57 protein-coding genes (1 of these 57 cut by a window edge) are annotated in these 55,555 nt (G+C 64.6%); 27 read left to right on the top strand and 30 right to left on the bottom strand.

All coding sequences use genetic code 11. The annotated features are described in order from the left end of the window. Both BMY06_RS34520 and BMY06_RS34515 read right to left on the bottom strand, forming a co-directional pair. A protein-coding gene (locus BMY06_RS34520) for a methyltransferase family protein (RefSeq protein WP_074987431.1) crosses the window boundary here: on the bottom strand, nt 1-382 show its 5' portion. 188 nt of this gene lie to the left of the window's left edge; 382 of the gene's 570 nt are visible here — the first part of the coding sequence; its start codon is at nt 380-382; its stop codon lies off the left edge, out of view. A gap of 52 nt (nt 383-434) precedes the next feature. Continuing rightward, entirely contained in the window at nt 435-1,343 is a 909-nt protein-coding gene (locus tag BMY06_RS34515; RefSeq protein ID WP_065058334.1) for an alpha/beta fold hydrolase, read from the bottom strand. Nucleotides 1,344-2,210: 867 nt separating this feature from the next. Here BMY06_RS34515 and BMY06_RS34510 point away from each other — a divergent pair. Together BMY06_RS34510 and BMY06_RS34505 are read left to right on the top strand one after the other, a co-directional pair. Continuing rightward, on the top strand, nt 2,211-2,786 hold the full coding sequence (locus BMY06_RS34510) for a carboxymuconolactone decarboxylase family protein (RefSeq protein ID WP_065058335.1): 576 nt from the start codon (nt 2,211-2,213) through the stop codon (nt 2,784-2,786). A gap of 40 nt (nt 2,787-2,826) precedes the next feature. Next, nucleotides 2,827-3,498: a peroxiredoxin-like family protein gene (locus BMY06_RS34505; RefSeq protein WP_065058336.1), complete on the top strand. Its 672-nt coding sequence runs from the start codon at nt 2,827-2,829 to the stop codon at nt 3,496-3,498. A gap of 77 nt (nt 3,499-3,575) precedes the next feature. Here BMY06_RS34505 and BMY06_RS34500 read toward each other — a convergent pair whose 3' ends face one another. From BMY06_RS34500 to cls, 3 genes are all read right to left on the bottom strand, one after another. Then, a complete protein-coding gene (locus BMY06_RS34500; RefSeq protein WP_074987407.1) occupies nt 3,576-4,469 on the bottom strand; it encodes a LysR family transcriptional regulator in 894 nt (297 codons plus the stop codon). A 164-nt stretch (nt 4,470-4,633) separates the two neighbouring features. Continuing rightward, nucleotides 4,634-5,698 carry a fumarylacetoacetate hydrolase family protein gene (locus BMY06_RS34495; RefSeq protein ID WP_080180538.1) on the bottom strand — a complete coding sequence of 355 codons (1,065 nt, stop codon included), beginning with the start codon at nt 5,696-5,698 and terminating at the stop codon, nt 4,634-4,636. A 236-nt stretch (nt 5,699-5,934) separates the two neighbouring features. Next, nucleotides 5,935-7,206, bottom strand: a complete 1,272-nt coding sequence (gene cls / locus BMY06_RS34490) for a cardiolipin synthase (RefSeq protein WP_074987406.1) — start codon at nt 7,204-7,206, stop codon at nt 5,935-5,937. Between the two features lie 317 nt (nt 7,207-7,523). Between cls and BMY06_RS34485 the strand changes: the two genes are divergently transcribed. Next, the gene (locus BMY06_RS34485) at nt 7,524-7,964 is read left to right on the top strand and encodes a low affinity iron permease family protein (RefSeq protein ID WP_074987405.1); all 441 of its coding nucleotides are present in this window, start codon (nt 7,524-7,526) and stop codon (nt 7,962-7,964) included. A gap of 37 nt (nt 7,965-8,001) precedes the next feature. Here BMY06_RS34485 and BMY06_RS34480 read toward each other — a convergent pair whose 3' ends face one another. The 3 genes from BMY06_RS34480 to BMY06_RS34470 form a co-directional block, all read right to left on the bottom strand. Next, entirely contained in the window at nt 8,002-9,591 is a 1,590-nt protein-coding gene (locus BMY06_RS34480) for a sensor domain-containing diguanylate cyclase (protein WP_080180539.1), read from the bottom strand. A 184-nt stretch (nt 9,592-9,775) separates the two neighbouring features. Then, nucleotides 9,776-10,243, bottom strand: coding sequence for a universal stress protein (locus tag BMY06_RS34475; RefSeq protein ID WP_065058339.1), 468 nt, complete (start codon nt 10,241-10,243; stop codon nt 9,776-9,778). A gap of 44 nt (nt 10,244-10,287) precedes the next feature. Beyond that, nucleotides 10,288-11,127, bottom strand: coding sequence for a universal stress protein (locus BMY06_RS34470; RefSeq protein ID WP_074987404.1), 840 nt, complete (start codon nt 11,125-11,127; stop codon nt 10,288-10,290). A 336-nt stretch (nt 11,128-11,463) separates the two neighbouring features. Here BMY06_RS34470 and BMY06_RS34465 point away from each other — a divergent pair, with 336 nt between their 5' ends. From BMY06_RS34465 to BMY06_RS34450, 4 genes are all read left to right on the top strand, one after another. After that, nucleotides 11,464-11,898, top strand: a complete 435-nt coding sequence (locus tag BMY06_RS34465) for an Hsp20/alpha crystallin family protein (RefSeq protein ID WP_065058341.1) — start codon at nt 11,464-11,466, stop codon at nt 11,896-11,898. Nucleotides 11,899-12,175: 277 nt separating this feature from the next. Beyond that, on the top strand, nt 12,176-12,454 hold the full coding sequence (locus BMY06_RS34460; protein WP_065058384.1) for a DUF1488 family protein: 279 nt from the start codon (nt 12,176-12,178) through the stop codon (nt 12,452-12,454). A gap of 59 nt (nt 12,455-12,513) precedes the next feature. Continuing rightward, a complete protein-coding gene (locus tag BMY06_RS34455) occupies nt 12,514-12,759 on the top strand; it encodes a hypothetical protein (RefSeq protein ID WP_065058342.1) in 246 nt (81 codons plus the stop codon). 68 nt (nt 12,760-12,827) lie between these two features. Further along, nucleotides 12,828-13,157 (top strand): hypothetical protein, encoded by a 330-nt coding sequence (locus BMY06_RS34450; protein ID WP_074987428.1) that lies wholly within the window; start codon nt 12,828-12,830, stop codon nt 13,155-13,157. Between the two features lie 84 nt (nt 13,158-13,241). On the opposite strand, the gene BMY06_RS34445 is transcribed toward BMY06_RS34450, so the two are convergent. The 6 genes from BMY06_RS34445 to BMY06_RS34420 all read right to left on the bottom strand — a co-directional run bounded on the left by BMY06_RS34445 (nt 13,242) and on the right by BMY06_RS34420 (nt 19,659). Further along, the gene (locus BMY06_RS34445) at nt 13,242-13,643 is read right to left on the bottom strand and encodes a c-type cytochrome (protein WP_065058343.1); all 402 of its coding nucleotides are present in this window, start codon (nt 13,641-13,643) and stop codon (nt 13,242-13,244) included. Between the two features lie 198 nt (nt 13,644-13,841). Next, nucleotides 13,842-14,594: a helix-turn-helix domain-containing protein gene (locus BMY06_RS34440; protein WP_065058344.1), complete on the bottom strand. Its 753-nt coding sequence runs from the start codon at nt 14,592-14,594 to the stop codon at nt 13,842-13,844. A 49-nt stretch (nt 14,595-14,643) separates the two neighbouring features. Continuing rightward, complete coding sequence (locus BMY06_RS34435; protein WP_065058345.1) at nt 14,644-15,051, bottom strand: response regulator; 408 nt, start codon at nt 15,049-15,051, stop codon at nt 14,644-14,646. 161 nt (nt 15,052-15,212) lie between these two features. Beyond that, nucleotides 15,213-15,860 (bottom strand): response regulator, encoded by a 648-nt coding sequence (locus tag BMY06_RS34430; protein WP_065058346.1) that lies wholly within the window; start codon nt 15,858-15,860, stop codon nt 15,213-15,215. Further along, nucleotides 15,857-17,974 (bottom strand): PAS domain-containing sensor histidine kinase, encoded by a 2,118-nt coding sequence (locus BMY06_RS34425; protein ID WP_080180541.1) that lies wholly within the window; start codon nt 17,972-17,974, stop codon nt 15,857-15,859. Before BMY06_RS34425 ends, BMY06_RS34430 begins: the two co-directional genes overlap by 4 nt. A gap of 272 nt (nt 17,975-18,246) precedes the next feature. Next, nucleotides 18,247-19,659, bottom strand: coding sequence for an MBL fold metallo-hydrolase RNA specificity domain-containing protein (locus tag BMY06_RS34420; protein WP_074987403.1), 1,413 nt, complete (start codon nt 19,657-19,659; stop codon nt 18,247-18,249). 160 nt (nt 19,660-19,819) lie between these two features. On the opposite strand from BMY06_RS34420, the gene BMY06_RS34415 reads away from it, so the two are divergent. After that, entirely contained in the window at nt 19,820-20,338 is a 519-nt protein-coding gene (locus BMY06_RS34415) for a hypothetical protein (RefSeq protein WP_231957451.1), read from the top strand. Between the two features lie 120 nt (nt 20,339-20,458). Here the strand turns inward: BMY06_RS34415 and BMY06_RS34410 are convergent, their stop codons facing one another. The 7 genes from BMY06_RS34410 to BMY06_RS34380 all read right to left on the bottom strand — a co-directional run bounded on the left by BMY06_RS34410 (nt 20,459) and on the right by BMY06_RS34380 (nt 26,670). After that, entirely contained in the window at nt 20,459-21,496 is a 1,038-nt protein-coding gene (locus tag BMY06_RS34410) for an Acg family FMN-binding oxidoreductase (RefSeq protein WP_065058349.1), read from the bottom strand. A gap of 60 nt (nt 21,497-21,556) precedes the next feature. Beyond that, nucleotides 21,557-22,369, bottom strand: coding sequence for a universal stress protein (locus tag BMY06_RS34405; RefSeq protein ID WP_074987402.1), 813 nt, complete (start codon nt 22,367-22,369; stop codon nt 21,557-21,559). 36 nt (nt 22,370-22,405) lie between these two features. Further along, nucleotides 22,406-23,236 carry a universal stress protein gene (locus BMY06_RS34400; protein WP_065058351.1) on the bottom strand — a complete coding sequence of 277 codons (831 nt, stop codon included), beginning with the start codon at nt 23,234-23,236 and terminating at the stop codon, nt 22,406-22,408. A gap of 260 nt (nt 23,237-23,496) precedes the next feature. Continuing rightward, nucleotides 23,497-23,718: a hypothetical protein gene (locus tag BMY06_RS34395; protein ID WP_065058352.1), complete on the bottom strand. Its 222-nt coding sequence runs from the start codon at nt 23,716-23,718 to the stop codon at nt 23,497-23,499. Between the two features lie 187 nt (nt 23,719-23,905). After that, nucleotides 23,906-24,748: a universal stress protein gene (locus BMY06_RS34390; protein ID WP_074987401.1), complete on the bottom strand. Its 843-nt coding sequence runs from the start codon at nt 24,746-24,748 to the stop codon at nt 23,906-23,908. A gap of 118 nt (nt 24,749-24,866) precedes the next feature. Continuing rightward, nucleotides 24,867-26,108, bottom strand: coding sequence for an MgtC/SapB family protein (locus BMY06_RS34385; protein ID WP_065058354.1), 1,242 nt, complete (start codon nt 26,106-26,108; stop codon nt 24,867-24,869). A gap of 70 nt (nt 26,109-26,178) precedes the next feature. After that, entirely contained in the window at nt 26,179-26,670 is a 492-nt protein-coding gene (locus BMY06_RS34380) for a hypothetical protein (protein WP_065058355.1), read from the bottom strand. A gap of 204 nt (nt 26,671-26,874) precedes the next feature. Here BMY06_RS34380 and BMY06_RS34375 point away from each other — a divergent pair, with 204 nt between their 5' ends. Then, nucleotides 26,875-27,324: a universal stress protein gene (locus BMY06_RS34375; protein WP_065058356.1), complete on the top strand. Its 450-nt coding sequence runs from the start codon at nt 26,875-26,877 to the stop codon at nt 27,322-27,324. 152 nt (nt 27,325-27,476) lie between these two features. On the opposite strand, the gene BMY06_RS34370 is transcribed toward BMY06_RS34375, so the two are convergent. Beyond that, nucleotides 27,477-28,124: a nitroreductase family protein gene (locus BMY06_RS34370; protein ID WP_074987427.1), complete on the bottom strand. Its 648-nt coding sequence runs from the start codon at nt 28,122-28,124 to the stop codon at nt 27,477-27,479. Between the two features lie 352 nt (nt 28,125-28,476). Between BMY06_RS34370 and BMY06_RS34365 the strand changes: the two genes are divergently transcribed. The 4 genes from BMY06_RS34365 (at nt 28,477) to BMY06_RS34350 (ending at nt 32,551) form a co-directional block, all read left to right on the top strand. Next, nucleotides 28,477-29,079 carry an NAD(P)H-dependent oxidoreductase gene (locus BMY06_RS34365; RefSeq protein ID WP_074987400.1) on the top strand — a complete coding sequence of 201 codons (603 nt, stop codon included), beginning with the start codon at nt 28,477-28,479 and terminating at the stop codon, nt 29,077-29,079. After that, nucleotides 29,076-29,960 (top strand): LOG family protein, encoded by an 885-nt coding sequence (locus tag BMY06_RS34360; RefSeq protein ID WP_074987399.1) that lies wholly within the window; start codon nt 29,076-29,078, stop codon nt 29,958-29,960. The genes BMY06_RS34365 and BMY06_RS34360 overlap by 4 nt, the downstream gene beginning before the upstream one ends. A 110-nt stretch (nt 29,961-30,070) precedes the next feature. After that, complete coding sequence (locus BMY06_RS34355) at nt 30,071-30,721, top strand: BON domain-containing protein (protein ID WP_074987398.1); 651 nt, start codon at nt 30,071-30,073, stop codon at nt 30,719-30,721. A gap of 276 nt (nt 30,722-30,997) precedes the next feature. After that, nucleotides 30,998-32,551 (top strand): methyl-accepting chemotaxis protein, encoded by a 1,554-nt coding sequence (locus BMY06_RS34350; protein WP_074987397.1) that lies wholly within the window; start codon nt 30,998-31,000, stop codon nt 32,549-32,551. A gap of 37 nt (nt 32,552-32,588) precedes the next feature. Here BMY06_RS34350 and BMY06_RS34345 read toward each other — a convergent pair whose 3' ends face one another. Next, on the bottom strand, nt 32,589-33,503 hold the full coding sequence (locus tag BMY06_RS34345; RefSeq protein WP_074987396.1) for a LysR family transcriptional regulator: 915 nt from the start codon (nt 33,501-33,503) through the stop codon (nt 32,589-32,591). A gap of 246 nt (nt 33,504-33,749) precedes the next feature. On the opposite strand from BMY06_RS34345, the gene BMY06_RS34340 reads away from it, so the two are divergent. Further along, nucleotides 33,750-34,769, top strand: coding sequence for a LysR family transcriptional regulator (locus BMY06_RS34340; protein WP_074987395.1), 1,020 nt, complete (start codon nt 33,750-33,752; stop codon nt 34,767-34,769). 120 nt (nt 34,770-34,889) lie between these two features. On the opposite strand, the gene BMY06_RS34335 is transcribed toward BMY06_RS34340, so the two are convergent. Next, entirely contained in the window at nt 34,890-36,470 is a 1,581-nt protein-coding gene (locus tag BMY06_RS34335; protein WP_065058363.1) for an isocitrate lyase, read from the bottom strand. A 343-nt stretch (nt 36,471-36,813) separates the two neighbouring features. Here BMY06_RS34335 and BMY06_RS34330 point away from each other — a divergent pair, with 343 nt between their 5' ends. From BMY06_RS34330 to BMY06_RS34280, 11 genes are all read left to right on the top strand, one after another. Further along, nucleotides 36,814-37,773, top strand: a complete 960-nt coding sequence (locus BMY06_RS34330; RefSeq protein WP_065058364.1) for a universal stress protein — start codon at nt 36,814-36,816, stop codon at nt 37,771-37,773. Nucleotides 37,774-38,131: 358 nt separating this feature from the next. Further along, nucleotides 38,132-39,982, top strand: coding sequence for an allophanate hydrolase (atzF, locus tag BMY06_RS34325; protein ID WP_074987426.1), 1,851 nt, complete (start codon nt 38,132-38,134; stop codon nt 39,980-39,982). Nucleotides 39,983-40,068: 86 nt separating this feature from the next. Then, nucleotides 40,069-41,166: a BMP family ABC transporter substrate-binding protein gene (locus BMY06_RS34320; RefSeq protein WP_074987394.1), complete on the top strand. Its 1,098-nt coding sequence runs from the start codon at nt 40,069-40,071 to the stop codon at nt 41,164-41,166. 67 nt (nt 41,167-41,233) lie between these two features. Continuing rightward, nucleotides 41,234-42,364: an ABC transporter permease gene (locus BMY06_RS34315; RefSeq protein WP_065058366.1), complete on the top strand. Its 1,131-nt coding sequence runs from the start codon at nt 41,234-41,236 to the stop codon at nt 42,362-42,364. After that, a complete protein-coding gene (locus BMY06_RS34310; protein ID WP_065058367.1) occupies nt 42,357-43,283 on the top strand; it encodes an ABC transporter permease in 927 nt (308 codons plus the stop codon). Before BMY06_RS34315 ends, BMY06_RS34310 begins: the two co-directional genes overlap by 8 nt. A gap of 67 nt (nt 43,284-43,350) precedes the next feature. Further along, nucleotides 43,351-44,043, top strand: a complete 693-nt coding sequence (gene biuH, locus BMY06_RS34305) for a biuret amidohydrolase (RefSeq protein ID WP_074987393.1) — start codon at nt 43,351-43,353, stop codon at nt 44,041-44,043. 2 nt (nt 44,044-44,045) lie between these two features. Then, nucleotides 44,046-45,692 (top strand): ABC transporter ATP-binding protein, encoded by a 1,647-nt coding sequence (locus BMY06_RS34300; RefSeq protein ID WP_080180542.1) that lies wholly within the window; start codon nt 44,046-44,048, stop codon nt 45,690-45,692. Nucleotides 45,693-45,695: 3 nt separating this feature from the next. Next, on the top strand, nt 45,696-46,694 hold the full coding sequence (locus BMY06_RS34295; RefSeq protein WP_074987392.1) for a formamidase: 999 nt from the start codon (nt 45,696-45,698) through the stop codon (nt 46,692-46,694). 6 nt (nt 46,695-46,700) lie between these two features. Continuing rightward, nucleotides 46,701-47,366 (top strand): cysteine hydrolase family protein, encoded by a 666-nt coding sequence (locus BMY06_RS34290; RefSeq protein ID WP_074987391.1) that lies wholly within the window; start codon nt 46,701-46,703, stop codon nt 47,364-47,366. 35 nt (nt 47,367-47,401) lie between these two features. Continuing rightward, on the top strand, nt 47,402-47,824 hold the full coding sequence (hpxZ, locus tag BMY06_RS34285) for an oxalurate catabolism protein HpxZ (RefSeq protein ID WP_231957452.1): 423 nt from the start codon (nt 47,402-47,404) through the stop codon (nt 47,822-47,824). A gap of 117 nt (nt 47,825-47,941) precedes the next feature. After that, complete coding sequence (locus BMY06_RS34280) at nt 47,942-48,631, top strand: GntR family transcriptional regulator (RefSeq protein WP_065058371.1); 690 nt, start codon at nt 47,942-47,944, stop codon at nt 48,629-48,631. 6 nt (nt 48,632-48,637) lie between these two features. Here BMY06_RS34280 and BMY06_RS34275 read toward each other — a convergent pair whose 3' ends face one another. The 4 genes from BMY06_RS34275 to BMY06_RS34260 are packed head-to-tail and all read right to left on the bottom strand — an operon-like array spanning nt 48,638 to nt 51,523. After that, on the bottom strand, nt 48,638-49,357 hold the full coding sequence (locus BMY06_RS34275) for an amino acid ABC transporter ATP-binding protein (protein WP_065058372.1): 720 nt from the start codon (nt 49,355-49,357) through the stop codon (nt 48,638-48,640). Continuing rightward, nucleotides 49,344-49,994 (bottom strand): amino acid ABC transporter permease, encoded by a 651-nt coding sequence (locus BMY06_RS34270; RefSeq protein WP_074987390.1) that lies wholly within the window; start codon nt 49,992-49,994, stop codon nt 49,344-49,346. Before BMY06_RS34270 ends, BMY06_RS34275 begins: the two co-directional genes overlap by 14 nt. Continuing rightward, nucleotides 49,991-50,668 carry an amino acid ABC transporter permease gene (locus BMY06_RS34265; RefSeq protein ID WP_074987389.1) on the bottom strand — a complete coding sequence of 226 codons (678 nt, stop codon included), beginning with the start codon at nt 50,666-50,668 and terminating at the stop codon, nt 49,991-49,993. Before BMY06_RS34265 ends, BMY06_RS34270 begins: the two co-directional genes overlap by 4 nt. 48 nt (nt 50,669-50,716) lie before the next feature. After that, nucleotides 50,717-51,523 (bottom strand): transporter substrate-binding domain-containing protein, encoded by an 807-nt coding sequence (locus tag BMY06_RS34260; protein WP_074987388.1) that lies wholly within the window; start codon nt 51,521-51,523, stop codon nt 50,717-50,719. 703 nt (nt 51,524-52,226) lie between these two features. On the opposite strand from BMY06_RS34260, the gene BMY06_RS34255 reads away from it, so the two are divergent. Further along, on the top strand, nt 52,227-52,736 hold the full coding sequence (locus BMY06_RS34255) for a DUF305 domain-containing protein (protein WP_074987387.1): 510 nt from the start codon (nt 52,227-52,229) through the stop codon (nt 52,734-52,736). Continuing rightward, nucleotides 52,733-54,211: a YncE family protein gene (locus BMY06_RS34250; protein WP_065058377.1), complete on the top strand. Its 1,479-nt coding sequence runs from the start codon at nt 52,733-52,735 to the stop codon at nt 54,209-54,211. Before BMY06_RS34255 ends, BMY06_RS34250 begins: the two co-directional genes overlap by 4 nt. Before the next feature lie 177 nt (nt 54,212-54,388). On the opposite strand, the gene BMY06_RS34245 is transcribed toward BMY06_RS34250, so the two are convergent. Beyond that, nucleotides 54,389-55,093, bottom strand: a complete 705-nt coding sequence (locus BMY06_RS34245; RefSeq protein ID WP_065058378.1) for a pirin family protein — start codon at nt 55,091-55,093, stop codon at nt 54,389-54,391. A gap of 78 nt (nt 55,094-55,171) precedes the next feature. Then, the coding region (locus tag BMY06_RS34240) for an SDR family oxidoreductase (protein WP_143064455.1) at nt 55,172-55,555 on the bottom strand (384 nt) is incomplete at its 5' end.

The raw sequence follows: 55,555 nt of genomic DNA, 5'->3' as shown, positions 1-55,555 counted from the left end.
ATCCGGTATAGATAGGATGCCGAACGAGTGCATAAGGACCGGTGCGGATCAACTCATGGCCTTCCTTGAGCGTCACCGAGACGCTCCAGTTCGTTCCCAGATGCACGCGTGCCCACACCGAAAACAGCAGGCCGGCAACGAGGACCGCGAAGCCGCCGAACTGCATTGCACCCAGGCGCGTCGGATCTGGCGAGAGTGCGTTCAATGTCGGGTCGGGCAGGATGAGGAGCGCGCCACCTGCGATCAATGGCAGCGACTGCCAGGTGCGCGCGCTGCGCGCTTCGCGGCGAGCGGTGGTCTTGACGGCCTGCGCTGTCGCGATCCAGTAAGCCAGCCACGCGAGCCACGGCACGACAATGGCGATGCTTTGAGCGATATTCATGAAGAGATCTCGACGATGGAGAGGGAATGCGTGCGCGCGCGATTCGCGCATCTCACGACAGCGCGGGCACCTGGAACGGCAGACGCTGCGGCGTGCTCGAATTCGGTATCACGGCAAGCGACGCGTAGGTCTCGCGCTCGCCGCAGAAGAAGTCGCACAGCACGTTGCGCATCTGCTCCTGTTGCGTGCGCCCTTCGAGATCGAGGAAGTGTCCGGCACCATGAATCGTCGCGAACTCCGCGTGCCGCACGTAATCGCCCAGACGGCGCACGTCGGCGGCGGTGGTGTATTCGTCGAGATCGCCGTTGACGAATTTCACGTCGCAATCGATGCGGCGGAATTCGTCCAGATATCGCTCCGGCTTCATGGCAAGAATCTGGTCGACGTGAAACGCGACCTGATCCTGTTCGTCGCGCGGCAGACGCGTCAGGTAGCGATAGTTGTAGAGCTTCATGATGCGCGGCAGATGACGGCCAACGGTATCGTTGAGCAGTTGTGCCGCCTGGAGGTTCTGACCGGCCGCGATGTGGTCGCGCGCGCGCGTCACGTAATCGGTCATGGCCGCGTTGAGGAAGGGCGAGAACGACGCAATGGCGGCACGCCGTACGCTCGCGCAGCCGCGCGCGAGCGCGAATAGCGACGCCACGCCGCCCCATGACACCGACAGCAGATACGACGGGCGAAAACGATCGGCGATATGCATGAGAATGTCGATCTCGTCGTCCTTCGTGAGCGTGTAGTCGCACGCGTTGTGCTGGCGCGACTGGCCCGCGTACGGCAGATCGAAGCACAGCGCATTGACGCGTTCGCCCAGGTAACGGATGGTCTGGCCAAACGATGCCGTGGTCGCCAGCGCACCGTTGACGAGCAGGACGGTTTCGAACGATGGATCGAAGCAATGATGCTCGACGTAGACTTTCAGGCCACCCGGCAGTGGCAATAGCTGCTTCTCGACTGACATGAGACTTCTCCCCCGCATGTAGCGCTGAAAGACGAACGCACTCGCAGCCATCATGGTCGGTCCACGACTGACTGCACTCGATTTCGCCAGGGCCGCGCCGCGCATCGACGCGCGACGTTGCCGCCTATGTTGACCCGTGGCTTGAGGTGTCTCCTCCAGGCCATGTGTCGGGCGCGGCGGTGAGACTGCCGCTTGCGCCTTGTATCGGCGCTCGCACGATTTGCTGCACTGCTTCTAATGCAACAGGTGTGCCATTCGACTGACGAATTCGCGAATCGGATCGCGAGGGCGGGCGAGGATCGTTGTGCAGCGGACTTCTTCAGGAGATGGTCGAGGCCGGTTTGTGCGGGCCCGGAAAATTCGATGTGCGCGCAGCGAACTGAGCGATGCGCGCGGCATCGTGCGTAACGTAATGGCTCATGTTGCTTGTTACGGAACACCGCGTAACGTTGCCGGCCTGTGTAATGCAATTCGAATTCAAAGCGAATTTTTTAAAGCAGCCGAAACAGGACGAACACGGCGATTCGTGTGTGAGCCGCGATCCATGGACCTGGATGACCTGCCAGTTTGGATAGGTTGCGTGTGTTTTGTGGCGTGTTAATGCCGCGCCGCTAGCGGCGTGTATGTCCGCGTTGAATCGTTGCTTCGATGAGCGGTCGTTTTTTATTCGTAGATGCGGGGCGTGCTGGTTGTGAACGCGCTTGAAAACTCGCTCAAGTCACGGCATCGGTCACGTTGCGAAACCTCGTAACAGACAAGTCGCGCGCCATTCCGCAAAGGAATAAGTCCTATCACCACCGCCTGCCTTCTTGGGGCGCGGCGTCTGCCCGATCATGTGTTCACCGTCAACCCACAGAGGAATCCACGATGAACACCTTCAACGCCTACACCGTCGAGACCGCACCGGCCGACTCGAAGCCCCTGCTCGAAGGCACGAAAGCCGCCTTCGGCTTCGTCCCGAATCTCCAGTCTTTCATGGCGGAATCGCCCGAATTGCTGGCCGGCTATTCGGCGCTCTGGGATCTGTTTTCGAAAAGCACGCTGACGCCGCATGAACAGCAGGTTGTCTATCTGACCTCGAACTTCGAAAACGACTGCCACTACTGCATGGCCGGTCACAGCACGCTCGCAAAGATGATCAAGATGGACCCGGCCGTGATCGACGCGCTGCGTGCCGGCACCGAGCTTCCGGACGCAAAGCTCGAAGCGCTGCATCGCTTCACGACCGTCGTGGTGCGTGAGCGCGGCTTCGCCACCGATGCCGACATCGACGCATTCCTCGCCGCCGGCTACACGCGCCGCAATGTGTTCGAAGTGATTCTCGGCGTGGCGACGAAGGTGATGAGCAACTACACGAATCACATCGTGCATACGCCTTACGACGCCTTCATGAAGGGCAACGAGTGGGTCAAGCCGCAGACGAGCGTCGCGGCCAGCGCCTGAGCGCAGGTTCTCACTCGATCACCCGATACAGGAGAAGGACATGTCACTGCAAGACAAACTCGACGCGTTCAAGGCGGACTTCAAGGGCGGCAAGCCGCCGTACTATGCACCGCCGGAGATTCACCCGATCATGGAGCGCGCCACCGCCGAACTGATCGCAAGCGGTCAGGCGACGCGCGCAATCAAGGCAGGCGAGCGTGCGCCCAGTTTCACGCTCAAGGATCAGGACGGCAACGACGTGTCGTCGGTCGAACTACTGCGTCGCGGCCCGCTCGTCATCACGTTCTATCGTGGCGTGTGGTGCCCGTACTGCAACATCGAGCTACAGGCGATCAATGACGTGCTTCCGCAGATCGAGGGATACGGCGCGAGCGTCGCGGCCATCTCGCCGCAGACCGCGGTGAACAGCCGCAAATCCGTGCGCGATAACAAGCTCGGCTTTCCGGTGTTGAGCGATACGAACGGCGAGGTCGGTGCTGCATTTGGCCTACGCTTCGCGCTGCCCGATTATCTGGTCGATCTCTACAAGGCCCTGAAAAACGATCTGCCCGCGTTCAACGCCGACCCTTCGTGGACGCTGCCGATGCCCGCGCGCTACGTAATCGGTCAGGACGGCATCGTGCTGTATTCGGAAGTGAATCCCGATTACACGCATCGTCCCGATCCGGTCGATATGTTGCCGGTTCTGGCGCGCGCGAACGCGGAGGTGTGAGCGGGCGCGCCCGTCATCGGCATCGCGCGATCGCACGCGGCGCCTCGATCGGCCAGGCTGGAATCCGATGGCCAGTTTTAGGTCTGTCCGGCAAACAGGCTTTCGACGAAGGCGACGAAGGCGCGCGCCTTCGTCGTTGCCATGCGCCCGGAAGGAAACACCGCCCATACGTCGATGCCCGGCAGCGTCCAGTCGGTGAGCGCGGCCTGCACGGAGCCGTCCGCGAGTTCCGGCGCGAACATCCATTCCGAGGCCACGGCCAGTCCCAGATCGGCGAGGACGGCGGCGCGCACGCCTTCGGCCGCGCTGACCCGCACGCGGCCCGACACCGTGACGGCCACTTCGGTGCCGTCCGCGTGTCCGAACGCCCACGCGTCTCCACCGCTGCGCATGGCGTGAACGATTGCCCGATGCTGACTGAGTTCCGCGGGCGTTTGCGGCACGCCATGCCGTGCGAAGTACGCCTTCGTGCCGACCACCAGACGCTTTCCGCTTGCGACGCGCCGCGCCGTCATCGCGGAGTCGTCGAGCCGGCCCATGCGCAACGCGACGTCGACGCCTTCCTCGAGCAGATCGATCGGACGGTCGTCCATCACGATCTCCACATCGAGTCTCGGGTGCTGTTCGAGGAACGCGCCAAGCGCGGGGATGACGTGCAGCCTCGCGAAGGTCACGGCCGCGCCCACGCGCAGCCTCCCGACCAGTCCCTCCGACGACTCGCGCACCGAATGTTCCGCGCGATCGGCTTCTTCGATCGCCAGACACGCGTGTTCGTAGAAGCGCTGGCCAGCATCGGTGGGGGTGAGGCCGCGGGTCGAGCGCAGCAGGAGGCGCGCGTTCAGATGCTCTTCGAGCTGCGCGATCGACTTCGATACGGCGGGTTGTCCGATATGCAGCCGACGCGCCGCCGCCGAGAACGAACCCGCCTCTACGACGGCGACGAAGGTTTCCATTGCGGCCAGGCGATCCATGCGGGCGGGGTCTCGGGAGTGGTAAAGGAGGGCGTCGCAGGGTTGCCGGATGCGCGCGATATCGCGTTCCGCACCGACGTCCGCGCAACTATACAGCAGCCATATTGAGCGAGCGCCGCGCGCCACGTTCGGCGAAGTGGCGCGTAGTCTCGACGACGATGGCGTTACACCGGCTTGATTTCGTTACGGATGACACCCACGCCGACAATGTCGGTTTCCATGATGTCCCCCGGCTTCAGGAATTCCGGCGGCTGACGGGCGAAACCGACGCCCGAGGGCGTGCCTGTCGCGATGATGTCACCGGCCTCCAGCGTCATACCGCGCGACAGTTCGGCGATGATGCGCGGGATCTTGAAGTACATCTGCTGGTAGCTGGCATTCTGCTTTTCGACACCGTTCACGCGGCAAATGACGCGTACATCGTCGAGCTTCACGCCGGCCGCCGTGACGATCCAGGGACCCATCGGGCCGTGGCCGTCGAGGCTCTTGCCTTTGAACCACTGGCCGCCGTGGCGTTTCTGCTGGATGTCGCGCTCGGTCGTGTCGTTGAACGCCGAATAGCCGAACACGTAATTCATCGCGTCCGCCTCGGAGATATTGATTCCGGTGCGGCCGATGATGACGGCCAGTTCCGCTTCCCAGTCGGTGCTGGTGGAGTTCGCCGCATCGTAGGGAATCGGATCGAACGGCCCGTTCATGGTGTGCGTACCTTTGGTGAAGAAAACAGGGTGCGCGGGCAACGTACTGGTTTTGTTGTCGGTGCGCACGGCCTGTCCCTCCTCGAAGTGGTCGAGATAGTTCCAGCCGACACAGTAGATGTTGCGATCCGGGCGCGGGATCGGCGAAAGCAGTCGCACTGTTTCCAGCGACAGCAGTGTGGATCGCGGATGCTCGCTCAGCGTTCTGACCTGTTGCAGTGCCGGATCGCCGACCTTGATCAGCGAAAGCATCGAGCTTGGGTCGAACGCCAGCTTGAGGTGACGTGCGTGCGCTTCGGCCTTGAGATCGAGCAGGCGGCCGTCGTCGAGCACCACGCCGATGGACGGCTGCGCACCGACGCTATACGTGACGAGGCGCACGCCAGGCTGGCCCGTCAGAGGCGGAATCGATTCGATCTTCGTGCCCGCTTGCTGTTCCTGCGCGGCGAAAATGCGGCCGGAAAATACGCCCGTTGCCGTGGCGGTGATAGTGGCGCCAGCCTTCAGCCAATTACGACGACTCTTGTCCAATTTTTTATCTCCGATCCGGCAGCGCTTGTTTCGGGATTTTTGTGCGTGCGCTACCGCGCCATATTATGGCGGACTTGATTACCTCGGCGCAGATCGGCCATGAGTTTGAATGCGTTAATCAAATTGACAGTGTTTTGAAAGAACGAAAGAAGACGCGATGTCCCGCGAAACGGATCTGCACCGCTCGGTGCGATTCGCGCGCCCGGCCGCAACGTTGGCGCTACGCCGATCCCCAATCAGAGCTGCGAGTCGAGCAATTGAACCGCGCGTTCAAGCAGCTTTTCCCGCAATGGACGGTTGCGCCATGCTTCGAGCGTGATGCGTTTCGCGTGGCTGATGTCGCGATCGAAGATCGCCGTCTGTTGCCGCGCGAAGTCGCGATTGTAGACATTGAGATTGGCTTCGTCGTTGAGCCTGAAAGAGCGGCTGTCGAAATTGGTCGAACCGACCGACACCATATATTCATCCACGACCATGAGCTTGCAATGGAACATGGTGGGTTGATATTCGTACATCTCTACGCCGGCCTCCAGCAGCGGTCCCCAGCACGCGCGCGACGCTTCGCGCACGGTATGCGTGTCGATGTGTTTGCCTGGCGTAATGATGCGCACGGCCACGCCGCGCTTCGCCGCTTCAACGATTGCGTTGATCGTCAATTTGTCCGGCACGAAGTACGCGCTCGAAAGCTGTATCGAATGCGTCGCGGCCGTGATGGCCATCAGGTACATCAACTGCATGTCGTCGCTGCCGCCCGATGGCGAACTGCTGAACATGTGGGCGAGCCCGTCGCCCGATGCGTCGATCTGCGGAAAATAGGTGGGGCCGTGCAATACATTGCCCGTCGCCTTGACCCAGTTGTCCATGAATACGGCTTGCATCTGGCCGACCGCTGGTCCGTCGACACGAAAATGGGTGTCGCGCCAATGCTTGTCGTCCTGCGCGTCGCCGGTCCATTCTTCGGCGATACCCACGCCCCCTGTAAAACCGATGCGGCCATCGATCACGAGCAGTTTGCGGTGCGTGCGATCGTTCATTCTGCCGAGCCCGGTCCAGTGCGGCTTGTGATACTGAATCACCTGTGCGCCCGCTTCGCGCAACATGCGCAGATAACGCGGGTCCATCTTCGACGATCCGATCCAGTCGAGCAGCACATGGACCGCGATTCCGGCACGCGCTCTTTCGGACAGCGCCTGCGCAAGCTGCTCACCGATTGCACCGGACCAATAGATAAACGTTTCGAAGGTAATGGTGTGCTTTGCGGCGCGAATGCAGCCGAGCATGGCGGGAAAAATCCGGTCGCCGTTGACCAGCACTTCAAAGCGGTTGCCGCCGACAACCGGCGGCCCGAGCAACAGCCCCATCGAGCGTGTGAATTGGGCATCGTCGCTGGCGTAAAGCCGCTCGATCTTGTGCTCGATCTTCTTCTCGCCGCTAGTGAGATTGGCGATCAGCAATACGACGATGAGCGTGAGTACAACGGCAAGGGCAACCAGGGCAGTCGTCGGCATGCGTGGTCCTCGCGTAGCAAACAGTCATTCGGACCGCCAAGTGTACGGTGTTTTTCAAACCGGAGTTGCACGCGGATGGGAAGCGAAGACGTTGTCCGCCAAGCGGTCTCAACGGGCGTGCTTCATACGGGGAAGGCTGTCCACAAGATACGCACAGTACGTGTAGACGCTATGGCCCAGGCAGACTGGCCACTTCTCGCGCCGTGGAAACAGCGGGTGCAGTCTGTGCGGGCACGGCGGATGCTCGCTTCGGATTTGCAGCAGACCCGTGCGCCATGAGGCGAACGCTCGCGGGCACAACGGACTGGGAGGCGAGCATGAACAGCAACTGGTTTTCCAGATTCTCCAGCAAATTGTCGAGTTTCGCCGGCCGTCCGGCGACGTTCGTTTTGGCCACCGCACTGGTGATCGTATGGGCGATCACCGGACCGGTTTTCGACTATAGCGACACGTGGCAACTGGTGATCAACACCTCCACGACCATCGTGACGTTTCTGATGGTCTTCCTTATCCAGAACACGCAGAATCGCGATACCGCTGCCATGCAGATCAAGCTGGACGAGCTGATACGCGCGCTCGCGGGCGCGCACAACGCGTTACTGGATCTGGAGGAACTCGACGAAAAGGAACTGGCGCGCTTCCGGCGCCACTATGAAAATCTTGCCGAGCGCGCGCGCGGCGAACTGCGTCTGGATCAATCCAGTGCTGCTCCGCCATTTGTCGGAGTGACCGGCGTCGACGTGTCCAGCGATGACTAGCGAACGAGGCGTTGTCGAAACGTGCGGCTTCCCAGTTTCAGGCCGCACATTCTGTATCGAGTTGCGGCACGATCGACACGCAGTTCCGCCCCAGTCGCTTCGCCTCGTATAGCGCCATATCGGCTGTTTTCAGCAGGGTGCTTGCGTCCGTCACTCGATCGACCGCCGTCGTCGACACGCCAATGCTCACCGTGAGCATGTGCAATGGCGCTTGCCGATGCTCGATCTGGAGATTGAATACCGCGCTCCGTATCTTTTCCGCCATCAAGGCGGCGCCACGCGTATCCGTGTCGGGCAAGACGACGATAAATTCCTCGCCGCCATACCGCGCGGCGTGATCGCCGGGTCTGTCGAGACACGCGGCAATTCGCGTGGCCACGGATTTCAAGGCGACGTCGCCGGCTTGATGACCATATTGATCGTTATACGATTTGAACCGGTCGATATCGATAAACAACAGGGACAGTGGCTTTTCGTTTCGCCTTGCGCATTTCCATTCCCGGGCCAGCACGTCGTCGAACGTGGCGCGATTCTCCAGCCCGGTGAGCGGGTCGTGATGCGCCATGCGCTCCAGCGAGGCCTCGGCGCGCTGCCTGCGGCGAAGCTCGCGCACGAATAGCCAGGTCCCGGCTGCCTTGATGGCCGTGAACGCCAGAATAAGCGCGCCGAACCACGTCGCTCGCGCCCACCATTCGGCATAGACGGTGCTCATCGCGGGCGCAACGGCAACAATCAAAGGTAAATCGGGCAGGCGTTTATAGACGTAAAGCCGACGAACGCCATCGAGGTTCGGCGTGCCCACAAAGTGGCCCTCCGTCCCCGTCATCAAGCGCCGGAATATCGGGCTCTGCGCGAAATTCCGGCCGATATTTTCCGAACTGTCCGGCAAGCGGGAAATCAAGGTGCCATCCGTTTCGAACACGATGACCGAGCCGCGCTCGCCAATCGACAAGCCATTGGTCAGTTCCCGGAAGTACTCCATGCTGAGACTGCCCATGACCGTCCCCAGAAATTTTCCGTCGGGGCGATAGATCGAGCGGCCTAGCGGAATGGCGAACTGGGCGGGGTTCGCCGACGAATGGACAGGGCGGCCGATATAGAGGCCGTCCGGCGTCATCAGGTGGCCGGCGGCGTTCAGATCCGGCGCGGCGCGCTCGCGCCCGGCGGATCGGGGATCCGAGGTGGCGATCAGCGTGCCGTTCCCGGCGCTGATCGTCATCGGTCCCATATAGTGGGCCGTCGCGGCCCGGTCGAACAGGACCCGGTCGCGCAGGTTGGCCGGCAACGCCATCACCTGGCTGTCGGCCGCGCCGTCGGAGACCGCGCGCAACGAAAGGTCGTACAGATCGATGCTGCGCTCGATGTCGCGCTCGAGGACCAGCGTGAGATTGCGTGAATTCCGTAGCGCGTGGTTGAAGGCGTCGGTGCGGGACGTCATTAACATGGCGGTGCCGATGCTGAGCGTCGCCAGCCACAACACGATGCTGCAACCGAGGATGCCGGCCGGCGAGACCATGTTGCGGGCGATGACCTTCAGGATCTGCCGGAAGGCCTGTGCGGATTGAGTTTTCTGTCCGCGGAGATTGCTTGCGGCGGCATCGTGCGGCGTGCCTTTCCGTTTCACCATGAAATTGTTCGCCCGTATCTTCTTATTCTTTGAATGATAGCGGGGTTTATGCACGCTGAATGCCGCGCGCAAGCAACAGTGCGCAGTGGCAGTCACGTTTAGTGCGCGCAAGCGCGATCCGGTCAATAGTTGATCTAAGTCAATGTTGACGGAGGCGGGCGGTGCGCCACACGCTCGCCAGGGCTCAGGCGCGCTCCTTCGCGGTCGCGCGCGCCGGGATCAGCAACACCGGACGGCAGGCGCTGCGCAGCACGCGTTCGGCGACGCTGCCGAGTGCCAGCCGCTGCATGCCGCGGCGTCCGTGCGTGCCCATGACGATCAGATCGGCGTGCCAGTCGGCGGCCGCGCGTTCGATGCATTGCGCGATGTCATCGGCGCCCAGCTGGACTTCCGCCGTGCGCGGGGCGCCTCTCACGCCCGCGCCGGTCATGCGGTTCTGGGCATCGGCACCGAGGATCCGGCTCTCTTCGACGTACGCATCGCGAATGATCGACGGATCGAAGCCCGGCACGTCGTAGGCCAGCATCGGCATGTCGATGACGTACAGCGGCTGTAGTTCCGCGGCGCTGTCACGCGCGAGTTCGATCGCGGCATCGAGCGCTTTCGACGCGGTCTGGCTGCCGTCGAGTGCAACGAGAATGCGGGAAAACATGATCTGTCTCCGGGGCGCGTGCGGTCGCGTGCGTTCGCTGCCGCTCAATGGGACATGAGCACAGGCAGCGTCATCGTGAGCAGAACCGAGCGCGTCGCGCCGCCAAGCACGGTTTCCTGCAAGCGGTAGTGACCATACGCGCCCATCACCAGCAGGTCGAAGCCGTTATCGGCCGCGTAGCTGAGCAGGGCGTCGCCCGTGGATTCCGAGGCGCTGCGGTCGAAACGCGTGATGTCGACGGTGTTCGCGCCATGGCGCGCGAGCATCGCGGCCAGATCCGAGCACGAGGCCGCCGAAGGCGCGGGCGTAAAGCTGCTGGAAACGGCGGCAATCGTGACATGTGCGGCGCGCGCGATGAACGGAATCGCATCGTGAACCGCGCGCGCTGCCTCGCGGCTGCCGTTCCAGCCAATCAGCACGCGTTCGCCTACCGATTCGAAGTGGCCGGTGTAGGGCATGACGAGCACGGGCCCGCCGGCGCCGAGCACGACCGATTCGACAAAGTGATTCGCCACATAGGCTTCCGGTTCGTCGAGATCGGTTTGGCCGACGATCGTCAGATCGGCGCTGCGGCTGCGCTGCATGACGGCGGCGACGGGTTCGCCCTCGGCGGCCACCCATGCGCCATTCACCTGCGCGCGCGCCAGCTCCGCATGGAACAGCCGCTCGATCGCGACGCGCTGTTCCGCTCGCAGTCTGCGATGCGAGTCGTAGTAGTCCGCCGTGCCGGCCATGACGTGAAACTCGCGCGGGCTCGGTTCGAAAACCGCGAACAGACCGTCCAGGTGCGCGCCGTACGTGCGCGCGAGTTTCAACGCAAGCGCGAGGCGTGCGCTGGCGCGCGCACTGGTATCCAGATGAAGCAGCAAGGTCTTCAAACTCATGGCGGGGCTCCGGCGAGTGGGAACGGGCGATCGTCGCCCGGCTTGATGCAGGCCACGAATGAATTCGAGTCTACGAATGAGGACGGGCGCACGCTTGACTTAAGTCAAGCGTCCTATTCCGCCAAATCGGGCACTTCCGTGCAGCGTCGAGACGCGCTTCAGACACACGAGCATTGAGTTGGATCAATCGGGAAACGTCGCGGGTTCGTAGATTGAAGCTGATGCGCGCCCGGCGGCGATGTGCGGGCGCGCAAGGAGTGGGCATCTGCCCGCGCTGCCGCGCGGTGCGCGCAAGCGGACGGTGCGGCGAGTGACAGCTCAAAAGGAGGAATCGCGATGAGCAATCTGACACGTTACGACCCGTTTTCGGTCGAGCCGGTTTCCGATCTGTTTCAGGGGCTGTTCCGCCCTATGCGCGGCCTGCTCGCGTCGGAGGAGCACGATCTGGCGGCCATGAAAATCGACGTGACCGAGAGCGATCAGGCCTACACGGTCAAGGCGGAATTGCCGGGCGTGGACAAGAAAGACATCGACGTGAAGATCGACGGCAATGTGGTCTCGATCAGCGCGAAGGTCGAGCGCAAGGCCGAGCAGAAGGAAGGCGAGCGGGTCATCCGCCGCGAGCGTTATAGCGGCGCGTTTGCGCGCTCGTTCTCGCTGGGCGGCGATATCGACGAGAGCGCGTCGACGGCCCAGTATCAGGACGGCGTGCTGTCGCTGACGCTGCTGAAAAAGGCGCCGGCGGAGCAAAAGCGGATGCGCATCGAGTAAATCAGGCGGGCTTTGTGGGGAGGCGGCGCATCGATCCGTGCTGGCCCGCACGGGATGCGCCGGTCAGGCGCAGGGCACGCCCTGCGCTTTTTTTCTCGCCGACGCCTGATGCGGCCACGGTGGGTCGTGCGGCAGACTGTTGAGCGCCTGGTCTTCGCGGCTGGGTGCAGCTTTCACTGAATTGATATGTGTCAACGGTTCCGCACTTCAAGACCCTATGCTGAATTCAGGCCGCCCCGTGAGCTGCGGGTGGCAGGCGAGGCAAGGAGATCTGGTCATGGACATTACGTTTCCGCCGTCGGTGCCGCAATACGACGCGCAATGCTACACCCTGGTGTTTCCGGTCTGTGTGGACGGCAAGCGGATCGAGTGCGGCATCACCGCCGAGGCGCTTGAGGATCATTTCGGCGCGCGATCGGTTCGCGAGACGGATCTCGTCGAAGCCTTCGACGAGCATCGCCACGCCATCGAGGACACGGCGGTCACGCTGATTCGGGCGACGCGCGGGGCGCCCGTGCTGCTGCACAGCGGCGTGTTTCGCGTTTATGGCAGCTGACACGCGCCGACGCGCGTGCCATTTCATTCTCAGCGACGTGCTAAACAGAGATCCGCATCATGACACTCAAGGGTACGGTCGACAGCGATACATGGATCGTGGAGGCGGTCACGTCGCCTGCGCCACAAGGCGGCTTCTCCTGCCATATCGCGATCAGGCAGCGCGCGCCGGAACAGGCGGTCTGCCACGCCTTCGATCATCATCGAACATTCGTCACCGAGACGGCCGCGATGCTCGACGGCCTGCGTGAAGGCATGCTCTGGATCGATCTCATGAATCGCCATGCATTCCACGTGCAGCGATGATCGGCGAGATGCGCGTGCACGCAGTCATGGGGCGTATGAAGAGAAGGGGCGCGGCAATGGGATTAGGCATGCAGATTGTTTATCTCGGATTCGTCGGGTCCGCCGCGATCGAGGCTGAGGCCGGTGTGCAGCTCCTGCGTCTGGAGCGGTACAGCGGTGTGCTGCAGGCATGCCACCTGGCGATCGAGTCGATGCATATAACGGGCCCTGTTCAGACCTACGATGTTCGGCTCGATCTTCTCATGGCCGCCACAGGTCTCAAGCCCATCGTTCACTGCTCGGGCGACGATCCGCTCGTCGCCATCCGCCAGGCTTTCGATGCCGCCGAGCGTGAACTGCAACTCGCCGGTACGTCGCGCTACGCCGTTCACAGCGGTCCGGCGCGGCGCGGTCATTGAGGTGAGCATCGGGCGCGTCGCGGCGCGCTGATCTTTGCTTGCGTGTCTGACACGCACGAATGCGCACACGAAGCCGCCGCGCAGTTACTGACTCAGCACCCACTGGACGAGCGTGCGCGCGTCCTCGGCCGAAAGCGGACCGCCGCGATCGGCGGGCAGCGGCATGGACATGTCGCCCCAGTGCACCTTGCCGCCATGCCGGAGTTTTTCCTCCAGCATCGTGCTGGCGTTGGGCTGGTCGCGATAGCGTTGCGCGATCTGGTGGAACGAGGGCGCGAGAAACGGGGCGTCGGAGGTGTGACAAAACATGCAATGCTGCTGATCGACGAGTTCGACGGGCTCCTGCGTTTGCGCGGCTGCGCCGGCGGCGTGCAGCGAAACGGCGACTAACACGGCCGCCTGTACGAGCAGGGCGCCTGACCGCGCGCGGCGCGATTCGCGCAGCGGTCGAATGGCAACGGCGGCGGGAAACGGTGCGCAGGCCATGAATGATCTCCTCGAGTGTCGGGCAGGCCGAAAGGCGCGCCGCCTTTGTTCATGCTGACATCGTCCGGCGGTATGGCGTTGATTTGAGTCAAGGCCAAAAGTGCGCCGCGGGAAGCGCTGCGGCAAGGGCGAAAAAACGCCCCGCGCCTGACGACCCGCGGCCAGCTTGCGGAACATTCACCCTGGATGGGTCGCGGGTCACACGCGCGCGAGACCCTGCGCATCGACGATGCGGATCTGCTTGCCGTCCGGCTCGACGAGCCCTTCCCGGTGGAAGCGCGAAAACATCCGGCTGACGGTTTCGAGTTTCATGCCGAGAAAACAGCCAATTTCTTCACGGCTCATCTTCAGGTTGAACTGCGCGCCCGAGTAGCCGCGCATGCGAAAACGGGCGGAAAGGTCGAGCAGGAAGGCCGCGAGCCGTTGTTCCGCCGTCATCGTGCCGAGCAGCATCATGAGGCTCGATTCGCGCACGATTTCGCCGCTCATCAACTGATAGAGATGATGTTGCATGCGGCGGCTTTCGCGGCACAGCGACTCCAGCTGGCCGAACGGGATGATGCAGACCGAGCTGTCTTCGAGCGCGATCGCGTCGCAATTGTGCGTACCGGCGCACACGCCGTCGAGGCCGAGCGGTTCGCCGGGAATCTGGAAGCCCGTGATCTGTTCATGGCCGTCGCGATGCATGACGACCGTTTTGAACGAGCCGGTGCGCACCGCGTAGAGGCTCTGGAAGGGATCGTGGGTGCGAAACAGCGTCTCGCCGCGCCGCACGATGCGCGTCGTGAGGACGAGGGTATCCAGTTGCTGGAGCTCCGCGGAACTGAGGTCGGCCGGCATGCAGACCGCGCGCAGCGAGCAGGTCGAGCAGCGCGAGGCGGGACGGCGCACAGCGGCCTCGCGCGCCGCGGGTTGCAGCGCGATCACCGGCCAGGGCGTGGGCGCAGGCATGGGAAGAGAGGGGTCGCAAACGGGCTCGGCATACATGAGAGTCTCCAATTCATCGCGCGAGGGTCGCGCGTTGTTTCGCAAGCGCTTCAATGGCATGGCAGGCGGCGTCGAATTCGGACGTCTTGTCGAAGAACAAGGCGGCGCCCGCCCGTTCGCAGGCGGCCTTGAACGGCGCCGCCGCATGGTTGGTCAGCACGATAGTCAGCACGCCCGGTTGTTCGCGCGACAGTCGGGCAATGAGTTCCATGCCGTTGCTCGCGTTCAGCCGCAGGTCGACGACCGCGACATGCGCTCCGCTCGTGGCGATGCCGTGCAGGGCCGTGACGGTGTCCTCGGCCTCGCCGACCACGCTCACGTCCGACAGGGCGGCGAGCGTCTCGGCGACTCTGCGGCGCACCGCCGTCGCCTCGTCGACGAGAAACACGTGCAGCGCGCGCGTGGTGGTATCGGCTGTCATGTAGCCAGTATTGGCGAGCGCGGCGCGAAAGAGAATCGGCGGCGATGGAAAGCGGCGTACGCGAAACGGAAGTTATGTAGGGCGATTCCTACAAACATGCGACGATGCGTCGCCGGGCAGGGCAGCGGAAGTTGGCTACAGCGACTGGCAACAGCGTCGGCTCAGGGTTCGTCCTGATCGTCGAGCAGCTTGTGGCGCAGCGCGTAACGCACGAGGGCGGCCTCGTGCGGCATTTCCATTTTTTCGAGGATGCGCACCTTGTAGGTGCTGATGGTCTTCGCGCTCACGCAGAGCGCCTGCGCGATTTCGCCGATGGTTTCGCCGTTGGCGAGGCGCCGGAACACTTCGAACTCGCGATCGGAGAGACGCTGGTGCGGCAAGGTGTCGCCCGGCTCGTTCAGGCTTTGCGCGAAGCGCTCGGCCATCGCCATGCTCACGTAGACGCCGCCGGCCGCCACCTTGAGCACGGCGTTCACCAGTTCCGCACTGGCGCTTTCCTTGGTGAGATAGCCCGAAGCGCCCGCCTTGAACGCGCGCACTGCGTATTGCTGTTCGGCATGCATCGTCAACACGAGAATGCGCAAGGCCGGTTTCTCTTCCTTGATCTGCTTGATGAGCTCCACGCCGCTGCGCCCCGGCATGGACAGATCGAGCACGAGCACCCTGGCCTCGCGCTCGCGCACGAGCGCAAGCGTGGTCGCGCCGTCGCAGCCTTCGCCGACGATGTCGAATTCCCGCGCGTCTTCGAGGATGCGCCGCAGACCGTCACGCACGAGCGTGTGATCGTCGGCGAGGATTACCTTGATCATGAAGCGGTCTCTGCTGGCAGGAGGGCGTCGAGCGCGAACGTGATGGCAATGGCGAATCCTTCGCCCGGCGCCGTGTCGATCTCGACTTCCCCGTTGAACATATGCGCGCGCTCGCGGATGCCGAGCAATCCGAACGACTTTTCGCGGCGTCCGTGCCGCTGCGGATCGCAGGCGGTGTGCTGCGCGCCGCGGCCGTTGTCCGCGATGCGCAACGTGCAGTGCTGGCTGTCGACTTCGAGTTTCAAGGTGACGACGCTCGCTTCGGCGTGGCGCGCGACGTTGGTGAGCGCTTCCTGGATGATGCGAAAGAGCGCCGACGCCGCCTCGCCGGAAAACACCGTGTTGCCGGTGTGGATGGTCTGCTGCACGGCGATGCCGTAGCGGCTCGTGAAGTCGTTCGCGAGCCATTCGATCGCGGGCACGAGGCCCAGGTCGTCGAGCATGACGGGGCGCAGGTCGGCCGCGATGCGGCGCACGGCCCGCACGGTCGAGTCGATCAGCTTGCCCATGCCGTCGAGCCGCGTGGCGATGTCGTCGTCGACGGCGCCGCCGAGCCGGTTCTGGAGCGTGGAGAGATCGATTTTGAGCGCGGTGAGCTGCTGGCCGAGATCGTCGTGCAACTCGCGCGCGATACGCGTCTTTTCAGCCTCGCGCACGTTTTGCAGATTGGCGGAGAGTTCTCGCAATTCCTCGCGCGAACGCTTGAGCGAGTCCTCCGCGCGCAAACGCTCGGTGATGTCGCGCAACATGACCGTGAACAGCTTGCCGGATACATCGTGGATCTGCGAAATCGACGCTTCGATCGGGAATTCCTCGCCGTTGGCGCGCAGGCCGAACAGCGTGCGTTGCTGATGGCCCATCTGACGCTCGGTGACGCCGGTGGCGCCGAACTGGTCGACGTGGCGCGCGTGGGCCGGGCGGAAGCGCTCAGGAATGAAACGCGACAGCGGCGAGCCGATCGCTTCCATGGCGGACAGCCCGAAGACGAACTCGGCGGCGGGATTGAAGATGACGATGCGCTGCGCTTCGTCGACCGTGATGATGGCTTCCATCGACGAACGCACGATGCCCATCATGCGCGCTTCGTTCAGCCGTGCTTCGTTCAGCCGTGCGTCGGAGACCGCGGGCTCGGACGCGGGGAGACGACCGGGCGACGCGGCATTGGCTCGCGCGAGCCGATGGGCGAGGAAGGCGCTCAACGCGGCGGCAAGGACGCCGAAGAGCAGCACGGGCGCGGCGCTGAGGGCCGCGCCGGTGACGAAGGGACTGCCGTCCGCGCTCGTGTGCAGCGTGAGGGTCGTGCCGCCGAACACGATGGTATCGGTGTGCTCGAATCGCGCGCCCCCGGCGACGGCGGCGTTTTCGGTGGGGGCGCTGCGATACAGCTCGGCGGCGTGCTGGCCGGCATGAACGGCAAGGGCGAGGTCCGGCCGGCTGGCGACGATCGGCTCGAAGAGGCGCTGCACATCGAGCAAGGCCACGGTGAAGCCGGCCAGCGGCCGTTGTGCGTCGCCCGCCGCCGGCGCGGCATAGACGGGCAGATACAGCAGCAGACGAGGCTGCGCCGGTTCCGGAGCGGCTTCGGCGGCGAGCCCGGCATTGCCGGTTTGCAGCGCGTAGCGGCGCGCCGCCACGGCCGCGGCGCCCGTGTCGAACGCACTGCCGGCTTCGGAAGCGGCCGGGCCCGCCCAGAGCGTGGCGAGCGTGGACTGCGCAGACTGCGCGGATGCCGTCTCGGACACGCCGAGAGGCAGCGGGAAATACCCGAGTGCGACCACCGCGAGCCGGGAATCGTCGAGAACGGTATCGGCGGCGTACTGCCGCCAGGCTGCGGAACTGGGCGCGGGCTGTTGCGCGAGCCATCCGCGCGCGCCGCGCAGGGCGGCTTCGTCGGCGACGAGCGCTTGCTCGACCGTGTCGCGCAGCGCGGCCGCGCGGCGCGCGAATCGGTGCCCGGCGGTGGTCTGCCATTGCGCGGCGACGAACGCGGCAACGACGAGCGCGAGCGTCAGGACGACAACGAACGTCAGCGCCGATGCCCCTGCCGGCCGACGTAGACGTGCGAGAAACATGCGTACTGCGCCGTGCGCGCGTGGCTGAGCGCGTGTGCTCATGGCAACTGTCCGGATGAAGTTGCGAAGATGCGCTTGCGTGGAACGGTTGTGTCAGTCATTCCCCTATGAAGTAGCGACTTCATTGGAGAACAGTCGAGAGCCGGGATGGATGGGCCGCTTGCCCTAATTTTAGGATCGCCGCGCAGATCTGTCCGGAAAAAATTGCGAGTTTGTGTGGCGCAGGGCGCAATTCTTTCGCCTGCGGGCGGCGCGCCGCGATGCCGACGCGGCGTGAACGCCGCCGCGTACGGCAAGGTCATTCGCGCGGGAGCTTACGCCGCGCTGGCGGACTCGCACGGCGGACACGGATGTTCGCGAACCGGATTCTCGGGCAGTTCGATGGTTTGCCCCTGCTCCGGCACACAGCAGTCCCAATGAAGCGTTTCGGCGATACGCCGGCGCAGGGCATCGGCGGCGGCGGGCTCGCCATGCGTCACGAACGTGCGCACCGGCGGGCAGGTCATGCCGGCCAGCCAGCGTATCGTTTCGCGGTAATCCGAATGCGCGGAGAGCGAGGAAATCGACGCCACTTCGGCGCGCACGCGCACGTAGTCGCCATGCAGTTTGATGGTCGGCGCATGGGCCTCGAGCGCCGCGCCGCGCGTGCCGGGCGCCTGGTAGCCCACCAGCGCGATCGTGTTGCGCGGATCGGGGGCATAGAGGTTCAGGTGATGGAGCACGCGTCCGCCCGTCGCCATGCCGCTGCCGGCGATGATGACCATCGGGCCGTGACGCGCGGCAATGGCCTTCGAATCGTCGACGGTGCGGGTCATGAACGCCGCATGATCGATGGCGTGCAGTTGCGAGATGCTCAGCCGGTGCTCGCGCATGTGATGGCGGTAAAGGTCCGTGACGCTGATGGCCATCGGGCTGTCGAGATAGACGGGCACGTTCGCCATGCGCCCGGTTTCCTTGAGGTGAGCGATGTAGTAAAGCACCTCCTGCGCGCGGCCGACCGCGAAGCACGGCATCACCACGATGCCTCCGCGCGCGAAGGTGCGCGCGAACAGATGGGCGAGTTCGTCTTCAGGGTCGAGGGCGTCGTGCAGCCGGTCGCCATAGGTCGATTCGACCACGAGATAGTCGGCGTGAACGGGCGGCATCGGCGCCCGCATGAGCGTATCGTCGGGGCGCCCGAGATCGCCGGAAAAGGCGACGACGGTCGAGCCGCTGCACAGCACGACGCTCGCGGCGCCGAGGATATGCCCGGCGGGCAGCAGCCGGAAGGTCAGTTGTTCGCCGAGCGCGACCGGCGTGTCGAATTCGCGTGGCGCGAGGAGCCGCAGCGCCGCTTCGGCGTCTTCGAGCGTGTAGAGCGGCAGAGCGGGCTTGTGCTTCGAATAGCCGTGACGGTTTGCAAACGCCGCGTCTTCTTCCTGCAGGCGGGCGCTGTCACGCAGCATCACGCCGCACAGGTCGGCCGTGCCCGGCGTGCACCAGACCGGGCCGCGATAGCCGCTGCGCGCGAGTACCGGCAGGTAGCCGCAGTGATCGATGTGCGCGTGCGTGAGGATCACGGCATCGAGCGTATCGGCCGGAAAAGGCAAGGGCGCCCAGTTGCGCAAACGCAGGTTCTTGGTGCCCTGGAACAGTCCGCAGTCGATCAGCACCCGCTTGCCTTGCGCTTCGAGCAAGTAGCGCGAGCCGGTCACGGTTTGCGCCGCACCCAGAAAGGTCAGCTTCATCATGCACTCCCTCTCAACGCGCCCCACGGCGCCTCCGAGACAGATTGCAGCGCGCTTCTCTGTTGCGCGGTTGATCTGCGTCAGTCGTGAGGCGATCGAAGGCGAGGGACTGATTTGAGGCAGATCAATCGGGGGCGGCGGGCAATCCTTAGATTGGGCCATGCGGTCCGACTTCGCGGACCGGTTCTTTATCGGGGTTGTCAGCATGTTTCAGGGATGGTGTCAGCATCGGCTGACGGGTCGGCTTGCTGTGCTGTTTTCGGTGTTTTCGGTGCTGCTTGCGGCGTGCGCGACCGATGCGAGCCGCGAAGCCTTTCGTGATTCCGAATCGGGGCTGGAGCTCGCGCGCGAGCACGCGGCGATTCACTGCATGACGCTGCGCGATTGCGCGCAGGCATGGAACCGCGCGCGGGCATTCGTCCAGGCGCATTCGCCCACGCCGATCGAGCGGAGCACGGACGAAACGATCGAGACGCGGATGCCGCACCAATTCGGCGTGGCCTATTTCTGGGCCGCCCGCGAAACCGCGGCTGACGGAACGGCGACGATTCGCCTGAAGGGCATGTGCCGGGGTATGTACAGCGTGGATAACGGACCCGGATGGCTCTATCGCTCCTGCGCAGAACAGTTGCGCGAGGGCCAGCGCGATTTCGCGCGAGACGTGGGCAGCGCAAGCTGAGAGAAAGCGCGGCTGCCGGCTTTGCGCGGTCGCGTCCTGCTTGTGTCTCGGTTGTGTCCTGCTTGTGTCTTTGCCGCCGCGAGTCGCGCATCGCTCCTGCGCGCGCGGCAAAGACGGCGCTCAGGACATCACGTCTTCGAGCGGGCGCCGTGGCGACGCCGCGTCGGGCGTGCCGCGCCCGATCCGCAACAGAAGCTGCGGAAAGTCCGTCCTCTGAAGCCCCATCAGCACGGCGAGGCGGGAGCGTAACGTTGCGATCTCGATCGGCTGGTTCAGGTAGGAAACGCACAGGCCATGCACGGTCGTCAGCAACAGGACCCGTTCGAGCGCCTGACCGGCGGCGAGCCAGGCCTGCGCATCGTCGACGCCGGTTGCGATGCACAGCAGCAGCGGCGAGCCCGCCGCAAGTTCGCGATGCGTGGCGGCCACGCCGCCGCCGAGGTCGAAGGTTCGAATCGCGGATGTCACGAGCGGCCTGGCGAAATCGAGCAGCGCGCCGAGTCCGGCTGCATAGACCGGCATCCCGTCGTTGGTGTGGCGCGGGTGGATCCACTTCGCGAGTTCGCGCCTGAAGCGCGGATCGGCGAATTGCTGCTGGTCGGCTTCGGCGACGAGGTCGGCGACCGCGTTGCGGGGCGCGGCGGCGCTCACGCACGCAACCTCGACGCCTTCCGCGCGCGCGGCGTCCATCAGGTGCTGCTCGATCATGGCGTCGACGGGATCGGCAGAGAAAGGATGACGCGTGGTCACTCGCTCGGGAATCGCGTTCAGCAGCGTCGACAGTTCCGGCGCGGTGACGCGCTCACGCAGCAGGCGGATTTCGGCCAGCAGATCGGGATCGGTGCTCGACGGAAAGAGGGTGATCGCGTATCCCATGCCGAGGCTCGCGATCGCCACGCGAAGATTGAAGAGCGCCGCACCGCAACTGATGACGAGTTCCCGGTCGTAAGGGTCCACGACGGGCAGCGCCCGCAGTCTGTCCGCGCAGAGCATCACGCGGTCCGCGCCGGAGACGAAGCGCCACGGCTGGCTGTTGTGGCTCGACGGCGCGAGCGTCGCATGACGCACGGCGAAGCGCAGCGCGAACTCGTGCGTGACGTCGGCGGCGCCGTTGCAGGGCGGATGGGCGGAATCGACTGCGGCTGGAGGGTTTTGCATGGTGGACTCCCGTCGGGCAGGCACGTCGGCGTGTTGGGCGCGCCGCCGTGCGATTGCATATCAGTGCGACATCAGCAGCGGAATCGTCATGGTTTCGAGCAGGTTGTGCGTCACGCCGCCCAGTACGCGCTCGAAGTTGCGCGCGTGCGCGTAAGCACCGGCCACGATCATGTCGGCGTGCAGCGCACTCGCGCGGTCCAGCAGCGTCGCAGCGGTCTTGACGCCCGGTTCGCGCGCGCATTCGTGAAACGACGCGCCGACGTCGTGCAGGTCCAGCCATGCGGCGGCATCTTCCGCTTCCGTTGCCGCGCGTACGCGCGCGGTGCCGGGCCGCGCCGCGATCATTTCGATCGATACGCAATCGGCGCGCTGCAAAAGCGGCAAGGCGTCGGACGCGGCGCGCGCCGCGGCGCGGCTGCCGTCCCAGGCGATCAGGATGTTGCGAGCGAGCGTCGGAAAGCTGCCGGCATGCGGGATCACGACGGCGGGTCTCGCGGCCGTCATCAGGAGGTCCACGACGAGGCCGCTGGTCGGGTCGAACGCGGCGTTGCCGTGCTCGCCCTGTCCGAGCACGAGCAGGTCGGCGTGACGCGCGTGCAGCGTCGCGGACGGCGTGTCGCCCGGCTGCAGCGCGCGCCATTCGACCATCCGGCCCGCCCGCGCGCCCGCTTCGAGGAACTGCGCGTGCGTGTGCTCACGGCGATGCTCGGGCACGGACCCGTTGCGCGCCGCCGGCGCGCGCGCATGCGGCATCGGCAGATACAGCCCGATGAGATGCGCGTCGAAGCGCTCCGCCAGATCGAGCGCATAGGCCTGGCGGGCCTCGCATCGCGGCGAATCGTCGAGGTGGACGAGCAGAGTCTTGTAGCACATGACGTTTTTCCTGGAGGTGATGCGCGCCTCGCGCGCTCAGTGCGACATCAGCACCGGTACCGGCATCGAGCCGAGCACCGTCTGCGTCACGCCGCCGAGCAGCAGCTCTTTCCAGCGCGCATGGCCGTAGGCGCCCATCACGATCAGATCGCAGCCGGTCTTGCCGGCGCGTGCGAGCAGGGCGTCGCCGACCGTGATGGTCGGCGGCGGATGCAGTTCCGTGACCTGCACATCCAGCCCGTGACGCGCGAGCACCAGCCCGATGTCGGCACCCGGAATGCGGTCTTTTTCCTTGCGCGCGAGCGTGAAGGTCACGAGTTCGGTGTGCTCCGCGAGGCGCATGAACGGCAGCGCATCGAACAGCGCGCGCGTGGCCGGTTGATCCGCGTTCCATGCGACCATCACGCGCTCGCCCACGGTGGGAAAGCCGCCTTCGTGCGGGACCCACAGGACCGGTCGACCGGCGCTCAATGTCACGCGCGCCTGCAGCCGGTTGGCGAGCGACGCGTAGGGGTCGTCGGGGCCGCTTTGGCCGAGCACGATCAGATCGGCGAAGCGGGCGCGCATCAGCAGCTCGTGCTGTGCGTGCGTGGCCGTGCGCCAGTTGCCCTTGAGTCCGGCTTCGGCGAGGCTGCCGAAGAAGTGATGTTCGAGCGCGCGGCGGCACGCCTCGTGTTCATGCTGGCACTGCGACCAGTATTCGGCGTTCAGAACGAATGCATACGCCACGTCGTGCTCCTGCACGGTCGGCGCGAAAAGCGCGCTTACGTGGGCGCGGTGACGCTGTGCGACGCGCAGCGCGACGTCGAGGCGCTTGCGGGCGCTCTCGCTTTCGTCAAGGTGAACCAGAATGTTGCGGTACTCCATGTTGGGCGCTCCGCGGTGAAGGGCACACCGAAGCGGTGTCTCGTGCGGCTCAGTCTAGGCGCGGACGTCGGATTGGAATTGATTTGAGTCAAGCCTGGATCCGTGGCCGACAGAGACGCCGCGCGAGATTCTTGCGCGGCCGGACAGCGCGCCACGTCCTGTCAGTCGATGCGGATCAGCCGTTTGACGGCGGCCCATGCGCGCTTGCGCCGACGGTTCGCGGTGGAACGATGCAAGCCGAGGCGCTGCTCCAGCGCGATTCAATTCGCCGCGCTGAGCGCCGCGCGCAGCGCAGCGGCAAAACGCTGGAACGCGCCCAGCGAACCCGCGATGCTCTGGTATTTTTCGCGGCCGATCTGGCCGTCCAGCGTGACCAGCATGCCGGCGGCGCGCGCGAGCGAGAGCAGGGATTCGGCGTCGTCGGGGGCAGTCGCCGTGGCGAGCGGAACGGAGGACAGCGCAGGGTGGTTCGCGGTTTGCATGACGATGCTCCGGGAGGCGGGCTTTTCGAGCCGGTTCGCTACGTCTCCAGTATGGTCAGCGCGGCGCGGCGCTCCAATGAGCGGGCGCTGAAAGTGGTGTAGGTCGCGATTTGAGGCTGTAGGCATTGTCCTACAGGCCTTGCGCATCCGATCGGCGCCCGCGCGTGACGCGTGCCTCCACGGCTCCTCAATGCGAAAGCAGCACCGGAACGGTGGCCGACTCGAGCAGGGCGAGCGTGACGCCGCCGAGCAGGCGCTCGCGCCATTGCGGATGACCGTAGGCGCCCGCCACGATGAAGTCGCAGTCGTTCTTCGCGACCCACGAAATCAAGGTCTCGCCCGCGGTTTCGTCCGAGTCGCTGAAGTCTTGCGCGAAGTCCACATTGACCGCGTGTCTTGCCAGCATCAGATCGATGTCGGCAATCGCGGGGCCGGGCTTCGCCGTGCGGGACGAATTCGGCGTCGCGATATGCAACACCGTCACGCGTTTTGCGGTTTCCAGCAGCGGCATGGCGTCGTGCACCGCGCGCGCCGCTTCGCGGCTGCCGTCCCACGCAATCACGATCGTTTCGCACGTGGCGCGCAGCGCGCCCGCGTAAGGCAAGACGAGCACCGGCCGGCCGGACGTCATGACGACCTGTTCGAGAAAGCGTCTGCGCAGGGAGGCGTTGTCGTCGTCGGGAGTGGTCTGGCCGGCGACGAGCAAATCGGCGTGGCGGCTGCGGCGCACGATCGGCTGTTCGGCATGGAAGTCGAACGCGATCCACTCGCCGTCCATGCCCACGCGCCTCAAGGCGTGATGGAAAGCCGCTTCGGACGCCGACTGCTGGCCCCGCAGCGCGTCGCAGTATTCGCTGTAGTACGGGGCGCTGCCCGCGACCGTGAAGCAGGCGCGCACGTCCGGCGCGAACGGCGAATACAGGCCGATGAGGTGAGCGTCGAACCGTCCCGCGAGCGTCAGCGCGAAATCCAGTCTTGCTGTTGCGCGGTCGTCCGGGGCGAGATAGGCGAGCACGGTCTTGTACTGCATGGCGGCCTCCGCTGGGGAAAATGGCGTGGCGTGGCGTGGCGCGCGTGCCTGGTGGCCATGTTGTCGCCGGATGCGGGTGAAGACTTGACGTACATCAAGTCATAGTTTGCGTCGGCATTCAGTGGGCGAACCACCACGCCCCCCAGACACAGACGAGGATCAGCGCCTGGCCGGGGACCACCGTCCAGGCGAATGCGTGATGGCCTGCGATCGCGGCCACCACGCATTTCATGATCGAGTTGGCCGTGAGCGCGACGATGATCGGCATGGCCGCCTCGTCTGCGCTGAGCAGCGACTGGGCGCTGAGCGCGGCGATCGAGGCCGCGGCGGAATGCGTGTCGATGAGGCCGCCCAGCACCGCGGCGATCAACAGGCCGGCCTCGCCGAACCAGCGCGCGAGCAGGGTGCCGCCGAGCGTCAGGATCATGAGCGTCGAGGCGAGCAGCAGGGCCGCCTTCAGATCCACGGCGCGGCTCACCACGAGCGCTTCCTGCATCGGCTTGCGGATCGCGCGCCAGGCGATCAGCAGACCCCAGACCAGCGCGCCCAGCATCCCCGCGGCGAACGCCGGCGCGAGGTGGCGCAGCAGCGGTTCATGCACGACGCCGACGATCAGCGCCAGTTGCACCGGCGTCGCGACCGAGGACAGCACGGCGGCGGCGGCGAACTGCGGACAGTCGGCGGGCGACAGCGCGGCGCGGCGGCCCATCGTGGTGATGGTCGCGATGCTGGAAACGAAGCCGCCGAGCAGGCCCGCGAACGGCAGGCCGACGCGCGCGCCAAACATCAGTTGTGCCAGGTGCCCCAGCGCGCTGATCGCCATGACGAGGACGGCGAAGCGCCAGACCGTCTGAAGATTGAGCGCGCCGAGCGGGTCGACGGGCCGGTCGGGCAGCATCGGCAGGATGATCAATGCGGACGCCGCCAGCGTCAGCAGATCGACCACTTCTTTGCGATCGAGACGCGCCACGACGAAGCGGTGCAGCGGCGCGCGCGCCGCGAGCACGATCGTGAGCGCCACGCCCAGCGCGGCGGCGAGCGGTGCGTCGATGACGGCCAGCGCGCCCATCAGCAGTGTGGCGATCAGCGCCGTTTCGGTGGTCAGCCCCCGGTCGTCGTGCGGCCGCAGATAGGCGGCGGTGGCCAGCGCGGTGAGCGCGAGGACCAGCGTGGCGGCCAGGATCGCGCCGCCCACGCGCATGGCGATCGTGCCGAGCAGGGCCGTGATGGTGAAGGTGCGGATGCCGGCGGCGGCGCGGGCCACGCCTTCCCCCTTGCGCCGCTCGCGTTCCGCGCCGACCAGCAGCCCCACGCCCAGCGCGACGGCAAACGGCATGTACTCGTCACTGATGGGCAGCATGGTGCGGTGTTCCGGCCGGGTGATTGATGCGAGCGCCTGCGTGGTGCGGCGAACGGGACGCGCAAGGGCGTCATCGGATCGTGGGCGGCGTCGGGCAGCAAGGCGCGACGGCGTGGCGCACGGCCGGCACAAAGGCGAATTGCACATTCGTGCCCTGGCGCCTGTTCACGACCACGACGCGCACCTGTTTCGTTCCCGCCGCGTAGGCGGCGACCTGATAGCGTCCGGGCGGCAGCGCCACGTAAAGGTAGGGGCCGAGCGTACGCGTCCTGAAGACCGACGCCCCCGAGGGCCCGACGATCTCGACATCCACGTCCGACAGGAACTGGCCGCCCTGCGCCAGGAATGTGAGCCGCAAGCTGTACTGATGCGCCACGCTGCGCAGCGCGTCGGCTTCGTCGATGCCGACGCCCCCGGTGATATAGGCCATGCCGTTCTGCATGGACCGCGTCGCCGTGGCGTTCGTATCGGCGTCGGCGATGTCCGCGGCGCCAGAACTGAAGCCGGGCGCTAGCGCCGACATCAGCGCGACGGCAAGCGTGATTTCATGGATGCGTTTCATGGCCTTCTCCTCGCATCGGCAATCGGCTGGGTGGTGAGCCAAGGATCGCTCGGGACGGGACGCCACGCCTGACGCAGGTCAAACTTTCGCCGTGTCGCAACCGCGTTTTTCCATTGATGTAAATCAATTGCGTGACGTCGGCGAATCCGAAGATGGGTTCAGGCAAGACGTTACGTAACGGGGCGTCCCGGGGAGGAGCAGACCATGTACGAGAAAATCCTGATGGCGTTCGACGGCAGCGAAACCTCGCTGCAAGCGCTTGACGAAGCGCTGCGCCTCGCTCAACTGGCTCACGCGAAACTTTACGTGGCGCATGTCATCGATGTGATCGCGCCGCTTGGCATGGGGCTGACCTATGTGCCGGCGGATCTCGTCGACGCATACCGGGAAGAAGCGAAGCGGCTGCTGGACGTCGCGTGCGCGAGGGCGACGGCGGCCGGGGTGGCGTGCGAGACGTTATTGCTGGAAGTGGAAGGGGTGACGGACAGCGTGGCGTCGTGCCTGATCCGCTGCGCCGTGCGTGTGGACGCGCAACTGGCCGTCCTCGGCACGCACGGCCGCCGCGGCGTGAGCCGCGCGTTCCTCGGCAGTGTCGCGGAGGCGTTCGTGCGCGAGGCAGACTGCCCGGTGCTGCTCGTCCGGGGCCTTTACTGAGTGTGCGGCGAGTGCGGCGAGTGCGGTGCGCGGCGGCTGATTGGCTCACGAAGTTCACGCGCGCCGCTCGCGCACCGGTCGGGATCGTCCCGCGATGCAGGGGCGCGGTTCTGTCAACCGCGGTCAACCGCGCGTCCCAGGCTTGCGAGCGATCACGCAGCCGGTTTGCCGACGGTCTGCGCGAGGATCGGCAATTCGTCTTCGTTCAACCGCAGCACATCGGCAAGCAGCCGGTGGTTGATCCAGCCGCGCACCACGGTGGCGAGCCCCTCGGAGGCGCAGTAGAGCGAGACGTTCTGGCAAATCGCGCCGGCGGCGATGCCCGCGAACAGTTCGCGCTGCTGGCGCGGCGTCGAGAGCACCTGGGAAGCGCGCAGCACGTAGACGAGATCGAGCGGCGCCTTGCCCACGAAGTCCTGATAGCCCGTCATGTTGCGCGCATCGACGGCATGCTTGAGCGCCAGCCGGTCGAATTCCGGCTCGTAGCGGTACACGCCGTGAGGCAACGCGACATAGATGTCGATCTCGTTGAAAGCCTGCGCGGACGGTGCGGTATGGCCGTCGGTTTCGGCGCGATTGATGCCGTTCGCCGCCCAGAGCAGTTCGCCGAGCGTGTCGAGCGCAATGGGCGTATCCGCGTAGTCGCGGGTGCTTCTGCGCCGCGCAAGCGCGCTCAGGAGCGGTGCGCCGGCGTCGTGCCGCGGGCGCGGCAGGTCGATGAAGACGGGCGCCTCGCCGCTCGCGCGAGCGGGCGGCAATTGCGGCGCGGGTTCGTACTCGATGCGTTGAACAGGGGTCATGAGATTGCTCCAGTCGCTGGCGTGGCGGTCGAGCCGGATTGCGCGTCGACGCACAGGGATGACGCCGATGGCGGCGCGCTGCAAATGCGCGATGCCTTGAGCGAGTGCGCGTGCCATGGCATCCGTCTGCCGTTTCAGTCTCGGCGCGCGGAACGGGGGCGCGATTGACTCAGGTCAATCAGGACTGCGCGCTCCGAGCGCGCGGCGAGGTACGCCGCAAACATCGACGCGTCCTGTGTGCTTTTCGCATCCTTGATATGTGTCAATTCGAGGTCGGCGGCGAGGCGCACGATGAATCTGCGTGTGCAGCGACGATGCCGCGCATCATCCTCAATGTGAAGGAGCCCATGCCATGCAACACCTGATCGTGGCCGCGCATCCGGTCGAAGACAGTCTCACCATGCGCCTGATGCGGACGTATGTCGGCGAACTGGTGCGGCTGGGGCATGACGTGCGCGTTCACGACCTGTACCGGATGGGCTTCGATCCCGTGCTGTCGGCGGCGGAGCTGATCGACGGAACGGCCGCGCACATCCGGACGGTCGACGTGCTGTCCGCGCAGGAAGACGTGCTCGAAGCGGCGGTGCTGACCGTCATCTACCCGCTTTGGTGGATGGCGATGCCCGCGATGATGAAGGGCTACATCGACCGTGTTTTCAGCCGCGGTTTCGCGTACACGGTGGAACAGGGCGACGTGCGCGGTTTGCTCGCGGGGCGACAGGCGGCGCGGGTGACGGTCTCCGGCTCGCCGCTGGCTTCGTTCGTCGACAAGGGCCGCTGGCAGGCGATGCAGATGCTCCAGGACGTGCACGTCTTCGGCGCGGTGGGGTTCGACGTGGTCGGCCACCTCCATTTCGATGAAGCCGGCACGGCGTTGCCCTCCGCGGGCGCGCCAACCGACTTCGCACGCGTGCGCGAGTTCGTTCGCGGCCACTTCGCTTCGGTGCCCGCATGAACACGTCTGTCAAACCGGAACGGCGGCCCGCGCGAAAGACACGACAGGCTCTGCCGCCGCGCGTGCGCCGCCTCGTCGAGAGCCCGACCTATGTTCAGGCCGATGAGGACGGCGCTTTCCTGCGTCGCCCGGAAATGTGTGGCGTGCGTTTGCAGCTCGATTACTGGAAAGCCGAGGAAAAGCTGCAGCAGCTCGGCATTCGCGACACGGTCGTGGTGTACGGCAGCACACGCATCGAAGCGCCCGCTCGCGCGCGCCGCCGGCTCGCTGAGGCGCGCGCGCGGCTCAAGGCCAAACCGTCCGACGCGCAGCGCCAACGCGCGGTTCGCGCGGCGGATGCAAACATGCGCCACAGCGTGTATTACGAAATCGCGCGCGAGTTCGGACGCCTGGTTGGCGCATCGGAGGGCAGCACGCGGCTTCCGAGGCTCACGATCGTGACGGGCGGCGGTCCCGGCATCATGGAGGCGGCCAATCGCGGCGCGTACGACACCGACTCGCCCACCGTCGGCATGAATATCGCGTTGCCGCACGATCAGCTTCCGAACGCATATCTGACGCCCGAATTGTGTTTCCGGTTTCATTACTTCGCCATTCGCAAACTCCATCTGCTCGAAAAGGCCAAAGCCGCGGTGTTTTTTCCTGGTGGCTATGGAACCTGCGATGAATTATTCGAAGTCCTGACGCTTTTGCAAACGAGAAAAATCGAGCCGATTCCGGTGGTGCTGGTCGGCGAGGCGTATTGGCGCAGCCTTGTCGACTTCGACATGATGGCCGAAGAAGGCATGATCGCGCCCGACGACCTCACGCTTTTTCGCTATTGCGAGAACGCGCAGGATATCTGGTCGGCAATCTGCCAGTGGCATGACGCAAATGCATGAATGCAGCTGCAAAAAACAATCCGACAAGCTGTTCGTTTCGGCCGCATGACAGCCGATCTTTTTCATGATGCTGACGTAGATATCAGCGTGTAGATCAGGAGTGAAACGCAATGAAATCCGATATCGAACTAAAGCGCGACGTCGAAGCCGAGTTCGCGTGGGATAAATCGATCAACCCCGCGGAGATCGGGGTCGGCGTGTCGAATGGCGTCGTCACCTTGTCGGGACATCCCGCGAGCTTTGCGCAGAAACTCGCGGCGGAACGGGCGGCCGCGAGGGTTGCGGGTGTGCGCGGAATCGTCGTCGAAATGGAGGTGCGTCTCGCGCGCCATGACGTGCGCAGCGACGAGGACATCGCGGACACCGTGCGCTCGATTCTCGAGTGGACCGTCGGGTTGAACAATCAGATGGTGCAGGCGCGGGTCGAAAAGGGCTGGGTCACGCTGATGGGCGAGTGCGATTGGAGCTATCAGAGTCATGCCGCGAAAAACGCCATTGCGCATCTGCTCGGCGTGACGGGTGTCACCGATACGATTCGCGTCCGGGGCGAGGCGTCGGCGGAAGATATCGCGGTGGGAATTCGCGATGCGATACAGCGTCACGGCGATCGCGAAGCGAAACATATTGGCATCGAGATTGACGACGGCACGGCGATCCTCACCGGCAAAGTCGCGTCGAATGCCGAACGCAGGCTCGTGTTCGGAGCCGCCAAAGCGACGTCAGGCGTGCGGGCTGTGGTCGATCTGCTCGAAATCGGGTGAATGCGCGCGCCGTTATCGTGAGGAGGCGTATTGGCGATTTAAACAATAAATCGGCAGTCGTTATTCGTCTGACAATATCATGTTATGTATCATTTTATCGGGCCGGCGGCAATGTGAAGTTCAATAAATGTCCTTTCTGAATTGACCGCTAATGGTCGGGGAATTCGCGCCGTTAGCAGGGCAGGTGACCAAAAAAAATGCCATGCACATTCTCCAGCGGCAACAGGGAAATCATGGCGGGACATTAAAACACTCTAGCCCCAGGTAGCGACCTCTATGCCTCAGGATGTCAGCATTCGTGCCCGCCTTGCGATGGCGATGGCCTTTCTCGCGGTTTTGCTCGTCATCGGCGGACTGATGGGCGTCGGCGGCGTGTTCGTGAGCAATAACGATGTCAAGGAGTTGTACGCGAACCGGCTCGCTTCTTCCGAGGCCTTGGGGCAGGCGAACGTCGCGCTGTCGCGGGCGCGTTTGTGGCTGTATCGCATCGCACTCGACCCGACGAGCCCCGACGTCCAGCAGGAGACGCAGACCGCCCGCAATTTGCTGACCGCCGCCAGGAGCGCGTGGGACAGTTACCGCGCGTTGCCGTTTTCCAGCGCCGACGAGGCGCGTCAAGCGCGCGACGTCAACGAGAAGTTCGGCCTGCTCGTCACCAACGGGCTGGACCGGATGTTCGCGGCGATCGACACCCACGACCCGGCCAGAATTGCGGACGTGTGGAAAAACCTGCCGCCCGCGCTGTTTATCGATGTATCCGACGGCATGGACTCGCTCGGCGGAACGCAGGTCACGACCGCACGGGAATTGTTCGACGCCGCCCAGACGCGTTTTCGCTGGTTTGTGGCAATCGCCATCGTGGGTATCGCCATTGCGCTCGCGGCCGCGGTTCTGGCGTGGCGATCGCTGCAGCGTGCAATTGGCGTTCCGCTGGATCGGGCGCTCAATCACTTCAGCGCCATTGCAAACGGCGATCTCACCACGCATGTCGAGGTCCATTCGCGCGACGAAATGGGGCGACTGATGGAAGGCCTGAAGGCGATGCAGGGCAAGCTCATTCGGACCATCGGCGTCGTTCGGGATGGCTCGCGCCAGATCGAAATGGCCAGTCACGAAATTTCCGAAGGCAACGTGGATCTTTCGCAGCGCACGGAGGAGCAGGCGGCGTCGCTGGAGCAAACCGCTGCATCCATGGACGAGCTGACGGCGACCGTGCGCCTGAACGCAGAGAATGCAAAACAGGCGAGCGATGTGGTGAGAAGCACCGCGCTGCTCACCGATCAGGGCAACGAGGCCACGCAGGCCGTGGTGCGGACCATGCGCGGCTTGTCCGATTCGTCGGGAAAGATCGCGGAGATCATCGGTGCGATTGAAGGCATTGCTTTCCAGACGAATATTCTTTCCCTGAATGCCGCCGTGGAGGCCGCCAGGGCCGGTGAGCAAGGCCGGGGTTTTGCCGTTGTCGCCAGCGAAGTGCGTTCGCTCGCGCAACGCAGCGCGACGGCGTCGCGCGAAATCCGGGACCTGATTACCGATTCGTTGAATCGGGTCGGCGCGGGCGCGAAACAGGCGGATCGTGCGATTGGAGCGATGCAGGAAATTCAGGCTTCGGTGAAGCGCGCCAGTCATTTGATGGAGGAAATCGCCGTTGCCTCGGAAGCCCAGTCCAAGGATATCGAGCAGGTGAATCAGGCGGTTTCCGAAATGGACCGCGTGACCCAGCAGAACGCGGCGCTCGTGGAGCAGGCATCGGCTGCCGCGCTGTCGCTCAAGGCGCAGTCGGGGCAACTCGAAACGGCGATCTCGGTCTTTCGCATGGCTCAGGTATGAGAATGCTTCGCGGCCCGATATCGAATGCGTGCGGAATTTAAAGCGCGCCGACGCGCGTTTGTTTGCCCAGCACCTCATGGCAGACGTCCAGCCACGCCCGCGCGGCGTGCGACATGTACCGGTCCGTGGACCAGATATGCGACAGCGTCCAGTCGAGCGCGGGTTCGGTCACGCGCGCGACCGCAAGATTGCCCGTGTCGAGGTGAGCCAGGAACGGCTCGGGCAGGAAGGTGGTGCCCAGGCCTGCCGCCGCCATGGCGGCGAGAAAGTCCCAATGTCCGCTGCGTGCCACGACATGAGGTTCGATACCGGCTTCGCGAAACGCGGCAAGCACGCGGCGGGTCAGGGCGAAACCCTCGTCGAGCAGAATCAGCGGCTGGTGTTTGAGCGCGCCAAGTCGCACGGTCCGGCGTCCATGCCATGAGGCTTCACGCGGACCCACCGCCCAGATCGAATGGCGTGCAATCGCGCGGCTTGCAAGACCTTCCGGCGTGCTGCCGGGTAAAAGCACGGTAGCGCCGACTTCCAGTTCGCCTGCTATGACTTTCTGCTCGAGCAGTTGCCCACCGTGTTCGGCGAGCCGCAGTTCGAGCGTCGGGTAACGTTGCTGAAAGGCTCTGACCGCGCTGGGGAAAAACAGATTGCCCATGGGCGGCATGCCCACGGTGAGTTGTCCGCGAGCGAGTTGCGCGACGTCGGCGACTTCCAGCTGCAATTGTTCAATCACGGAAAGCGCCTGCAAGCCGCGTTCGTAAACCACGCGGCCAATGTCGGTGAGTTGAACTCGCCGACCATCGCGGATCAACAGCGGCTGACCGACTTCGTCCTCCAGTTGCTTCACCATCTTGCTGATTGTCGACTGGGTGACAAACACCGCGGCGGCAGCCTGCGTGAAGCTCCCGAGTTGAACAGTTTCGACGAAATAGCGCAGTGCGCGGATATCGATCGGCATGCTTCCCGCCTTAAAGACACATGAAAAAAACGACTGGATTTTATGACATAAAATCACGATATGCATCGCTGAATTTTCATTAAACTGGCTCTCGGCTGAAGCTCGACCAGGCGCGATTCTTCATACAAGGAAGCGAGCTTGCGGCAGCGCTTGAAATGAGCGCGGCAGCCTTTTCGCGGATCAGGCGATGTCACCCGTGGCGCGCTCGATGGTCATTCGCGAGACAAGATAACGACTGAAGGTCTGATGGATACGCTACAAAATATGCGGGTGTTTACCCGCGTGGTCGAAGCGGGCAGTTTCACTGCAGCCGCCCAGTCGCTCGACTCGACCACCGGCGCGATGTCGCGCGCGGTTTCGGAGCTTGAGGCACATCTGCGTACACGTTTGCTCAATCGCACGACGCGCCGTCTCGCGCTCACGACGGCCGGCGAGCGTTATTTGCAGCGCTGCAAGCAGATTCTCGCCGACGTCGAAGGCGCCGAAGAGGAAGCCAGTTGCGCGCATGAGCGTCCCGCGGGCGTGCTGCGTATGCATAGTTTTGCGAGCATCGGGCAGCATTACGTGCTGCCAGCGATCTCGCAGTATCGTGCGCTGCATCCGGACGTCACGGTCGAACTCACGCTTTCGCAGCGTATGCCCGATCTGTATGGCGGCAGCAGCGACGTGTCGCTGGTGATCGCGAGTTCGTTGCCCAATTCCGATCTCGTTTCGCATCGGCTGGGCGCGTCGTGCAGCATTCTGTGCGCATCGCCCGAATACATCCAGGCGCACGGCGCGCCGCGAACGCCGGCGGATCTCGCGCGTCACGACTGTTTGATCCTGAAGACTCCCACGGCGCCTGCGAACGAGTGGACGCTCGAAGGTCCCGAAGGCGTTGTGTCGATGCATGTCGATGGGCCGGTGCAGGTGAATATCGCGGAGTCGCTGGCCGTTGCGATTCGCGAGGGCATGGGCATCGGCATGCTGCCTGTCTATGCGGCCATCGACGGGCTGCGCAGCGGTGCGCTCGTGCGCGTGCTGCCGCAACACATCCTGCAACGGGTCAATGTGTATGCGCTCTATCCCTCACGCAAATTTGTCGATGCGAAGACCCGCACCTGGGTGGAGTTTCTGCGTAACTATCTGGGCGAGGTGATTGCGCGCGACATGGCCGCGCTCGAAGCGCTGGCACGTGACCCGCTCGCGGATTGCACGGCAGTCGCGGCCGCGCTCGACTCGCCTTTGCCTGGCGCGGCGAATACCTTGACGGACACACCGGCCTGAAAAAAGCGGCATGACGGCGAGACGTTCATGCAGGCGCCTCGCATCCGCGAACAATTTGTCCGGCAAATAAAAAAACGCCAACCCGGCCGGGTTGGCGTTTTGCATGAGGCGCGGTGACGATCAGAACTGATTCATCGTGTTGTCTTTGCCCGCTGCCTTCAGGGCGGCTTCGCCGCTGAAGTATTCCTTGTGGTCGTCGCCGATATCCGAGCCGGACATGTTCTGGTGCTTGACGCACGCGATGCCCTGGCGGATTTCCTTACGCTGCACGCCGGCCACGTAACCCAGCATGCCCTGGTCGCCGAAATACTCCTTCGCGAGATTGTCGGTCGACAGCGCGGCCGTGTGATACGTCGGCAGCGTGATGAGGTGGTGGAAGATACCGGCTTCGCGCGACGCGTCGGCCTGGAAGGTGCGGATCTTTTCGTCGGCGATCTGTGCCAGCTCGCTCTGGTCGTATTCCACGCTCATCAATTGCGCACGGTCGTAGGACGAAACGTCCTTGCCCGCGGCCTTCATCGCGTCGTACGCCTGCTGACGGAAGTTCAGCGTCCAGTTGAACGACGGGCTGTTGTTGTACACCAGCTTGGCGTTCGGAATGACCTTGCGGATCTCGCTGACCATGCCGCCGATCTGCGCGATATGCGGTTTTTCGGTTTCGATCCACAGCAGGTCGGCGCCGTTTTGCAGCGCGGTGACGCAATCCAGCACGCAGCGTGCTTCGCCCGTACCGGCGCGGAACTGGAACAGGTTGCTCGGCAGGCGCTTGGGGCGCAGCAGCTTGCCGTCGCGCTTGATGACGACGTCACCGTTGCCGAGCGCGTCGGCCGAGAGTTCTTCGCAATCGAGGAACGAGTTGTACTGATCGCCCAGATCGCCCGGCGTGCTGGTCACGGCGATCTGCTTGGTCAGGCCCGCACCCAGCGAGTCGGTGCGCGCCACGATGATGCCGTCGTCCACGCCCAGCTCCAGGAAGGCGTAGCGGATTGCGCGGATCTTCGCGAGGAAATCTTCATGCGGCACGGTGACCTTGCCATCCTGGTGGCCGCACTGCTTTTCGTCGGAGACCTGGTTTTCGATCTGGATGCAGCACGCGCCCGCTTCGATGAACTGCTTGGCCAGCAGGTAAGTGGCCTCGGCGTTGCCGAAACCCGCGTCGATGTCGGCGATGATCGGCACGATGTGCGTGACGTGATTGTCGATCTTTGCCTGGATGGCGGCCCTGGCTGCGCCCTGGGCGGCATCCAGCTCGCGGAACAGACCGCCCAGCTCACGGGCGTCGGCCTGGCGCAGGAAGGTGTACAGCTCGCGGATCAGCGCGCTGACCGAGGTCTTTTCATGCATCGACTGGTCCGGCAGCGGACCGAATTCCGAGCGCAGCGCGGCCACCATCCAGCCCGAGAGGTACAGATAGCGGCGCTCGGTGCTGTTGAAGTGCTTCTTGATGGAGATCATCTTCTGCTGGCCGATGAAGCCGTGCCAGCAGCCCAGCGACTGGGTGTACTTCGCCGGATCGGCGTCGTAGGCGGCCATGTCGGCGCGCATGATTTTGGCCGTATAGCGGGCGATGTCGAGACCGGTCTTGAACTTGTTCTGCGCGCGCATGCGTGCGGCGTATTCGGGATTGATCGCGTTCCAGGCGCTGCCTTGCTGCTCTTTCAACCCGGCAATCGCCTGGATGTCGTCTTGATATTGGGTCATGAGTATCTCCTGAAGGAAAGCGTGAGTGACTAGATAGTCGGTCGAACTGCATGACTTAATAGTAACGCCGCGCCGCCAACTCTTATATAAGACATAAGACATAATTTTTTGTTGTTTTTCAATGACTTGTGAGGCGATTTTTGCGATGTAAAACATGCTCCCAAGGAGCGGAATGACGGATTCGCCGTCGATTCGTCGGAATTCCGCAATATGAAATGTGCTTTCGGCAGCTGGAGTTGGAGTGTGGGCGCTGCCGTCCGATCAGGATTGATTTGTGTCAATCGCCGGAAGTCGATCCGCGCGAGTATGAGTTCCACGTTCTGCGTTGATCGTGAGGTGAGAAATGACTCAGCAATCCGGCGCGAAGGGACTCATGCGATTCACGAGGATTCTGGTCGCGGTGGACGCCACCACGGCGTCGTCTGCGGCGCTCAGGTATCTGAAGCCGCTCCTCCACCGCGGCGTGACCGTGCGGGTGGTGTCCGTCGCAGAAAACCCGCACACGCTTGTCCCGTTGGGCGGATGGGCGGGAGCGCAGCTACAGGCTTTCCGGGTCGAATTGCTGCGTGACGCGGACGCCGCGATCCAGACCGCGCAAGCCCGGTTGCAGGGCCGCGGTGCAAAAATCGACGGCCAGCTCGTCGACCTTTGCAAAGTGGGCGGCCATCTCGTGGATGCGCTCGGCGAGGCGATTTCGCAATGGGCGCCTGATCTTGTCGTGCTGGGAACGCGTCATCATCAGGGCCTGTTGCGTTGGGTGGAGGGCGAAGTCTCCGCGCCGCTGGCCCGACTGCTTCATGCTCCGGTCCTGATCGTGCCGGCCGAATACGACGGCGCATGCGATGGTCCGCCTTCGCGGGTGCTTTTCGCGACAGATGGCAGCGACGCTTCCCGGTGCGCGCTGCGTGCAGGCGCCGGTCTCGTCGCTTCACGTTCGGAGTGGCGCATCATCCATGTCGTCGATCGTCTGCTGGCGCCGGGCACCGGGCCATTTGAAAGGCAGCTCGAGGAGACGCTCTCAGAGATCGGCCAGGTCGCCCTCAAGGCCGCAGTCGGCGAACTCGCCTCGTATGGCCAGCAAGATGAGCGAGCCGTGGAAACCGCGCTCATCAAGACGAGCAGCACCTTCGACGATGTGCCGCATGCAATCGAGCGCGACGCGGTGCGATGGAAGGCGCAACTCGTCGTCCTCGGAACGCACGGGCGACGCGGCGTGACGCGCTGGCTGCTCGGCAGCGTCGCCGAAAGAACGCTGCGATTGACGTCCGTTCCGCTTTTGCTCGTGCCAACGCCTCGCGAATAGCGGCGGCAGACAGGCACGCGCCAGTTTCCCCGCCACCGGCGTATCACTCGCAACGGAAAGTCTTCGCTACCCGCGCGGATAGATCGACTTTGCATGCGCGAGCGGCCCCGAAACGGCGCGCACCGCACGACTTGCGTCGGCACTTTGCGTGCACTGGCAACGTGAATCGCTGCACCGGTACGCGCCGCCAGGTGGCCCGCGATGTCCCACGATGGCGCGCGAACGACGCCGCGCGCTGTCTGTGCGGTGCGTGCCCGTTCGTCTGTGAGGCACGCCAGGCAAGCTTGCGCGGCGCGCGCGGGGTCATCTGGCATAGATGCTGCTTGTTGCGTTCCATCTTGTATTCAAGATTGAACTCATGCCACGCTTCCGCCCGTTGAAGGTTCGCGCACTGCTCGATGCGTATCGCCGTGGCGAGATCTCGCCGCGCGAGACGGTTGACACCGTGCTGCACCGCCTTGCGACCACGCATCGTCCAGAAGCGTGGATCCTGCGTGTCGCCGCGTCCAGCCTCGTCACGCGCGCCGCGCAACTCGAACAACTGCTCGCCGACGAAGGTCCTGCGCTATTCGAGCGCATGCCGCTGTTCGGCGTGCCGTTCGCGGTCAAGGACAATGTCGATGTCGCAGGCCTGCCGACCACGGCCGGTTGCGCGGCGTTCGCCTATACGCCCGGCGAAACGGCGTTCGCGGTCGAGCGTCTGCTCGACGCCGGCGCGATCCTGATCGGCAAGACCAATCTCGATCAGTTCGCGACCGGCCTCGTCGGCACGCGGTCGCCTTATGGCGCGGTGCGTCAGGTCGATCACGACGACTTCATTTCAGGCGGCTCCAGTTCGGGTTCGGCGGTCGCGGTGGCGGAAGGCATCGTCGCGTTTGCGCTGGGCACCGATACGGCGGGCTCGGGGCGCGTGCCGGCGGGCTGCAACGGCATCGTCGGCCTCAAGCCGTCGCTGGGGCTCGTCAGCAAGCGTGGCGTCGTGCCCGCGTGCCGCACGCTCGATACGCTCTCGGTGTTCGCGCACGATGTCGCCGACGCGTGGACCGTGCTCGATCGCCTGGCGGCCTTCGACGCGCGTGACGCCTATTCGAAGCCGCTCGTCTCGCGCGGCCTGGCGCATGGATCGCTGCGCCTCGGCGTGCCCGACACGCTCACGTTCTTCGACGACAGACGCGCGCAGGACGCATTCGCCGCGACGCTCGACGGCATCGCCACGCATCTGGCGCTCACGCCCGCGCGCTTCGCCTTCGCACCGTTGCAGCAGGTCGCGGCGCTGCTCTATGACGGCCCGTGGGTGGCGGAGCGGCGCGCCGCGCTCGGCGACTTCTTCGACACGCATCGCGCGCAGATCGACCCGACCGTGGCGAAGGTGATCGCTCAGGCCGAACGCTTCGACGCCGCGAAGGCATTCGACGGCCAGTACACGCTAGCGCGTCTGAAGCGCGAGGCGGACGCGCTGTTCGAACAGTTCGACATCCTGATCGTTCCGACCGCGCCGACACATCCAACCCTCGCCGAGGTGCACGCGAATCCAGTCGAGGTGAACAGCCGCCTCGGTGTCTATACGAACTTCGTCAATCTGCTCGACTGGTGTGCGCTCGCGGTGCCGGGCGTGCCGCGCGACGATGGCTTGCCCGCGGGCGTCACGCTGATCGGACCGTCGGGCGCGGACCAGCAGCTCGCGGTGCTCGGCGCGCGCATTCAGGCGCTGTTTAACGAAACGGACGAAACCACCGCAGCCGCCGCGGCACGCGATGCCGATGCGATAGCCGCGAGTCCGCTGCCGATTCAGGAACCGTGCGTTACGCTCGCGGTGGTCGGCGCGCATCTGCGCGGCGAGCCGCTGAACTGGCAACTGTTGCAGGCGGGCGCGCGCTTTGTCGAAGCGACCACGACGGCGCCGCATTACCGTCTTTACGCGCTCGCGGGCACCACGCCGCCGAAGCCGGGCCTCGTGCGGCAGAGCGTGGGCGCGGAAGGCGACGCGATCGCCATCGAATTGTGGGACGTGCCGCTGCGCAGTTTCGGCGCGTTCGTTGCCGCGGTGCCCGCACCGCTTGCGATCGGCTCGCTCGATCTCGCGGATGGGCGAACCGTGAAGGGTTTCGTCTGCGAGCCCTTTGCGGTGGCCGCCGACGCGGCTGCATCCGATATCACGGCTTATGGCGGCTGGCGCGCGTATCTGGCGCATCGCGCGCTAAAGCGCTAATGCACTCAAACGCTGAACTGAAACGCACAACGAACCCCGAAGCGAACACCGAACGCAGTGACCGATAACCATCAGGAATCCAAATCATGACGCAACGTCGCGACTTCATCAAACAGGCGGGCGCGCTCGCGCTCGGCAGCCTGCTGCCTTTCGAAGGCGTGTTCGCCGCCGAAAAACTGACGGTCGGCGTGATCTACGTCGGTTCGAAGGGCGATTACGGCTACAACCAGGCGCAGGCGCAAGCGGCGGCGGTCATCAAGAAGTTGCCGAACGTGAAGGTGGTCGAGGAAGAGAACGTGCCGGAAACCGTCGCGGTGCAGAAGTCGATGGAAGCCATGATCGAGCAGGACGGCGCGACGCTGATCTTCGCGACATCGTTCGGTTATTTCGACCCGCATGTGCTGAAGATGGCGGCCAAATATCCGAAGATCCGTTTTGCGCATTGCGGCGGCCTGTGGAAGCAGGGCAATCCGCCCAATATCGCCAGCTATTTCGGTTATATCGACGAATGCCAGTATTTGAACGGCGTGGTCGCGGGCCATATGAGCAAGACGAAGAAGCTCGGTTTCGTCGCGGCCAAGCCGATTCCGCAGGTGCTGCGCAACATCAACGCGTTTACGCTCGGCGCGCAGTCGGTCGATCCGTCGATCACGACGCATGTGATTTTCACGGGCGACTGGTCGATGCCGGTGAAGGAAGCCGAGGCGGCCAACAGTCTCGTCGATCAGGGTTGCGACGTGCTGACCTGTCACGTCGACGGTCCGAAGGTCGTGATCGAAACCGCGGAGAAGCGCGGTGCGATGAGCTGCGGTTATCACGCGAGCCAGGCGGCGCTCGCGCCGAAGGGCTATCTCACGGGAGCCGAGTGGGATTGGGCGACGCCGTATCAGACGCTCGTCGCCGATGCGCAGACCGGCAAGCCGCAGCCGAACATCTTGCGCGGCGGTCTCAAGGAAGGTTTCGTGAAAATGTCGCCGTATGGGGCGAAGGTCACGCCCGATGCGAAGAAGAACGCCGACGCGATCAAGGCGCACATGATGGCCGGCCAGTTCGCGATCTTCAAGGGGCCGCTCAAGGACAACAAGGGCGGCACGGCCATCGCGGCGGGCACCAACTACGCGCAGACCGACATCACGCTCGAGAGCATGAATTACCTCGTCGCCGGCGTGGTCGGTCAGATCTGAACCATGAGCCTGTCCAGCGCGATCCCGCCGTGAAGTCCCTCATCGCTCAACCTCGCCAGGAGAGATCATGCGCGCTCCCGCTTCCTCGGTGACGTCGGCCGGCGCCCGCGCGCTGATCGGCCTGTTGCCCGCGCTGCCGACGCTTGCCGCCATCGTCGGCACGCTGTTGCTGTTCTCGCTCTTTCTGCTGATCGAGGGCCAACCGGCGGGCGACGCAATCGCGCTGATCGCGCAGGGCGCATTCGGCTCGTCGTTCGCGTGGCAGAGCACGCTGCTGCGTGCCGCGCCGCTGATGCTCACCGCGCTGTGCGTGGCGCTGCCCGCGCAGGTCGGGCTGATCGTGATCGGCGGCGAAGGCGCGCTCGCGCTCGGCGGGCTCGCGGCGGCGGTCGTGCCGTCGCTGCTGCCGCACGGGACGCCGTGGTTCGTCGCGACGCCTGTCATGGCGCTGGCCGGCATGATCGTCGGCGGCGCGTGGATCGGCGCGGTCGGGGCGTTGCGGCAGTGGCGCGGCGTCAACGAGACGATCAGTTCGCTGCTGATGTCCTATATCGCGATCGCGGTGTTCAAGTTTCTGGTCGAAGGGCCGCTGCGCGATCCGGCGAGCCTGAACAAGCCGTCGACGCCGCCGCTGCCCGATGCGTTCTCGATCGGCTCGCTGCCGGGACTCGAAGTGCATTGGGGGTTGTTCTGGGGCGCGCTGGCGTGCGTGGCCGCGTGGGTCTTCGTGCGTCACAGCACGAAGGGCTTCGCCATGCGCGTAACGGGCGGCAACGCGCGCGCCGCGCGTCTCGTCGGCCTGCCGGTGAATTCGCTCGCGTTGACGGCGTGCGCGCTGGGCGGCGCGGCGGCGGGTCTCGCGGGCATGTTCGAGGTCGCGGCCGTGCAGGGCAGCGCGAACGCCTCGCTGCTCGCGGGCTACGGTTACGCGGGCATTCTCGTGGCGTTCGCTGCACGCCAGAATCCGCTCGCGATCATCGTGTGCGCGCTGATGATCGGCGGCATCGAGGCGAGCGGCAGTCTGCTGCAACGCCGTCTCGATCTGCCCGACGCGACCACGCTCGTGCTTCAGGGCCTGCTGTTCGCCAACCTGCTCGCGTGGGAAGCGCTCGGCGGACGGCTCGCCGCATGGCGCGTGAAATTGCAGGCCGCCGCGCCGTCCGATGTCGCGTCCACGCTGGAGCAAAGCCATGTCTGATCTGCATTCGCCGCTTGCCGTGCTGCTGCTCTCGCTGATCGCGGGCGCGGTGCGCGTGAGTACGCCGTATCTGTTCGTGAGTCTCGGCGAATGCCTGACCGAGAAGGGCGGGCGCGTCAATCTCGGCCTCGAAGGCATTCTGGTGACGGGCGCGATGAGCGGTTATGCGGGCGCGTATCTGAGCGGCTCGCCGTGGCTCGGCGTGCTGCTGGCCGGTTGCGCGGGGCTGCTGCTCGGCTGTCTGCACGGTTTGATCTGTTCGCTGCCGCGCGTCTCGGACATCGCCTTCGGCATCGCGCTGATGCTGTTCGGCACCGGCCTCGCGTTCTATCTCGGCAAGCCCTTTATCGAGCCGCAAGCGCCGATGCTGCGCTCGTTCGATTTCGGCGCCTGGAGCGCGTCGCCGCAATTGCATAACGCGCTGCACGTGAACCCGCTGTTTCTGATTGGCGTGGCGATGGCGTTCCTCCTGCAATGGGGATTGCGTTCGACGCGCTGGGGCATGACGCTGCGCCTCGTCGGCGACAACGCTCAGAGCGCGCGTGCGATGGGTTATCCGGTCACGCGCGTGCGCATCGCCGCGACGGCGGTCGGCGGCTTTTTTGCGGGCGTTGGCGGCGCGTATCTGTCGCTCGTCTATCCGGGCAGCTGGAACGAAGGTCTCTCCAGCGGCCAGGGGCTGATGGCGGTCGCGCTGGTGATTTTCGCGCGCTGGCAGCCGCTGCGCTGCCTGTGGGCCGCGCTGCTGTTCGGCGCGGCGGGCGCGCTCGGCCCCGCGTTGCAGGCGATCGGCGTGACGAGCGGCTATTACCTTTTCAACGCCGCGCCTTATGTGCTGACGCTCGCGATCATGATCGTCAATTGCCGCCCGGACCGCTCGCTGGCCGGCGCGCCCGGCGAATTGAGCCTCACGCGCTGACGCTTTGCCGACGCCTTGTTCACGCGTTATTTCGCCATCGATCCATCTCGTCTCACCGGAGACCGACATGACCCGTTTCATCGAAGCCCGTCCGTATCCGTGGCCCTACGACGGCGCGTTGCGCGCCGATAACACCGCGCTCGTCATCATCGACATGCAGACCGACTTCTGCGGATTCGGCGGCTATGTGGACAAGATGGGCTACGACCTCTCGCTCACGCGCGCGCCGATCGAGCCGATCAAGCACGTGCTCGCCACGATGCGCGCGCAGGGTTTCACCATCATTCACACGCGCGAGGGCCATCGTCCCGATCTCTCGGATCTGCCCGCGAACAAGCGCTGGCGCAGCCGCCAGGCGGGCACGAACGGCATCGGCATCGGCGACGACGGTCCGTGCGGCAAGATCCTCGTGCGCGGCGAACCGGGTTGGGAAATCATCGACGAACTCGCGCCGCTGCCGGGCGAGATCGTGATCGACAAGCCGGGCAAGGGCTCGTTCTGCGCGACCGATCTCGAACTCGTGCTGCGCACGCGCGGCATCGCCAATCTCGTGCTCACCGGCATCACGACCGACGTGTGCGTACATACGACGATGCGCGAGGCCAACGACCGCGGCTTCGAATGCACGATCCTTGCCGATTGCTGCGGCGCGACCGATCAAGGCAATCACGACGCGGCGCTGAAGATGGTGTTGATGCAGGGCGGCGTGTTCGGCACGGTGTCCGATTCGCACGCGCTGCTCGCCACGCTCGGACGCTGATCATGTCGACGCTCGCCAGCATGAAAGCGCTGCCGCCGAAGCGCGGCGCGCTCAGCGTCGAAGTGCTCGGCGCCAGCAAGCGCTTCGGCGCATTCCGCGCGCTCGACGACGTCACGCTCAAGGTGCGCGCGGGCACGGTGCATGCCTTGCTCGGCGAAAACGGCGCGGGCAAGAGCACGCTTGTGAAAGGGCTCGTCGGTTATGGCCTGCTCGATAGCGGGCAGATCGTCGCCGACGGCCGCGAGGCGCGCATCGCGTCGCCGCGCGATGCGCAGGCGCTCGGCATCGGCATGGTCTATCAGCACTTCACGCTGGCGTCGGGCTTGTCGGTCGAAGAGAATCTCGTGCTCGCGCGCGGCCGCATGCCGTGGAAGATCGATTGGGATGCCGAGCGCAAGGCGCTCGACGCGTTCATGCGGGAGATGCCATTCCGGCTCGCGCTCGACGCGCCCGTGTCCGGTCTCGCGGCGGGCGAGAAGCAGAAGCTCGAAATTCTCAAGCAGTTGTATCTGCGTCAGCGTCTGCTGATTCTCGACGAACCGACGTCCGTGCTCACGCCGCAGGAAGCCGACGAAGTGCTCGGCCTGATGCGCGATCTCGCCACGCGCCACGCGCTGACGGTGCTGATGATCACGCACAAGTTCCGCGAGGTGATGGCGTATGCCGACGATGTCACGGTGTTGCGCAAAGGGCGTCTGGTCGGCAGTTGCGCGGTGCGCGACACCGACCGCGACCGCCTCGCCGCGTGGATGATGGGAACGGACGCCGACGCGGCGGCCAAAGCCGAAGCGCGCGCGACGGCGGACATCGACACCGCGCGGCCCGCGCGCAAACCACTCGCCGCTCAAGCGCCGGTATTGCTCGAACTTTCGAAGTTGACCGTGCTCGACGACCGCGGCCTCGCGGCGGTGCGGGAAGCGTCGCTGGCCGTGCGCGCCGGCGAAATCCTCGGGCTGGCCGGCGTGTCGGGCAACGGCCAGAAAGAACTCGTCGAGGCGCTGGTCGGCCAGCGCCGCGCGCAGTCGGGTGCGATGCGCGTGAAGGGCGAGCCGTATCGCGCGACCCGTGAAGCGATGACGCGTTTGTCGGTGTTCGCTTTGCCCGAAGAGCCGTTGCGCAATGCGTGCGTGGCGAACCTGAGCATCGCCGAAAACCTCGCGCTGCGCGACTTCGACCGCGCGCCGCTGCGCTCGGGCGGCTGGCGTCTGAACCGGCGCGCATTGCGCGAACGTGCGACGCAGCGCATCGCCGAATTCAACGTGCGGCCGCCGGTGCCGGAGCGCGCCATCGGCACGCTGTCGGGCGGCAACGTGCAGCGCGCGGTGCTCGCGCGCGAGCTGGGCCAGCCGGTCGATGTGCTGATCGTCGCGAACCCGGTGTTCGGGCTCGACTTCGCGTCGGTGGCCGATATCCACGCGCGCATTCTCGCCGCGCGCGACGCGGGCGCGGCCGTGCTGCTGGTGAGCGAGGATCTCGATGAACTGCTCGAACTGGCCGACCGCATCGCGGTGATCGCGCAAGGGCGGCTCGTGTTCGAAACCGCCGCCGAGAACGCGGACCGCGTGGTGCTCGGCCGCCACATGGCGGGCCACGGCGACGATCGTCAAACCGAAGCGGCGGTCCCGTCCGCCGCCTTTCATGGAGCCTGAGCAATGAGTTCGAGTGGACTCGGCGGATTGAACCGCTCGCCCGCGGGCGTGGTGATCGGCCTCGTGCAACTGCGCAATCCCGATGTCGAAACGCCCGCGCAACTCGCGGCGCAGACGCAGCGCATCGTCGATCTGGTCGGCAAGGCGCGGCGCAACAACGCATCGATGGATCTGGTGGTGTTTCCCGAATACGCGCTGCACGGTCTGTCGATGCGCACCGACGACGCGATCATGTGCACGCTCGACGGCCCCGAAGTGGCGGCGTTCAAGGCGGCGTGCGTCGAGCATCGCATCTGGGCTTGCTTCTCGATCATGGAGCGCAATCCGCGCGGTAATCCGTATAACAGCGGCCTGATCATCGACGATCGCGGCGAGATCCGGCTTTACTACCGCAAGCTGCATCCGTGGGTGCCGGTCGAGCCGTGGGAGCCGGGCAATCTCGGCGTGCCGGTGTGCGAGGGGCCGCGCGGCGTCAAGCTCGGGCTCATCATCTGTCACGACGGCATGTTCCCGGAAATGGCGCGCGAAGCCGCGTACAAGGGCGCGGAAGTGATCGTGCGCACGGCGGGCTATACGGCGCCGATCCGTCACGCCTGGCGCATCACCAATCAGTCGAATGCGTTTCAGAATCTCGCGCAGACCGCGAGCGTCTGTCTGTGCGGCAGCGACGGCACGTTCGATTCGATGGGCGAGGGCATGTTCTGCGATTTCGACGGCACTGTCATGGTGGACGGCAGCCATCGTCCCGACGAAATCATCACCTGCGAAATGCGGCCCGATCTGGTGCGCGAGGCGCGCGTGCATTGGGGCGTCGAGAACAATATCTATCAGCTCGGGCATCGCGGCTATGTGGCCGTCAAAGGCGGCGCGCAGGATTGCCCGTACACCTTCATGCAGGACATGGTGCGCGGCGAATATCGTCTGCCGTGGGAAAGCGAGGTGCGCGTGAGCGACGGCACGTCCTGCGGTTTCGCGCCGCCCGAACGCACTTACGAGGGTTGATCGATCATGCCGACACTTGCTGGCGCGCTGCCTTCGCCGTTTGTTTTCGAGGCGCCGAGGACGGCGCTCGTGGTGATCGACATGCAGCGCGATTTCATCGAGCCGGGCGGCTTCGGCGCGGCGCTCGGCAACGACGTTTCGCTGCTGGGCGGCATCGTGCCGGACGTCGCGCGCCTGTTGCATCACGCGCGCGAACGCGGATGGTTCGTCGTGCATACGCGCGAATCGCACGCGGCGGATCTTTCCGATTGTCCGCCCGCCAAGCGGCTGCGCGGGCAGCCGAGCGCGCGCATCGGCGATGCGGGTCCGATGGGCCGCATTCTCGTGCGCGGCGAGCCGGGTAACGCGATTGTCGACGCGCTCGCGCCGGTCGGCGGCGAACTCGTCATCGACAAGCCAGGCAAGGGCGCGTTCCATGCGACGCGGCTCGGCGAGGAACTGGCCCAGCGCGGCATCACGCATCTGGTGTTCGCGGGCGTGACGACGGAAGTCTGCGTGCAGACGTCAATGCGCGAGGCGAACGACCGCGGTTATGACTGCCTGCTGATCGAGGACGCGACCGCGAGCTATATTCCCGCGTTCAAGGCGGCGACGCTCGCGATGATCCATTCGCAAGGCGGTATCGTGGGATGGACCGCGAGCCTTGCGCAACTGCTGGAGGCCGATGCGTGACGATGCAAACCGGTGAGCAAATGAAAGAGGTCGCGATGATTGACGATCCGGCCATCGTCGCCGAAGTGACGGACGCGTTCGAAGCCTACGAACGCGCGTTGATCGACAATGATGTCGCGGCGATGAACGTACTGTTCTGGGACGCGCCCGAGACGGTGCGCTACGGCATCGCCGAAATCCAGCACGGCGGCGAGGCCGTTCGCGCGTGGCGCGAAACGTGCGCGCCGGTGCCGACGTCGCGCCGCCGACATCGTACGGTGGTGACCACGTTCGGCCGCGACTACGCGACGGTGAGCACCGAATTCACGAGCGATGCGACGCCGCTCGTCGGCCGGCAGATGCAGACCTGGGCGCGGCTCGGTTCGGCTGGCGCGCCGTTCGGAGGCTGGATTATCGTGGCCGCGCACGTGAGTCTGATCGAGCCGCCGGATGCGGCGGCCTGCGAAGCGCGCGCGTAAGCTGCAAGGCGACGAGTAACGGGCAGGAGAGTAGTCATCGAACCGAAACGGCAAACCGAAACGAAGCAGGCGGACGCGACGGACGCGCCCGACGACACGAGCGCCGGCGACGCGAAAGTGGTTTATGGCGCGAATCCGCTGGCGGAGCAGGTCTATCAGCGGCTCAAGCACGATATTTTCGATTTCCGGCTGTTTCCCGGCGATCGTTTTTCGGAAACCGATATCGCGCAGCACTATGGCGTCTCGCGCACGCCGATGCGCGATGCGCTGTTTCGGCTGCTGCGCGAAGGCTATCTCGAAGTGGGATTCCGGCGCGGCTGGAAAGTCTGCGATATCGACTTCGAGCGGCTCGATCAGCTCTACGATCTGCGTATCGTGCTGGAACTCGCCGCGATCGACCGCGTAGCGAGCGCGCGGCCGCCGCATCCCGCCATCGAGGCGCTCAAGGCGCTCTGGTGCGTCGCGCCCGACGCGCGCGAGAGCGATCCGGCGCGGATGTTCCGGCTCGACGAGGGGTTTCATCGTGGTTTGGTCGAAGCGACCGGCAACGCGGAAATGCTGCGGGTTCACAACGAAGTGACCGAGCGTATCCGTATCGTGCGGCGCCTCGATTTCCTGAAACCGCATCGCACCGACGCAACCTACGACGAGCACGCGACCATACTCTCGCTGATCGAGCGCGGCAAGACCGCCGAAGCGGGCATTCTGCTGCGCGCGCACGTCACGCAGAGCAAGCTGGAGGTGCGCAAGATCACCGTATCGATGCTTGCGCAGGCGCGACATAGCAAGCTGCCTTTCGTGACTTGAACGGCGCTATTGAATGAAGCGCCGCAATTCCACCGTCTCAGGCTGCTCGAAAATGGTCTCCGGCGGGCCGCTCTCCCACACGCGGCCTTCGTGCATGAAGACGACGGTATCGCTCACGGCGCGCGCGAAACGCATTTCGTGCGTGACCATAATCAGCGTCATGTGCTCGCGCGCGAGACTTTCCACCACGCTCAGCACTTCGCCCACGAGTTCGGGGTCGAGCGCCGAGGTGATTTCATCGCACAGCAGCACGCTCGGTTTCATCGCCAGCGCGCGGGCGATCGCCACACGCTGCTGCTGACCACCCGAAAGCTGCTCGGGAAGCGCATCGAACTTGTTGCCGAGTCCCACGCGTTCGAGCATCTGCTGCGCCGTCTCGCGCGCGGCGGCGCGCGACGTTTTCTTGACGACGGTCTGCGCGAGCATCACGTTCTGCCCGGCCGTGAGATGCGGGAAAAGGTTGTATTGCTGGAACACCATGCCGACCTTCAGCCGCAGTGCGCGCAGGTCGGCGTGGCGTGCATCGACGTGTTCGCCATCGATTTCGATCGAACCGGCGTCGATGCTTTCGAGGCCGTTCAGTGCGCGCAGAAACGTGCTTTTGCCGGATCCGCTGCGGCCGATGATGCTCACGACCTGACCGCGCTCCACGCTGAGGTCGATGCCCTTGAGCACATGATTGGCGCCGAATTGTTTTTCGACGCCCTGGGTTTTAACGAGCGGCATGCCATTTCCTTTGCAGCGAGCGTGCGTAGCGCGTGAGCGGGTAGCACAGGACGAAGTAGATCAGCGCGACGAGGCCATAAACGAGAAACGGGCGGAACGTCGCGTTCGAGATGATCGTTCCGGCCTTGGTGAGTTCGGCGAAACCGATGATCGAGACGAGCGCCGTGTCCTTGATCGCCTGCACGCCGAAGCCCACGGTCGGGCCGACGGCGATGCGCGCCGCTTGCGGCAGGATCACGTGGCGCAGTTGCTCGAAGTAATTCATCGCGAGACTGGAGGAGGCTTCCCACTGGCCTTTGGGCACCGCTTCCACGCAGCCGCGCCAGATTTCGGCGAGATAGGCGCTCGTGAAGAACGTGAGGCCGAGCGTCGCGGCGACCCAGGGCGACACGTCCACGCCCACGAGCGGCAAACCGAAGAACACGATGAACAGCTGCAACAGCAGCGGCGTGCCCTGAAACACCTCGATGTAGATCCGCACGATCGCGCGCAGCGCACGCGAACTGGACACGCGCATGACGAGCAGGACAAGACCGAGCGCCCCGCCCGCGACGAACGACACGAGCGAAAGCAGCACGGTCCAGCGCGCGGCCAGCAACAGCCCTTCGAGGATTTGCGCGAATGTGAATTCGATCATCGCGTGCCTCGCGGGCTGCGTGCGAACAGCTTGCGGCCGGCCGCGTTGAGCACGGCGCGCAGCACGAGCGCCATCGCCAGATAAATCCCCGCGATCAGGAAATACGTTTCGAACGCGCGGAAATTGCGTGACTGCACGTAGCTCGCGGCGTACGTGAGATCGGCGACGGAAATCTGCGAGACGACAGCCGAGCCGAGCATGGTAATGACGATCTGGCTCGTGAGTGCCGGAAAGACCTTCGCGAACGCTTGCGGCAAGAGCACGTGCACGAACGTTTCGCGCGGCGACATGGCGAGCGCGGCGGCGGCTTCGCGATGCCCGCGCGGCACGGCGTCGATGCCCGCGCGCAGAATTTCCACGGCGTACGCACCAAGATTGAGCGTCATCGCGAACACGGCCGCCGTGTATTCGCCGATATGCACGCCGAGCGCGGGCAAGCCGAAGAACACGAAGAACAGTTGCACGAGAAACGGCGTATTGCGGACCGCTTCGACATAGCAGTGAACGATCGCACGCGCAGCCGCATGGCTGCTTTGGTACACGGCGGCGCCCGCCACGCCAAGACTCACGCCGAGCGCCGTGGAGGCGGCGGTGAGTGCGAGCGTGACGGCCGCGCCGGACGCGAACATGCCGCTATAGGCGGCAAGGTCGCCGAACTGAAGCTGATAGCTCATGAACGGAAAAGGAGTTTCGCGGTGATGACGCGCGTGGCGCGCGAGGCCTTAGAGATTGGCGGGCAGCGGCTGGCCAAACCACTTTTTCGACATCGCCTGGAGCGCGCCGTCCTTCTTCGCTTCGTCGATCGTGGCGTTGACCTTCGCGAGCAGTTGCGGCTCGTTCTTGTTGAGCCCGACGAAGCAGGGCGAGTCCTTGATGACGAACTTCATCTGCGGTTCGCGCGGCGGATGCTTCGCGAGAATCGCCGCCGCCACGATGTTGCCCGCGGCGATCAACTGAACCTGGCCGGAGAGAAAGGCCTGGATGGTGGCGTTGTTGTCGTCGAAACGGCGGATGGTCGCGTTGGGCGCCATGTTGGTGAGCGCCACTTCCTCCAGCGCGCCGCGCGTTGCGCCCACGGTCTTGCCGGTGAGGTCGGCCGGGCCGCTTACCTTGACGTCGGCGGGGCCGAACACGCCCTGGAAATACGGCGCGTAAGGCGTCGAGAAGTCGATCGCCTTTTCGCGGTCGGGCGTCTTGCCGAGCGAGGAGATCACGAGATCGACCTTGTCGGTCTGGAGATACGGAATGCGGTTGCCGCTGTTCACGGGCACGAGTTGCAGCTTCACCTTCATGGACTTCGCGAGCAGCGCGGCCATGTCGATGTCATAGCCTTGCGGCTGCATGTCGGGGCCGACCGCACCGAACGGCGGATAGTCCTCCGGCACCGCCACGCGCAGCGTGCCGCGCTTCTGGATCGCGTCGAGCGCGTCAGCGTGCGCGCTGGGCGCGGCGAAAACGGCAAGTACGGGCGCGCTCAGCAGCGCGGCGAGCAGGCGTCGGCGCGACGCGAGTGTTTGGACGAGAGCCATCCTGTGATCCCTGGAAAGGTGGTGGGCGCGACTGGGTGTTGCGCGGCAGGCGATGCTCTAAGCAAGGCGCGAGCCAACCGAAGCGGGGCGGGCGTTTACGGGAAGCCGACGGGAAATGACGGGCGAGGAATTCGTGTTAACGGCGCGCCGATTCACAGGTTTGGTGCATTGAATCGGGGGAGTTTCGGGAGATGCAAACCTGAGGTATACGGCGAGTGCGTTTCCAATTGGAGGGGGACCCGAGTGGGCTAACTTATCGAAGCACCGCACGGGTCATCGTGATGAAGGACTGCGCCGGCGCCTGATGTCGAGGCAAACTGTGAGGTCGATCGGCGGTTTATTCTCAATAATTGTCAGCCCGCAATCGCTGTAGACAAGTCTTGTCACGTATGCGTATGCATTCTTCACGTCGCGCAAGCGCGATGTCTCTGTGATCCGAATTCGACACCGTTAAAGCGCGTTCAGGGGGCGGAGAAGGCGAGGCTGCCATAGCCGCTCGCAAACGGGACATTCACTTTTCTTAAGAAGCGTTAAGTCTTCGGCTAATGACAGTCACCGGGGAGGGCGATAGATTCAGCGGTCGCGATATATCGTCGGTGATCTGGTCTCGATCACGAGGACCCGCCGCGGTGCACACCCGTCATGCTGGAATAAAGCAGCGAATGACGGTGTTAGCGACCATGAACAGCACCAGGGGAAACGCATGCGTCCAGCCAGTACATCGAGGCCACTCATACTCGTGGTCATTGCGATGGCTTCGTGTTTATCGATCGCTTCAACCGCATATTCAGGCGAATTGTTGAATCCGCCGGCAGCATCGGAGACGTCATTTCTAAAAGAAAACGACGTGGCGATGTCGAAGATGATGGACGGCATGTCCGTGCAGCCATCGGGTGATGTCGATCACGATTTCGTCGCGATGATGATTCCGCATCATCAAGGCGCGATCGATATGGCGCAAGCCGAACTCAGGTATGGCCGCAACGAGCAACTGCGCCGTATCGCGCAGGAAATCATCGTCGAACAGCAGCAGGAAATTGTGGCCATGCGCGTCGCGTTGGGGCAGTCGCTTCCGCCGTCGTCGCCGTCGCCTGACCAGATTCACCCCAGCCAGGCCACCGGGCCCGACCATTCGTCGATGCCCATGAACATGCATATGAACATGCCCATGGACTCGCCGGCATCGACGTCAAATCATGAGGAACAGAAATGAGTGCACGTGTATTGACGTTGCGGACCATCGCCTTCGCTGCGGCTTTGGCCGCATCGAGTCTCGCGTCGGCCGGGCAGGTTCCGGGCGCCGACAGTGCGCCCGACATTCGTGTCAGCCACCACGATCGGGTTTATGCGGCCGAGCAGTTCTCCAATACGGTTTCGGTTACCGATCCCGCAGACAATCGGCTGCTCGGCGTAATTCGACTCGGCGATCCCGCGCCGACGAACTTTAGTCCGCTCTACCGTGGCCAGGTTCTGGTTCACGGCATGGGTTTTTCGCCCGATCACAAGACACTCGCGGTCGTCTCCATCGGATCGAACTCGGTTTCGTTTATCGATACCGAGACCAATGCCGTCAAGCACGTGACGTACGTTGGGCGTTCCCCGCATGAGGCGTTCTTCACGCCCGATGGGAAGGAGGTCTGGGTGACGGTGCGCGGCGAGAACTATGTCGCGGTTCTCGACGGAACGACTTACGAGGAAAAGACACGTATTACCGTTCCGGCCGGCCCCGGTATGCAGATATTCTCGCCCGATGGTAAGTACGGCTACGTTTGTTCGTCCTTCAATCCGGAGGTCGACGTGATTTCGGTGGCCGATCACCAGATCGTCGGCAAGGTACCGCAAGCCAGTCCGTTTTGCCCGAACATTGCCGCCAGTCCGGATGGCAAGCAGGTCTGGTTCACGCTCAAGGATGTCGGCAAGACGCAGGTGTTCGAGGCGAAGCCGCCGTTCGATTTGCTCAAGACGCTGGACACCGGCCCGATCACCAATCATGTGAATATCGTCGAGAACGCGCAGGGGATGTTCGCGTACGTGACGGTGGGCGGCCTGAACGAAGTGAAGGTGTTCCGTACCGACAACTACGAGCAGGTCGCGACGATCCCGGTCGGCAATCTGCCGCATGGCATCTGGCCTTCGGGAGACGGTACGCGCGTGTATGTCGGGCTGGAAAACGCCGATGCGCTCGCCGCCATCGATACGCTGACCAACAAGGTGATTGCGCAGGTGCCGATTGGCCAGGCGCCTCAAGCTGTCACGTATGTTCCCGGCGCGGTGGCCGAGGGTGACGGCATGCAAAACCTTCAGCCGCTCGGCGTCGCCGGCAATACCGCTCATCTCTATCTTGGCGCGGCGGGCGCGCACGCATCGGGCGCGGAGAATTTCCCGACAAGCGTTGCGCTTTTCGATCAGGGCTTGCTGCAGGTGCTTCAGGCGTCCGTGACGGGCCTGAAACCGAAGCAACCCTATGTCCTTGGCCTGGCTGACCGCGCGGACGGCAGCGGACGCATCGATGCGCTGGCGAACTTCATGACCAATCCCGCTGGCTCCGCCATCGTCAATGCGATTGGTCAGATACGGCAAGTCGTTTCGGTGAATGCGCCGCAAGCGGACGCGGGGCGGCGCTATCTCGTGATCGTGCCGTTGATCGATGGTCACACCGGATCGCCGGTGCAGGTCCAGGCGCTTTAATCGGGCACGTCGGCAGGGGCGCGCTGCCTGCCCCTGCTACGGGCCATGCTTACGCTGACTGTCGCTTGCATGCGCATGCTCATCGCTCCCGGCTGAAGCCGATTCCGGACGAACCGTTTCAGGTCGTACCGCCGACGCGAGGATCCGTGGACTTGCCGGAGTCGGGCATCCTCGTACTCATAGCAATTCGACAATCACGACGTCGGTGTCCTGGTGAGCCGTGAGTGAAATTTCGCGTTCTCGCCGGATAGCAACGCCATCGCGAGCGCCGACGCGCAGTGACCCGACATCGATGTCCCCGTGGTCCGAGACAAGATACGCTGTCCGCGTACCGGACATCGTTCGCTTGACGCTTGCTCCCGCTCGCAGCGTGGCAACCATGACCCGAGCGTCTGCGTTGATGGGTAACGCGCCTGTTCTCACGTCACCCGGATCGCCGCTCGCCAGCGTAACGAAGCGGCCTTCGCGATATTCGCGCGCGCAGGCTCGCGTGGCCCAGCGCGGCGTGCCGCCTGGCGTACGCGGGCGCAACCAGATCTGAAACAGCCGCGCGGGCTTGTCTTCGTCGTTGCGCTCGGCGTGAAAGATCGTCGATCCCGCGCTCATGACCTGCACGGAATCGGCGACGAGGCGCGCGCGATTGCCCGCATCGTCTTCATGCGTGATCGCGCCCGAGCGCACCCACGTGACGATTTCCACGTCGCGGTGCGCATGCAGGCCGAAACCCGAGTGCGGCGCGAATTCGTCGTCGTTCCAGACGTGCAGCGGGCCGAGCGGCGCATGCTCCGCGCGCCCGATGTCGCCGACGCGGAAGTGCAGACGCGCATGCAGCCAGTCGCGCCGGAGCACGCCGAGCGAATGAAAAGGGCGGTGTTCGATCATGATGAAACTCCGTTCGAATGTGCCGGGCGGCCAGGGCGCGCTCAACTCCCGCGCGCCCCGAATGCGCCCGCATCACACTCAGATCTGCTGCTGGCCGCCATCGACGAACAGTTCGACGCCGTTCACGAAGCTCGCATCGTCCGAGGCGAGGAACAGCGCGGCGCTGGCGATTTCGTTCGGCTCGCCCAGACGGCCCATCGGGATCTGCGCGGCCAGGTAGTCGGCGAGACCCTGGCGCTGGGCGGCGTCGTCGCCGGCCAGGTCGAGCAGGCCGGGCGTGCGGGTCGCGCCGGGGCTGATCGTGTTCACGCGGATCTGGCGGTCCTTGAGGTCGAGAATCCAGTTGCGGGCGAACGAACGCACCGCCGCCTTCGACGCCGCATACACGCTGAACGCCGCCGTGCCCGCGCTGCCCGCCGTCGAGCCCGTGAGAATCACCGATGCGCCCTTCGTCAGCAGCGG

Origin of the sequence: Paraburkholderia tropica (assembly GCF_900109265.1) — a bacterium.
Taxonomy (GTDB): domain Bacteria; phylum Pseudomonadota; class Gammaproteobacteria; order Burkholderiales; family Burkholderiaceae; genus Paraburkholderia; species Paraburkholderia tropica.
Note: the sequence above shows the minus strand (reverse complement) of the source record. Positions and strands in the feature narration are given on the sequence as shown.

Bases quoted from the DNA above. Each gene is read 5' to 3' on its own strand.
- BMY06_RS34435 (WP_065058345.1), bottom strand. From the start codon at position 15,051: ATGACAGCCGATACCACCACGCGCGCGCTGCACGTGTTTCTCGTCGAC.
- BMY06_RS34445 (WP_065058343.1), bottom strand. From the start codon at position 13,643: ATGGCCTGCGCACCGTTTCCCGCCGCCGTTGCCATTCGACCGCTGCGC.
- BMY06_RS34375 (WP_065058356.1), top strand. From the start codon at position 26,875: ATGTACGAGAAAATCCTGATGGCGTTCGACGGCAGCGAAACCTCGCTG.
- BMY06_RS34315 (WP_065058366.1), top strand. From the start codon at position 41,234: ATGCGCGCTCCCGCTTCCTCGGTGACGTCGGCCGGCGCCCGCGCGCTG.
- BMY06_RS34405 (WP_074987402.1), bottom strand. From the start codon at position 22,369: ATGTGCTACAAGACTCTGCTCGTCCACCTCGACGATTCGCCGCGATGC.
- BMY06_RS34430 (WP_065058346.1), bottom strand. From the start codon at position 15,860: ATGATCAAGGTAATCCTCGCCGACGATCACACGCTCGTGCGTGACGGT.
- BMY06_RS34440 (WP_065058344.1), bottom strand. From the start codon at position 14,594: ATGCCTGCGCCCACGCCCTGGCCGGTGATCGCGCTGCAACCCGCGGCG.
- BMY06_RS34470 (WP_074987404.1), bottom strand. From the start codon at position 11,127: ATGAGTTTGAAGACCTTGCTGCTTCATCTGGATACCAGTGCGCGCGCC.
- BMY06_RS34335 (WP_065058363.1), bottom strand. From the start codon at position 36,470: ATGACCCAATATCAAGACGACATCCAGGCGATTGCCGGGTTGAAAGAG.
- BMY06_RS34320 (WP_074987394.1), top strand. From the start codon at position 40,069: ATGACGCAACGTCGCGACTTCATCAAACAGGCGGGCGCGCTCGCGCTC.
- BMY06_RS34265 (WP_074987389.1), bottom strand. From the start codon at position 50,668: ATGAGCTATCAGCTTCAGTTCGGCGACCTTGCCGCCTATAGCGGCATG.
- BMY06_RS34345 (WP_074987396.1), bottom strand. From the start codon at position 33,503: ATGCCGATCGATATCCGCGCACTGCGCTATTTCGTCGAAACTGTTCAA.
- BMY06_RS34380 (WP_065058355.1), bottom strand. From the start codon at position 26,670: ATGAAACGCATCCATGAAATCACGCTTGCCGTCGCGCTGATGTCGGCG.
- BMY06_RS34295 (WP_074987392.1), top strand. From the start codon at position 45,696: ATGAGTTCGAGTGGACTCGGCGGATTGAACCGCTCGCCCGCGGGCGTG.
- BMY06_RS34355 (WP_074987398.1), top strand. From the start codon at position 30,071: ATGAAATCCGATATCGAACTAAAGCGCGACGTCGAAGCCGAGTTCGCG.
- BMY06_RS34255 (WP_074987387.1), top strand. From the start codon at position 52,227: ATGCGTCCAGCCAGTACATCGAGGCCACTCATACTCGTGGTCATTGCG.
- BMY06_RS34360 (WP_074987399.1), top strand. From the start codon at position 29,076: ATGAACACGTCTGTCAAACCGGAACGGCGGCCCGCGCGAAAGACACGA.
- BMY06_RS34400 (WP_065058351.1), bottom strand. From the start codon at position 23,236: ATGGAGTACCGCAACATTCTGGTTCACCTTGACGAAAGCGAGAGCGCC.
- BMY06_RS34245 (WP_065058378.1), bottom strand. From the start codon at position 55,093: ATGATCGAACACCGCCCTTTTCATTCGCTCGGCGTGCTCCGGCGCGAC.
- BMY06_RS34455 (WP_065058342.1), top strand. From the start codon at position 12,514: ATGACACTCAAGGGTACGGTCGACAGCGATACATGGATCGTGGAGGCG.
- BMY06_RS34385 (WP_065058354.1), bottom strand. From the start codon at position 26,108: ATGCTGCCCATCAGTGACGAGTACATGCCGTTTGCCGTCGCGCTGGGC.
- cls (WP_074987406.1), bottom strand. From the start codon at position 7,206: ATGCCGACGACTGCCCTGGTTGCCCTTGCCGTTGTACTCACGCTCATC.
- BMY06_RS34270 (WP_074987390.1), bottom strand. From the start codon at position 49,994: ATGATCGAATTCACATTCGCGCAAATCCTCGAAGGGCTGTTGCTGGCC.
- BMY06_RS34250 (WP_065058377.1), top strand. From the start codon at position 52,733: ATGAGTGCACGTGTATTGACGTTGCGGACCATCGCCTTCGCTGCGGCT.
- BMY06_RS34465 (WP_065058341.1), top strand. From the start codon at position 11,464: ATGAGCAATCTGACACGTTACGACCCGTTTTCGGTCGAGCCGGTTTCC.
- BMY06_RS34415 (WP_231957451.1), top strand. From the start codon at position 19,820: ATGCGGTCCGACTTCGCGGACCGGTTCTTTATCGGGGTTGTCAGCATG.
- BMY06_RS34480 (WP_080180539.1), bottom strand. From the start codon at position 9,591: ATGGTGAAACGGAAAGGCACGCCGCACGATGCCGCCGCAAGCAATCTC.
- BMY06_RS34340 (WP_074987395.1), top strand. From the start codon at position 33,750: ATGGATACGCTACAAAATATGCGGGTGTTTACCCGCGTGGTCGAAGCG.
- atzF (WP_074987426.1), top strand. From the start codon at position 38,132: ATGCCACGCTTCCGCCCGTTGAAGGTTCGCGCACTGCTCGATGCGTAT.
- BMY06_RS34260 (WP_074987388.1), bottom strand. From the start codon at position 51,523: ATGGCTCTCGTCCAAACACTCGCGTCGCGCCGACGCCTGCTCGCCGCG.
- BMY06_RS34420 (WP_074987403.1), bottom strand. From the start codon at position 19,659: ATGAAGCTGACCTTTCTGGGTGCGGCGCAAACCGTGACCGGCTCGCGC.
- BMY06_RS34510 (WP_065058335.1), top strand. From the start codon at position 2,211: ATGAACACCTTCAACGCCTACACCGTCGAGACCGCACCGGCCGACTCG.
- BMY06_RS34485 (WP_074987405.1), top strand. From the start codon at position 7,524: ATGAACAGCAACTGGTTTTCCAGATTCTCCAGCAAATTGTCGAGTTTC.
- BMY06_RS34395 (WP_065058352.1), bottom strand. From the start codon at position 23,718: ATGCAAACCGCGAACCACCCTGCGCTGTCCTCCGTTCCGCTCGCCACG.
- BMY06_RS34390 (WP_074987401.1), bottom strand. From the start codon at position 24,748: ATGCAGTACAAGACCGTGCTCGCCTATCTCGCCCCGGACGACCGCGCA.
- BMY06_RS34350 (WP_074987397.1), top strand. From the start codon at position 30,998: ATGCCTCAGGATGTCAGCATTCGTGCCCGCCTTGCGATGGCGATGGCC.
- BMY06_RS34290 (WP_074987391.1), top strand. From the start codon at position 46,701: ATGCCGACACTTGCTGGCGCGCTGCCTTCGCCGTTTGTTTTCGAGGCG.
- BMY06_RS34330 (WP_065058364.1), top strand. From the start codon at position 36,814: ATGACTCAGCAATCCGGCGCGAAGGGACTCATGCGATTCACGAGGATT.
- biuH (WP_074987393.1), top strand. From the start codon at position 43,351: ATGACCCGTTTCATCGAAGCCCGTCCGTATCCGTGGCCCTACGACGGC.
- BMY06_RS34475 (WP_065058339.1), bottom strand. From the start codon at position 10,243: ATGTTTTCCCGCATTCTCGTTGCACTCGACGGCAGCCAGACCGCGTCG.
- BMY06_RS34450 (WP_074987428.1), top strand. From the start codon at position 12,828: ATGCAGATTGTTTATCTCGGATTCGTCGGGTCCGCCGCGATCGAGGCT.
- BMY06_RS34410 (WP_065058349.1), bottom strand. From the start codon at position 21,496: ATGCAAAACCCTCCAGCCGCAGTCGATTCCGCCCATCCGCCCTGCAAC.
- BMY06_RS34310 (WP_065058367.1), top strand. From the start codon at position 42,357: ATGTCTGATCTGCATTCGCCGCTTGCCGTGCTGCTGCTCTCGCTGATC.
- BMY06_RS34365 (WP_074987400.1), top strand. From the start codon at position 28,477: ATGCAACACCTGATCGTGGCCGCGCATCCGGTCGAAGACAGTCTCACC.
- BMY06_RS34500 (WP_074987407.1), bottom strand. From the start codon at position 4,469: ATGGATCGCCTGGCCGCAATGGAAACCTTCGTCGCCGTCGTAGAGGCG.
- BMY06_RS34275 (WP_065058372.1), bottom strand. From the start codon at position 49,357: ATGCCGCTCGTTAAAACCCAGGGCGTCGAAAAACAATTCGGCGCCAAT.
- BMY06_RS34300 (WP_080180542.1), top strand. From the start codon at position 44,046: ATGTCGACGCTCGCCAGCATGAAAGCGCTGCCGCCGAAGCGCGGCGCG.
- BMY06_RS34425 (WP_080180541.1), bottom strand. From the start codon at position 17,974: ATGAGCACACGCGCTCAGCCACGCGCGCACGGCGCAGTACGCATGTTT.
- BMY06_RS34505 (WP_065058336.1), top strand. From the start codon at position 2,827: ATGTCACTGCAAGACAAACTCGACGCGTTCAAGGCGGACTTCAAGGGC.
- BMY06_RS34515 (WP_065058334.1), bottom strand. From the start codon at position 1,343: ATGTCAGTCGAGAAGCAGCTATTGCCACTGCCGGGTGGCCTGAAAGTC.
- BMY06_RS34370 (WP_074987427.1), bottom strand. From the start codon at position 28,124: ATGACCCCTGTTCAACGCATCGAGTACGAACCCGCGCCGCAATTGCCG.
- BMY06_RS34460 (WP_065058384.1), top strand. From the start codon at position 12,176: ATGGACATTACGTTTCCGCCGTCGGTGCCGCAATACGACGCGCAATGC.
- hpxZ (WP_231957452.1), top strand. From the start codon at position 47,402: ATGATTGACGATCCGGCCATCGTCGCCGAAGTGACGGACGCGTTCGAA.